Here is a 57338-nt window from a genome sequence, read left to right as displayed (position 1 = left end):
TGGACCTGTGCAAGCGATGGATCAGCCGAATGGGGAATGCTTAGCAATCTGCTCACGCAAAAGTCTGGAGGCCGGGGCGGAGGGGATTCCGGCCTCCAGGCGCTTGACAGTAATGGTGAGGCAACGTCAGTGCGTGTTTCTGTCTGGCGAGCTGTAGCGCGTACGGTGGAGAGTTTGGGCCTGTGCCTGGGTGTGGCTTCGGGCGTATACTGTACATATGCGACGCTCGGTCACGGTGCCAGCTTTCAGGCAACTCGGGGCGCAGGGGCCGAAAAAGGTGGACTCCTTTGCTCGGCTGATTGTGCGTCAGTGTGACCTGGGAGAACGGACCGAGGCACGCCGCTGTCCTCCAGGTATGGCCTGCATCGTCATGCCCATGGGAGGGGCATGTGGGCAAAGCAACACTCAGGGCCCGGAACCGTCACCCCCTGTGCTATTCCGGTCGAAGTCGTCGTCGAAGGGGGTCGCGGGCGCGTCGAAGCGACGTAACAGTTCTTCCGCCGTTTCGTTGCGACCTTGGGTGACGAGGATTTCGGCGATCTGCCGGGTGAGGATTCCGCGCCGGACATCGCCAGCATCCAGCCCCATTCCCTGGAGAAACGCGTCGAAGTGGTCTGCCGTGGAGCCTGTCTGCCCCAGCGGCTGGTCGGCTGTTCCAAGGCTGTCTGCTTCTTCAGGTTCCGCGTCTTCGGTATTCGGCGGTGAGAGGAGATGCAGGAGGCGCTCAGGAACGTCGGTGTCATTGGCCGCTGAGGTCAGCTGGGCGAGGAGGCCAAGGTCCTCCACTGCCTTGTGCACCTGATCGTCGTTCTTGGCCAGCCACCAGACGACGGCGCTGCCGGTGTCCTTGAGTACGTCGTCGCCCAGGTATTCGCGTTTGCTCTGCTCGTACTTCCTCTGGTGCTCCCAGACGGCCTTGTCCTTGCGTACCGAGGCAAGACTGTCCAGACGTTCCTGATCTTGTTCGGAGAGAGTGAGGGTGATGGCCTCGGCCATGGCTTGGAGGTGTCCCGTGGGCTCGGGTTGCATCCTGCTCAGCGCACCGCTGAGTTCGTGCTGGATGAACGAGGCCCAACCGGGTTCGCGATCCTTGGTTATCGCGCGGGCGCGCTTGAGAACTGCTTCGACCGCCAGCCCGGCAGGGTTGACGATCGGTTCTTCCGCTGGCTTTCCCGTCGGGCACCAGCGGACGGTTGCAGAGAACAGGAAGTCGTAGTCCTCCCAAGCGCTCGGTAGTGAGACATGCGAGATCTGTTCCTCCCTGCGTTCTACGGGTACGGGAGGGAGGTAGGGCGTCAGCTCGGGGGGTAAGGTCCGACGGCGGATGCCTGCGATCTTCGTGATCAGCAGAGGAACGCCGAGGAGCAGGGCAACCAGTGCGGCCCAGGCCCACCATGGCCAGTTCCCGCATATGGCGACGATGGTGAGCAGCAGGCCACAGAGGACGGTGAGGAAGACGGTCACTGTCTTGGCGCCGGATGTCATGATGTTGTTTCCTCGGAAGTGTGTCGTGGTGGCGGCTGCCGTATGCCCTGAGCTGTGGAGATCTTCCGGAGGAGAAGATCGGTGAGGGCAGAGCCGTGTTTTCTGCCACCGGGAGCCGTGGGCTCTGCCCTTCGTGCGGTGGCGTACAGGGCTCCGAACACTTCTCCTCGACCGGCTGCTCCGCTGACCAGGACGTCGAGGAGTGGGTCTGTGTGGTGCTCGTCGGAGCATGCCGTGTGCAGCCAGTTCCGCACATGCTTGTCCCATGCGGATAACGGGAGCCTGCCGAACACCATGCCCCATCCCGCGATCAGCTGATCACGGACGACGGTTTCATCGAGGAGGGAGCGGGCACGTCCGCCCACGTCCGTCAGGGCTGCGGGATCAGAAGTCTCCAGGAAGAGGTCAATATCTGCTGGCCAGGAGGTGGGCCTGCTGACGAGCCGGTGCAGCATGCGTCGGCGCAAGCGGTGGTCCTCCTGCATCAGTCGGCCCAGAGCATCACGTGCGCGAGTGATGCGGCGCTCCCGCCTGGTCAGGTGATGGAGGCGGACCAGCGCCTGGTCCGGGTGTTGCACCGCGATCACTTCGGCGCATACCTCCACGAGGACCTGCGCGAGTGGTTCGCCAAGCCGGTCGTTTCTGGACCAGTCATAGACCTTGTCCCGGAAGGAGCGGCCGTGCCGTTCGTCGAGAAGACCGCGCTCCAGTGCCTGTGCGGCTGCCCGCAACCGCCGCGCGGTGGTGGGCACCGCGGTCCACTGCTCCGCGAGTGATGCCAACTCCTCACACTGGCCGGTGCGCAAGTACTGGTCCGACAGGCGCTGTACCACGTGGCAGCGGTCGTCCGGGGACAGCACCGGGCCGGTGAGCTCTACGGCCCGCCCTACCCAGGTACCCAGGTGCTCGCGGAGGTCGGGCCTGTGGTCCCAGAAATGGGTTCGGACCGCGGCGTCGTACTCGAGTTCCTTGAAGCGCACCGCCCCATGCTGGGTGAGTCCGGCGGACACTTCTTCCAGCCGCATGGCCAGGTCCGCGTGTTCCAGCAGCGGGCGGTCGTCCTTGGGATGGTCGACGGCACGCAGCAGGAGGGTGGTGGCGCTGTGTACGGCATCGGCGTGGGCTCCGTGCAGCATGGCCGTGGTCAGCAGCAGTGCCCGCTGCGGTCCTCCGGTCATGGCGGCGACATGCTTCGCGACCTGCGGACCTCGGTCGGCCATGGCTGCACGGGCGCTTTGGCACCAGTCGATGAAGCTGTCCTCGGCTCGAGCGGCTGCCTGTGCCCGCACGATCAAGCTGGCGAATTCGGCGATTTCCCTCATCGGTCGTGGTGTGTCCAGGAAGTCGGACACGGCCGGAACCGAACGGACCCGGTCGGCCTGCGGAAGGCCGTCTTGGCGTAGGTGGCGCAGCAGCACCTCCATGCCTCGCGGGCGAAAAATCTCCACGCGATGCCGATCGAGCTCCACCGGCAAGCGGTCCGTCCGACGCAAGGGCAGGACGACCACGAGGTGAGCGCGGTGGTCGAGTACCGTCTTGCGGAAGGACGGAAGTTCCTCCAGCACTTCCGTCCATCGCGGTTCGTCCGCCGACGCCAGGTCCAGCAGTATTCGGTCCTCATCCCCGACCAGGTAGGGATCGAGGAGGGATTCGCCCTCCTCATCGGGCAGCAGCTTGTGGAATGACCCGACATCGCGGCGTAGCTCGTGGAGAAGGACGCTGGCCGCTGACGTTCTCCCGCTACCGGGGGCGCCATCCAGCAGCACGGTGCTGGTCTCGGCCAGCGTTCGGCGTGCCTTGCCGAATCCGCTCGGATGGACGAACCGCTGCCAGACCCACAGAAGTTGGTCTTCGGCGAGGAGCCGTGGGCTGCGGCCTTGGCGGCCCTTCGTGAACTCTTCGAAGATGAGGTTGATCTGGTCTCCCAGGCCACTGTGGACCGGGCCGCGTGGGTCGTGGATCCGTGATTCGGAGGAATCGCTCACCGGTCGTCGTCCTCGCGCCGGGGGCCATCACCGAAGCGCTGGTGAATGCCTCCCTGATTGTCCCCTTCGAAATACGTCATACCGTCGCCGGAGAAGTGCCGCTCGCCGGAGATGTGGCGGGAGTTGTTGTAGATGTCGCCTTTCCCCGTGTGAACCGGGCCCGAGCTGTCTTTGATCACGGTGCCCACATCCCCGGTGATGTCCCGGCTCTGTACCACTGGGCCGTTGACCTCCCCCGTCGCATTGCTCACCGCGCCGGCACCGGGGGAGGGCCGGTCGCGGCGCTCGTGTGCCTTGAGCGATGGCACCATGTCGGCGACCACGTCGCCGAGGCGCCTGAGATCCGCCACCGCGTTCTGCATGTCCAGCCGGACGGATTGCACCTCAGCGAGCCGCTCCAGCTCGGGTGGAAGATCGGCTCCATTCAGCCGTTCCGTCTTCCGTCCCTCGAGTACGGGGACGACCGGAACTCCGCAGTCGAACGCCTCGAGGATTTCCCTGCGGACCCAGTCGTCCGGCCGACGCAGCTCGGCGAAAAGTGTCCACGCCGGCCCGATCACAGCCAGCAACAGAGTGCTGCGCCGTACGCTTCGGAGTAACTCCTCGGGGTAGCGCGTGCCGGGTGCGATGGATTCCGAGGCGCGAAATGCGCTGTTCTCCCCGAAGCGGTATGACAGTTCCCTCTTGATCAGGGCAGCCGTCTTCTCCCCGTCGCCCGTACGGTAGTTGATGAATACCTCGGCCATGGTGGCCCCTTTCTCATGGGGTGATGAGACGTAAGGAAGTGCCGAGCTGCGGTGCCAGTGCGCGGACCGATGGATTGCGTGGGTGGCGGCCCAGAGTGTGTGCGAGACGGCGCAGGTCGGCTGAGATGGTCGCGGAACTCACCGCGACGGCACCGCCGAGCAATTGGGCTGTCAGGTCACAGGCTTGCTCGATGTCACCAGCTGCCGCATGCGCGAGAGCGCGGCGCACCCCGTAGCGGATGTGAGTGCGCAGAGCGTGTGGGGGAACTTGCGCCAGCTGTTGGTCGAGGGTCTCGGCTGCCTCGCGTGGACGCCCCAGGTCGTAAAGACACCAGCCTGTGATCATGCCTACCGGATCGGGTAGATGCATGGTTCCGATGACGGGTGTGCCGGAGTCCGGGGTATGGCGGTCGAGTAGCTCGCGGGCTATGTCCAGGGTGCGCAGACATGCGTCCCGGTCGCCGGCGATGGCATGTCCCTGGGCTTCACGCTGGGCGGCAAGCCCTCGAATGCGTGGGGGAAGGCTGCTGTCCTGGGCCTGCCGGGCCAGCGCGATGGTCTCCTTCGCGTCCTCGCGGTACAGCGTGATCAGGGCCCGGCGCACCAGGGCGTACCCGGCCAGATGCTGGTCACCACCAGCGGCGGCCAGGTCGACGGCACGCTGTGTCCACCACAACGCGGCCCGTTCGTTGCCGGACTCCTGTACCAGCCAACCGACGTACTCCGCATACCGGGAGCCGAGCGCGAGCAACTGACGGCGGGTCCGAGGATCGGCGTGGGCGGATGTCTCCCGCAATGTGTGCGTCTGCGCGATGAGACCGGGGAGGAGGAACCCCGGACCGACCGTCTGGCCGAGGCGCCGATAGTGGTCGAACAGCGAACGGGACACCTGCAGCACCTGTGCGCCACCCGGTGTGGCCACGGCCTCCGAACCGCCCGCGCCCAGACCCATCAGCGAGGCGGCGCCCACGCTCACCACCTGCCTGCGGGGCACGGGCTTGAACCAGCTCCCGCCGTCAGTGGACAGCTGCATCAGCCATACCTCCTCGTCGAAACCATCTGGCTCCTCAGTCCGGGCGTCGGTGGACGGGTCCGGCAGCAGTGCCACAAGCGCGCCCCCGGCCTCCAGGGCGGCATCGCACAGACGAGCAAGGTCACGACTGGGAGCCTTGACCCCACGCTCGACCTTGCTCAGCTGCCCTTTGCTGTAATGGACCCGCACGGCCAGTTCCGTGAGGGTCAGGCCGGCATCGAGGCGTCGCTGCCGGAGTTCTTGCGCGAACGGAATGGACGGCATATTCACACGCACCTCCGTACCGTCCGTCCGGCGAGCGTGGATGCCGCACCACAGACTGCGGCAGCGCTCATCGGACGGACAAGGCGAACACGGGTGTTTCCCGTTTCCTCTTCTGGAGGCAAGCGGAAGCGGTCCGGCCTGTCGAGATGGCACCGGTGACTGGGTGGGCTTGCCTGCGCGTCCTCCGCGGGTGAGGGCACTTGCCCATGGCTCGATGTAGCAGCCCGGCCGAGCCCCGTCTGCCGCTTGAAAAGTCATCGCTGCAAGGTCATGTCATATGTCTGTACCGGTTGATGAGGCCTTCGAGTAGCCGCCGGGTGCTGTGTTCGGACGGCTTCCTGAAGGGCAGCCCATGAACAGCGCCACGTTGGTGAGCAGGACAATGACGGACTGCGTCCGGCGGACGTGGCGGCGAGTCAGCCCGTGTCTGCTTGCCGAACATCCTGTGGGTGCAGGAGGCGTTCCCTCAGACGAGGCGTCATGCCCGCAGATTTATCGGCACACGTCGGCTGGCGACGGGACGGTCGGCCAGGCACCGCTCAAAGAGGAGATCAGCCACACATGCCGTTTCGTCCATACCAGGGTGTTCCCGCTCGCCCAGCCACGGCTCCCAAATCAGCGACAGACCCAGAAAAGCCTGCAATGCCTACTTTCCGGCACCCCCACAGTGCGTCGCTCACGCTGCCGAACCGGCCACGAATTCTGGATACGCCCCCGCCATGTTCGCCGCTCAGCTGCAACGTTGTTGGTGCATACAGGAACGGTCGCAATCGGGTCAGATCATGGCGGATCTGCGCCGCAACCCCGGATAAACGTCACAAGAGTCACGTCTGGCCTGTGACTTAAGGGTAGATCGCCCCAGTTCGCGGTCCTTGCCCGTCAGTGGCCATCGTAGAAATGTTCCCGATGTAATAGTTCGATGAATTCGACCTATCAGCCCGCCCCGCGACCTGAGGCGGGCGGAGGGGGACATGTAACGTTGTCTGGGTTATCCAGAACAAGACGCAGACTGTCCATAGTTTTAGGAACTGTGCTGCTGACCACTAGCGGCGCGGCCATAGCGATCGTCCCGACGGCGGACGCCACCCCGTCGGTAACCGGCAAGGCGTCTGACCGCGCCGCGGACCCGAGTGAGGCCGAGGTCCGCGCAGCCGATTTCGAGTGGGCGGTCAAGCACAGCAAGGGCGGCATCCCCTGGGCCCTGACTCAGGCGAAGAACACGGGGAAGAAGACGCTCGTCCCCGACGAGACCACGGCGACATCCATCACCTACGCGAACCCCGACGGCACGCTCACCTCCGAGCTCACCTCCGGCCCGGCCCGAATCCAGCAAGACGGTCGGTGGGTGGACGTGGATGCCAGGCTGACGACGGCCGCGGACGGCAGAGTGAAGGCGAAAGCGCACCCGAATGGGCTGGAGCTCAGTGGCGGGGGCGGCTCACCCGCGAAGTCGTTGAAGGCCGCAGATGAGGCCACGGCCCGCGACCTGGTCACTCTGGGCGAGGGCAAGGAGCGGGTCATCCTGCAGTGGAAGGGCGGCCTGCCCAAACCCGACCTGGATGGCACCCGCGCCACTTACAGAAATGCGCTGCCCGGCGCTGATGTGATCGTCGAGGCCACCCGCACCGGCTTCGAGCAGTACGTGAAGCTGGACCAGCGCCCCACCGACGCCTACAGCTACACGATGCCGCTGAAAGCCAAGGGCTTGAAAGCCGCTGCGCGGACGGACGGCTCCGTTCTCTTCACCGACGCGAAGACGGGCGCCGAGCGGGCCGTAATGCCCGCTCCGATGATGTGGGACGCGTCCGTGGACAAGGTATCGGGCAAGCATGAGAACCGGCACCCGGTGAACATGAAGGTGGTCGACAAGGGCAACGGCGACGTCGACCTCGTCGTCACCCCCGACAGGGCGTGGCTGGCCGACCCGGCCACCCAGTATCCGGTCACCGTCGACCCCTCGACGGCGAACCTGACAAACGTCTTCGATACCTACGTTCAGCAGGGCGAGACCGGGGACCTGTCCACCGACGTCGAGCTGGACTTCGGCAACCCGGGCACCACCAACAGCGATGGCACGCCGCGTACTGCCAGGTCGTTCATCACCTGGAACACCGCGGCGTTCAAGGATGCCCCGGTCACGAACGCGGGCGTCAGCCTGTGGAACTTCCACTCCGGCAACGACGACTGCAAGGCGTACGAGTGGACCATCTGGGACACCACCGCCTCCTCCACCGCCTCGCGGTGGACGAAACAGCCGACATGGCAACAGCAGTACCACTCCTCCACCCAGACCAAGGGCAACCCTGCCTGCACCGCCGCCCCGGATGGCTGGATCAGCGCGGACGTCACCACTCTGGTGCAGAGTTGGTCCTCTGCTCTGGATGGCAAGGGTCACATGGGGCTGCGCGCGGCCACGGACGACGTCAAGGCATGGAAGCGTGTCAACTCCGCTAGCGCCACGTCCACCCGCCGAAGCTGAACGTCACCTGGAACTACCGCCCGGGGGACGGCACCGCGCAGCAGGCCGGCCCGCCCTTCAAGTCCTACGCTGGGTTGTGGGCCGTGAACAGCACCACCCCCACCCTGCGGGACAAGTTCTCGGATGCGGACGGCGACACCGTCAACGGCACCTTCCAGGTCTACGACGCGGCGACGAACAAGCCCATCACCACCCCGGCCGGAGAGGGCCTGATCGTCTCCGAGTTCGTCAAGCCCGGCGAGTGGGCGAGCGTGAAGGTGCCGGCCGGGCAACTGGTCGACGGCAAGACGTACAAGTTCCGCACGAACGCCTACGACGGCACCCACTACAACCTGAACTTCTCACCGTGGCGGGAGTTCGTCGTGGACGCTACCGCCCCCGGTGTGCCGAAGAGCGTCGTGTCGGAAACGTACCCGGAGAACCTGCCGGGCGGTGCCGTGAGAAAGCAGGGTCGGTTCGATGTCGATACCGGCGTCGATGACGCCCGCGATGTGGAGTACCGGATCGGGCTGGCCGACACCGACGACGACGGTAACAGCGGTAACACCAGCACTGATGGGTGGCAGCGCACCCCGACGACCAACAACGGCTTCGCCGCCAAGGCCTCGTTCTACGCCGCCCCTGCCGAGGATGGCAACCATCAGGCGGAGGTGCGGTCAGTAGACCGGGCCGACAACACGGGCGCGACTCGCGTCTACGGCTTCGCGTCGCCGAGGCGCACCGACACGGGCCGCGCCAAGAAGATCGATATCAACCTTCCGAAGCCGAACATCGGCGCGACCGCTCCCGGGTATCACGATGAGCCACAGCCCGCGTGGGATTGGGTCACCGTGCAGCAAAACGGCATGGTCAGGGACGGCAAGCCGCAGGTGTACCGCAGCACCGGTCCGAAGAGCCGTGCAACGGTGACATTGACGCCGCTGGCGGAGTTGAAGCGTAGCCCGGAAGAGGTGGCGAGGGCACGGCGGCAGCTGCGGCTGCCCGAATACCCGGACCCGATCATCAAGGGTGGTTGGTGTGACCCGACGCTGGTGAACATCAAGGCGCAGATGACGCGGACCGAGGCGTCTCTGCCGACACAGATGACCTTTGAGGTTACGGATCCGGCGTCCCAGCCGCCGAAGGTGTACCAGCAGATGTTCGACGTGCTGTACATGCTGAAAACCGATCCGGAGAGTAACAAGATCAAGACGTGGATGCAGATCGACCCGAGGGATTGGTCGATCCCCGCACCCAAACTGCCGTTCCCCGGCGGAGCGAACGGGATGATTTTGCTTGATGTCCAGTCGTGGTGCCAGTCCGACGGCTGCGACAAGCAGGCCCAGGATTGGGACTTCTATGGAGGTCGGTCCAGGTGGAGCGGCAACCAGGACCAGCACATCATCACCGGAGTCGCCGACTTCGAGTGGAACGGTAGCGTCAACAACTCCGCTGGGAGCAAGGACAAGGACCTCCCCAGGGAACTTCCACTGCGGTGGTGGATGGACTGGGGTACGACTATTCCGGGTGTCCCTGATCTGACCGGCGAGGACGAGATAGTGTCGCTGCCAACGATGGCCCGCTGCGACAAGGTGATATCTGGCAAGGACCCGGGGTGTGTGCTCCCGTCGTACAGGCCGGGGTACACCATCAACTCCGAGGCGTTCCCGGGTGCGGCGGCGCACATCTGGCTGATCCAGAACAAGCACGCGAAGAAGCTGGGCAAATCCCCGCAGACGCCGTTGCACTATCTGCCGTCCAAGGCGCGCAACGCACCCGGCCAAGAGCCGGAGAACAGGCTGGACAACGGCAAGCCGGGGAACCGTAAGGCGGTGTGCGGGCGCGGGTTCCGTAAGCACAACGACACCGCCACGGTTATGACTCCCAACGGTAATCCCGACGCGATCTCGTGTGACGAGTTCCCGTTCGCGGCGACGTACGAGTCTCCCGGATTTCCCGCGGCCAGCGGCGGTCTGAACCCCGCCAAGAACACCGAGTACGCTTGCCTGGAGTGCGTGCAGACGGTGGTGGCGAAGGGTGACGGCACACGTGAGCACCTGTACAACGACACCACCTACGACGACCCCAAGTGGCCCGCGCTGTGCGGCCGGTCGTCGATGTCGACGTACATCAACACCCAGTCGATGCAGCCATTCGGCATAAGCTTCGCCAAGCAGTTCCGGCTGCTGGACAAAGATGAGTACTGGGTCGACCCGGCCAATGGCCGTTTCGCGGACTGCCACCCGTCCAAGGACGAGATCAAGTGCACGATGAAGTGACCGGTCACCGCACCGCGCAGGTTCGGATGGCCTGACCTGTGCGGTCCGGCAACGCGGGGGCACGCCCACCTGGTGGACATCGGGTAGGCGTGCCCCTCTTTCCCCTCGCCTACGTCAATGGAGGACACGATGAGCGACATTCTGCCCGCCTGGACGCCATCACCGACTGGCTGGCGGTGCACGCGCCCGCCTCGCACGCCACCTTACGGCCGGGCGCTGCCGTCGCGGATGTTTGATCCGCCGAGGACGCATTGGGAATGGGCCTGCCCGTCGACCTGGTGACGCTGCTGATGGTGTGCGACGGAACGGTCGATGCTTCAGCCCTTGACCGAGACCCCGACGAGTACGACCCGGGCTTGTTCCTCGCCCAGCATCATCTGCTACCGATTGACGAAATCGCGCAAGTCCGGGGCCGCGGAGGGAAAACCGACCCATTCTGGGGCTTATGGGTTCCGTTCGCCGTCACCGACTACCCCCTCTCCCCGTGGGGCGGCCTGGCAATCGACGTCGAAGGCCGCCTCGCCACCTTCAACCAGGACGGCGGTGAGCCGCCGTCGGCACCGCTCACCTCCCCTGGGTACGGATCCCTCAGTGAGTTCCTGGACATTGTTGCTGAAGCCCTCACGCAAGGCACTGGCCCGCTGATGGCCGAGGCCATACCCGGGTTTCACCGGGGCGCACTGGTATGGGGGCCGTTGCCGGGCGAGGGCACTCCATGGACGTCGGTGCACCCGGAGGACGGCTCCACAGCCTGAGGGCCGCGCAATACGATCACGGGGCAGACCGGGGAGCAAATAGCGAGCGATTGTCAGCCATCCGTGTCCAGCGATGACGCGCAGCGGGCCCCTGGTGCCGATCACCGCCGCAGGGCCGATGTGCCGTTGGTCCACACGCAGATTGATTGGAAGACGGCACCGAAGCTGACGGCGAAGTAGCCGCCGCGGTTGCGGATGATGACCTGATCGACTTGGCATGCTCGCCCAAGTCGATCAGGTAGTTGCTTGCCTGCGGACGTCCGGTCACGATGCTAGCTTCCAGGCAACTCGGGACGCAGAAGCCGAAAAAGGTAGACTCCTTTACTTGGCTGATTGCACGTCAACGTGACTTGGGAGAACGGACCGGAGCACGCCGCTCGGCTTCGACGCACTGGGGGTCAAGGGGTCGCAGGTTCAAATCCCGTCGTCCCGACCAGCGTTTCCGCAGGTCGGAGACCGTTTCCGCAGAGATGCGGGGGCGGCCTTTTCCGTGTTTTCCGGCGTGGTGGTCGCATGGTGGTCGCACACACACGCCTTGAGGCGTGGAAGCGCTGGGTGAACTGGCGGCCGGGGCGGCGAAGTAGGGCAACGTGAGGCGCGCCCGGGGCCTGTTCGAGTGGTCGCGGCGTGGTCGCAGCCAGGCGGGCCAGCGGGGGTGGCGGTCGGCAGTGAGGCCGACTTCGGTCAGCGCGGCGTCGATAGCGTACACGGCGGCGTGGGCGGCTTGCTGAGTGAGGTGGCTGTAGAGGTTCGCGGTGGTGGAGAGCGTGGTGTGCCGCAGGGTTTTGGAGACGATGGTGAGCGGGATGCCCGCGGTGATGGAGAGGGCGGCGGCGAGGTGCCGCAGGTCGTGCAGGGTGATGCGGGGGGCTCCGGCTTCTTTGGCGCGTCGGGGGAAGCGGTCCAGGACGGTCTGAGGCCGTAGCGGGCGTCCGTCGGGTCGGCAGAAGACCTGTCCGGTGAAGGGATCCGAGGAGCGGTCAGACAGTACTGAATCCGGGGCTTCGGCTGCGCGGCGTGTGAGCGCGGTTGCCACGCGCGGGGAGATGGCGACCCAGTTCTTGCTGCTGCGGGTCTTGGGTGAGGTGATGACCAGGCGGGCGTTGTTGATGGCGGAGAGGGTGTAACGGACGTAGAGTATCCCTTCGTTGAGGTGCACGTCGTGCCAGTGGAGGGCGAGTGCTTCTCCTTTGCGCATGCCAGTGCCGATCATGAGTTCGCACAGGTCGGCGATGAGTGGGTCGGTGTGGTGGCCGTAGTGCAGGAAGCGGGTTGCTTCCTCGGCTGTCCAGATGCGGCGCTCGGCGGTGGGTGGTCGGGGCAGGATGGCGGGGCGTGCGGGGTTGTGGGTGAGGCGGTGCTGGCGGACAGCGTCGCCCAGGGCGCTGGAGAGGGTGGCCAGGCACCGGTAGACGGTCACTTGGCCGCGGCCTGCGGCCAACTGGGTGTGAACGAATCCGGCGATGTGGCGGTGGCCGAGCTCGTCCAGCTTGAGCGCGCCCAGGGCGGGGGGATCAGGTCGCCGGTGACGTAGTCGCGATAGGGGCCAGCGTGGTCGGCTTGAGTACGTGCGCCTTCGTCGCCAGCCAGGTCGTGAGGTAGTCGGCGACGGTCTGGTTCGGGTCGCCGTTGAACCCGCCGGCCTCGCCCTCGAGGATCCGTTGCGGCGCGGCCTGGGCGGCGTTTTGGGTGGGGAAGCCGCCGCGGCGGATGGTCGTACGGCGGTGGTCGGGGGAGGGAGGTCGACGGCGAAGGTCCAGCTGCCGTGGTCACCGTCGGTTGCCAGTTGCGGGCAGCCGGTTCCGATCTGCTGGCGGTGTGCGTCGCGGCATCCGCAGCGCCGGTAGACCCGGCCACGGTGGGTGACGGAGCGCATGGTGATCGCCTCCTGGGGTAGTGCGATGTGCCGACGATCCCAGTCTCCGTCGACGGGCACACCACGCGATCACCTCAGGCTCCATAGGCCTCTGAGCTGAGTGTTCCCCTTGTCGTGGCCACAAGTGCGGGGCGATGGCAGTCGGTGTTTCGGTGATCGATTTTGCTGCTCACAAATAGTGTGCCAAGCAGGGCACGCAGTCTGGCGACGTCGAGCGAGTCCTCCTAGGGTCACGTTGTGGAGTGGGCGACTTTGACCAGTGCTGCTGCGGGTGCTGTCATAGCGACGGCATCGGGCGCGTTCTTCGATCGCCATCGGTGGCGGCGGGAGCGCAGAGCCCATCTCTTGGAGGTTCGCCGAACGCTGTACGGCGAGTATCTGACCAGCTTATCGAAGGCGCGCAACGCGTTTCGCCTCCTCGCTCGAGACCATGAGCTTGGGTCGCTGGAGCGGGAGCGAGCGGCGCGGGAAAGGTTCGCATCGTGCTACGAACTGCGCTACCAGATGACGATCACCGCGTCAGCGCCCGTGGTCGAGGCATCTGAGGAGACCTTCCGGCGGCTTCGGGACGTGCGGGACCTCGCCGCGGCTGGTGTGCTCGCGGGCGATGAGGCTTACTCGGGAGGCCGGGGCGCATACGAGGGGGCGCTCACTCGGCTACGCCTGGCCATGCGAGCCGAACTTGGGTCAGATCAGTAGTCGACTGGCAGTGGTCTGGCCGCCGGGCGCATGACGCACGAGTATTGAGGCGGGGTGATGTTGTGTCTCGTCGTCCGTGGGTGCGCCGGAACATCGCTGAACAGCGGCTATGGGTGTGGATGCCGTATCAGGAAGGTTCCAAGCGGCGCTGGATTCTGGAAGAGCTGGGGGAACGGATACGCCCGGAGTGGAACAACGCGATGACGCCGGGGCGGTGGGAGATCGCCCGTCCTCACCTGCGCACAATCGTCTCCGCGCTCGCGGAACGCTTCGGTGAGGTGGACGTATACCTGCAGTTCTCCGCCACCGAACGGTGCGACACGCGCTGCCGGGATGCCGCCGGGGACGACTGCACATGCTCCTGTATGGGGGAGAACCACGGCGGAGCCGCGTACTGGCGAAACTGGATGCTCGTAGGAGAAACGACGCTGGTCGACGTTGCCCGGAAAGAGCGGCACTTGCTTGTGCGGAGTCGTTCATGACGTCGAACATCTCGCACATTCCGGGCCAGACTTCGACCATGGCGGGAAGTCGACATCGTGCACCGCATGCTCGGACTCATCAGCCACGCTGCCAACCCACGGCGCCTGGGCCTGTCTGACCGCTCTGAACCGCCCCGGTTCGAGCGACCGCGGCCGACGAGTGGGTTCGGTGCAGACCTCCGACCAGGGCGGACGACATTCTCGGCAAGCGCAAGGTTGCGATCCCAGCGCAGGACCGTGTCGGGGCGGACCAGGAGCAGAAGGTGCCGCAGTCTGTCTTTGGGGAGGTGGTGGAGCAGGCTGACGAGGATGGCGCGGTCTATGTCGGTGAAGGTCGGCTTGCCGACCTGGCGTTGCAGGACCAGCAGTTGGTGCCGGAGTATGAGGATCTCGACGTCCTTTTCTCTGTCACTCATCGGCAGGAGGCGTAGGGACACCAGGGCGTTCGTCGTGGCGAGGTAGGTCAGGCGCAGCAGCACGACAGCTCATGATGCCGCTGGGACCCTGAACAGGTGAAGGCACCTGGGGTGAACGTCGAGGAGAACCGAAGGTCCGTGATCAGTCTGCCGACCTGCGTGGATGATTTACCGGCACCCGCAGAGTGGTTCGTTGTGATGGTCGATCTGTTTCGATGGGTGACGTCCGTTCTGACGGTGTGAGGCTGGTCAAGCCGTGTGGAAGAGCGTGGTGGTGGGCGGTGCCTGTTAGCCGTCCTGGGCGATCAGGAAGTCGCGCAGGTCGGAGAGCGTCTGGGTCGTGCCGTCCACCGTCAACGACCAGAAGGTCCACCCATCCACTTGGTCGTCGCCGGTCGCCATCCGTGCCGCGGACGTGGGCGTGGCCAAGGGCCGCTGGAAGCACATGATGGTGCCATCCGCCAGCAGGATTGCTCTGGCCGGCCCCCGTTTCCCCCGGCCTGTCAGCGCGATCCCGCCTGCGGAGAATGCCTCGGGAGGCAAGGCGGCCACCAGGGACCGCAGGTCAATGCGATGGTCTGTCGCCGTGGCCTTAGGGGGCTCGGTTCCGTCGCTCACGTGTTCGGCGACGTTGCCCCCTGTCCCTCCCTCAAGGGGTGCGTCGTCTCCCGAGCGGTCGTGGGCGAGGAGGGCCAGGCGTTCGGCCGCAGCGGCCGCCGCGCTCCATTCGGCGGTCGTCCGGGTCAGGTCGTCGAGCTCGGTGCGGGCGTACAGCGCCGCGCCGGCGTGCCCTCCGCTGGCGAGGTGTAGCTGGACGAGTCCGTTCACCCTGCCGATCAGGGTAGATCTGCTCTCGATAAGTAGGTCGGAGTTGAGCGCGAGCATGCGTATGGTCTCGTCCACCCGGCAAAGGTCTCGTGTCAGTTCGTCTTTGGAGTACGGCCGCTCGGGACGCCGCCGAGCATGGCCCTGCCTGTCGAATCCCATGAGTTCGGCATCCTCGGCCACCACGGGATCGAGCAAAACCGGTAGCTCGCCATCTAGGCTCCCGCCCTCTGATGCGCGTTGCCCAAGCAGGGGGAAGCGCGCTCCCTTGCCAGGTCCGGCGCTTTGATTGCCGTAACGGGCACCACCGCTGTTGCAGTGGTGGCAGGAGAGACGGTAGTTGGCAGGGTCGTAAGCGAGCCACCAGTACCCGCGGCGCTCCGTCTCACCCACGACGACGGACTTCGGCCGGTAGTGGTCTACGTGGTAGGGCGAGCGGACGAACCTGGTCTCGCAGTACCAGCATTTCTCCCCGATAAGGGCGATCAGCCGGTCGCGGATCGCGTCCTCCCGCCACATCTCGCGGAAGGAGAGCTCCTTGTCCGCGTCCTTCGCGTCCTTGTGGAGCTTCGCGAGTTCCTTAGTGGCCCGGTCCGCCCACTTCTGCGGCGCGGTGAGTCCGCTGTTGTCCACGTGGCGCACCGGGATCAGACCCCCCGGGAGAAGCGCTCGTCGAAGAGGATGCGTGCGGTCGCTTCGAGCTCCTCGCCCGTCATAGTCCCGTTCCGGGCTCGTTCGACGAGTTCCGTGCGCCGACGGTGCAGTTCCGCTAGGAAGGAAGAGAGCACCTTATCGCGGCGCCATGTGGCGAAGCCCAGTCCGTCGAGCTGGTCGGTGACCTCCTGGAGTTCCTGGCGCGCCTCGGGATCGTCCTCGGCCACCGGTATGAGGCGGTACTGGGTGTCGATCAGGTCCTGGGTGTGTTCATCTAGTTGGCTTCGGAGGCGGAATAGGTCCGAGGTGAGCAGCCCGCCGGCCCCCTGGCCGCGCGGGGCGGTGTCCGGGACGAGCGCTGTTGTCCGTCCGTCGGCGTCCGTGTCGATTAACCGGATCTGCTCTCGCAGCATGTTCGAGACGAGGAGGGGCTCGTGGGTGGCGGCGACGAATTGCGAGCGCTGTCCATCGCCGAGCATGCTCTGGACAGACGAATACCAGCGCCGACTCCACTCGGGGTGGAAGTGCGCGTCGGGTTCGTCGAGGAGGAAGAGCGACTCCTGGCCTCGCTGCAGCCGCAGCAGACCGAGGACGGTGAGGATCTGCTGTTCTCCGGAGCTCAGTTGGTCCGCCTGGACGACGGCGCCATCCGCCTTGCGGACGCGCACGTCGACCGTCAGGTAGCCGGCCATCTGAAGGGTGGACAGGAGCCCAAACATCGACAGGTCGCTGTCGAAGAGGTTGCGGAAGGCGAGCACGTCCTCGAGGCTGCTCATGGTGAGGGCGAACCCGTCGTCGGGGGTGCCCGCGCTGTACAGCGGGTCCGATTCCGGCACCGGTCCGAAACGGCCTGATGCTGCCGCCTCGGTGAACAGTGCGCGCGGCGGCCCGCCCAGCCCCCAGTACGGCAGGGCTGACAGCTCTTCCCCCACTGACGCGGGGGCACGCAGGTGCAGCGTGGCGGACACCACCCCGTCCACCCTGGCCTGCTCCTTAAGGTAGTCGCCGAAAACGTCCGCCCACTGGGCGGCCAGGGAGAGCAGGACCAAGGGGAGCCAGTCGGGCGTGCACAGGAATCCCGGGGCGTACAGCGGGCACGTGATCGGCAGCTCCAGCTGCTCCGACCACACCCCCTCCTCGTTCTCGGGCCGGTCCTGCCAGGCAAACCAGGACTCGGTCCACTGCTCGCGCCACGTCGCTAGTTCCGCCTCGGCGAAGTGCACGTGGCGCTCGAACTCGGAGCCCCGCGGGACCCGGCCGTGCACCTGATACCCGAAGACGTGGTCGGGAAGGCGGCGGAGCCAGTCGTGACGCGGTGTCTCGTCGCGCGACCCGGTGGCGTCTGTCACCCACATGACCGGATCTGCCTCGGCGGACGGCTGCACGATCTCGACGGTCGTGTTGCGGAGCCGGTAGCGCACCTCGTATCCGAAGTCCGTACGGCCCGAATGGCCTAAGGCGCAGCGGTAGAGAGCCCCGAAGAGCTCCGCGAGCGCGTGCAGGATCCGGGACTTCCCGCCTCCGTTGGGACCGATCAGTACGGCAATGGCCTGCCCCTTGTCGATGGCGCTCTCCAGGTCGAGGGCGAAGTCCCGCAGGCCGCGGTAGTCGGGCAGCCTCAGCTGCAGTAGCTGCATCGGATCCCCCTCAGCCGGACCGGAACGTACGAGCATCGCGAGGCGGCGTGAGTTCCTGCGCAAGCCTGGCGAACCTTCGCCAGGTGTCCTCCAGCCGCTCGGAGATCTGCTGGGCGATCAGGTGCGGCTCTGAAACCTCTCCCGGCTCCTCCTCGCGCAGATCGGCGTATAGGTCGAAGTTGGCTCCGGGCGTACCGAGGAGCGCATCGACGGAGTAGGGCTTGAACGCCGGTGACGCGGTGCGGGTCTCGGGCGGGTGCCCGGGCCGGTAGGCGGCGACGAACGCGTCGAGACTGGAGCCCGGGGAATCGGCGACGGCCGTGTGTCCGGTCCGCGCGTCGTAGACCCAGAGGTGGTGGGTGGCCGGCGATCCGTCGGGGCGGGCCGCGGCCTTTTCGAAGAACAGGACGTTGAGCTTTACCCCTGAGAAGCCTGCAGAGAACCCGATGGGGAGGCGGAGCAGGGTGTGCACGTCGCACTGTTTCAGCAACTGTCTCCGTACCCGTTCCCCGGCGCCCTTCATGAAGAGGACGCCGTCCGGTACGACGACAGCGGCCCGTCCGCCGATCTCCAGCAGGGTGTAGACGTGCTGGATGAAGTTGAGCTGCTGGTGGCTGGTGGCCTCCCAGAAGTCCGGCCGGACGAGGGCGAGGTCCTCGGCGCCATCGAGGTTGGACGCGCCAGTGGACGAGGTCACTGAGCGTCGCTGCCCCACGGGCGGATCAGTGAGGACGAGTGTGGCTCGGCGGCGGGGGCTTACCGCGAGGGAGTCCCGCACCTCGATGGCCGCCCGGTTGCCGTCGAGGCGTTCGACGCCGTGCAAGAACAGGTTCATGGTAGCGAGGCGCGTCGTCGCATCCACCAGCTCCGTCCCCCGGATCGCGCCGTGGGCCAGCTGCTCCCGCTGGGCGGGCGGGACACCCGGCGGGAGGTACCGGGCAATGTGCTCGAAGGACCGCACCAGAAATCCTCCGGTGCCTGCGGCCGGGTCCACGATCGTGTCCTCGACGGTCGGACGGCAGCACGCGACGATGGCGTCGATCAGCTCCCGGTGGGTGAAGTACTGGCCTGCGGCGGTCCGGTGGTCTTGAGCGCACCGGGTGAGGAACGCGTCGAAGACCGGGGCGCGCCACTCCGGCCGCTCGTCCCACCACGGGAGTCCCTCCTTGACCTGTTGAATCAGGTTTTGGAGGTGCAGCGGGCGGCGCAGGCGGTTCTGGGCCTTGTGGAAGATGCGGCCGACTACGCCGCCGCGCTCGCCAAGCTCCGCCAGCAGGGCGCCATAGTGCTGGATCAGTTCCGTGCCCTCGTGCAGCGCGAGCTCGTCCCAAGCGTCGCGCCCCAGGACGTCGACGCGGTTGAGGGGCCGACGCCGCAACTCCTGCGCCGTCTTGAGGAAGAGCAGGTATGTCACCTGCTCTCCGTACTCCAAGGCTGTTAGGCCGTCGTCGGTCAGTGGCGGGAAGGAGGACCAAAGGTGCTCGGCCTTGCGCTCCACCTCAGGTCGGTTGACAGGCCGTCGGGCGGACGTCGTCGGCGGCACGGTCACTGCTCCCTTGAGTCGTACGTCGTTCTCGCTAGTCGGCGCTGCGCCGCGGGGCAGCCTGCCCGCGAGGGCCTGGTCCCGGCAGCCGTCGCGCAGCCGGTCCGCCATTGCCAAGGCTTCCTCGGCCGAGGCCGTAACGGAGGTGAGTCCGCTGTTCCACGCCTCCACGGAGGTGAGGAGCGTGCCTTGTTCGGCGAGTGGAGGCACGGGTACGGGGGTCTGCCGCAGCTGGTCGAGGCCGAGGGAGGTTAGGCCGGCTGTGCTCCGTGCGGCGCCCCGAAGCCAGCTTTGGCCGGGCCCGTTCGCGTACAGGGCGAGCAGCCGGGGGTGCAGGGCGTCCCCGGTCATACGGACCCGTGCCACGTGGTGGTTCGGTACGTACGTGCGATGTGAGGAGCCCTGTTCCCACACCCGGGCGAAGCCGAGGCTGTCGGGCTGTCCGCTCAGCACAAAAAGGACGTCACCGGGGCTCAACCGGGTCGCCTCCGCTCTACGGGCGTCCAGCCGCACCGTCGGTATCCGCTCGTGTGCCCAGCGCTCGCCCCGGAGCTCGGCCGGGCGCAGGGAGCCCACCTCGACCTCGTGCGGGTCGTCGGCACGCCGGCTGTTCGCCACGGGACCGCGTACAACTTCGGCCAGCTCGCCGAGGGTGACCCATCGCCATCCCTCGGGGACGGCGGGCAGGGGAGCGCGGTGGGCGCCTGCGGAAGGCTCCGGGTCCGCGTGCGGCCCGTTCGTGGTGCGGCCGAGGACGCCCCGGTCGATCACGAGAGCGCGGAGGTCTTCCACCCGCCGCAGGATGTCGCGGACGGCGGCTTCCTCCTCGTCGACCCGGGCGAACCAGAAGGCGAGAGAGGTCTTGATCCGCTCCTGCTCTGACCGTGGGGGCAGCGGCAGCCGAACCCGTTCCAGATCCCGTGCCGCGATGTGCCCTATGCCGGCGCCCTGACGTACGGACGACTCGATCTGGCGCCGTACGGCACGGGACGCCCACGCCAACACCAGGTACTCGGGATCGATCAGCCGCTCGTCGATCCTCACCCGCACCATGGTGCCGGGGTACGTCGTGGGCCCGGTGGTCTCGCGGACCAGGGCGGCCCGCCCGATCCGCGCCCCCGGTCCGCCATTGCGGCTCATCAGGATGTCGCCCGGCCGGATCAGATGGTCGGCCGCTTCCGCTGCCGACGCCCACGGACCTTCTCGGGACTCGGCGAGGTCGGCCGTCGCCGACCGCAGCGCGGGCAGGCGCAGGACGGGCACCCCTCCCGGGACGGCCTGACCGGACCGGCCCGCCGCCAGCGGCTCGCGCAACAGCTCGCCCAGCGGAACCTCGGTCCAGCCGGACGGCAGTCCCGCCCTCACGCCAGCACACTCCGCAGCTCGTCCAGCAGGCGGGCCGCACCCTGCTCGCCGAAGGCGCGCAGGAAGCCCGACGTGCCGCCCCTGAGGGTGAAGGGAACGGCGTCGAGAGATGCGGTGGCGAAGTGTCCACCGGCCGCCGTGCCGTCCGCGATGTGCTCCATCCACCAGACCTGGTCGGAGTCGAAGGACCGTCCCCCGCGCTCCTGGTGGTCGATCCACGCGTCGAGCCGTCCGAAGACCTGGTCGCGGTAGGGGCGCGGGCGCGGCTCCAGGCCCGCTTCGTGCCGGACGAGGGCAAGGAGGTCCACGGGCCCCTTCGGTGTCCGCGGCCGACGGGGATCCGACACAGTGACACCGGCGCGTTCGTAGGCGCTCCAGATCCGCTCCGCTGTCAGGCTATGCGGCGGTCGCGCCAGAGACTCGGCCCATGAGCGAAGCATCCGGACGTCCCCCTCAGTCAGGGCCCTTGTTCCGGTGATCAGCTCCCGCGCCGGGCCGTTGCCCGCCCGGAGGAAGGACCGCCAATGCTCCATGACCTCGGCGTCGTCGACCGTTGCGGCAGCGGCCGGTGCCTCGTACGCGTCCTTCTCTCGCCCCCGCTTCCTCATTGTGGAAAATTGACCAGCATGGTGCCGTGTGACGTCGACCGGATCCACGACCACGCAGTGGGTTTTGGCCGACGCGCCGGGGGTGACCGCCTGCAGTTCCGCCGGCGCGATAGGGCGCGTCCCGACAGCAAGCATCTGGAAGTACCGATTTGAGGACTTGACGTCCTGCAGGAACAAGAGGCATTCGACGGGGGCGATGTCCGCACCGGTGAGCGGGCCCACCACGACGATAACCCGCAGTTCGACTGTGTTACGGAACCGCGAGAGCCACAGGTGCGGTGACCCGCCGTTGAGTCTCACCTTCTGGCAAAAGCCAGGCCCCTGCCCGAACACCGTGCACAGCGCTTCGACCACCTCGTCTGCATGCCGGTCGTCGGCCGCGTAGACCACGGTCTTGGGCAGCGCCACATCCTCGGAACCGAGCCACTCCCGCTCGGGGAACATCGACGGCAACCCCTCTTTGAACGCCGTGAGCACGCCGTGGAGCGCTTGGCCGCTCACCACGGAGCGACGGTGACCGAGGGTCTCCTTCGCGTCGAGGTCCAACTCCTCCAGGGTGTCGGCCGCCCACTCCGGTCGCGTGGCGAGGCCGCCAATGCGGTAGATGGTGATGTCCACGGCTCGGCCGTCGGCGACGGCGTCCGCGAAGGTGTAGGAGCTGACCAGATTGCCCTGGAAGACCTTCAGCACCTGGTCCGTCGGGGTAGCCGTCAGGCCGAGCACCGGCGCGTCGAAGTAATCGAACAGCGCGCGCCATCGGGAGGAGACGGACCGGTGACAGTCGTCGGCGATAATGAGGTCGAAGAACTCGGGGGGTAGTTCGGGGCGGTAGCGGACTCCGGACGCCGGTTTACCCCCGGACAGGACGTTGTGAAGCCGCTGCACGGTGCTCACAACGACCTCCTGGGATGGCACGACGTCCGAGCTCAGCCGTTCTACCCGATACGACTCGGTGAACTTCCGGCCGTCTTCGCCAGGACCCGAGTACGCCGCGAAGGTCGCCAGTGCCTGCTTTTCGAGGTCCACCCGGTCAACTAGGAAGAGAATTCGGCGTGCCCGGGCGTGCCGCAGCAGGCGGTAGGCCACGGTGACGGCCGTGACCGCTCGGCCGCCCCCCACAGCGATCTGGACAATGGCCCGGCGCTCGCCACGGCGCAGCGAGCTCTCGAACGCCCGCACCGCGTCGTACTGCCACGACCGTAGAACACTCTGGGCATAGCCATCATCATCGAGGTCCGGAAGACGGCGGCGCACGCGGCCCCGAAACGTCGGCGCCTGGGGATCGGCCACGGCCTCCCGCAGCCAGCGGGCCACGGTATCCGGCTGGTGGAAGCTGAAGATCTCCCGGAAGCGCGGCTCGGGGTCATCCCCGTTCCGAAACAGCACCCGGACGCCGTCGGTAGCGTAGGTGTAGGGCATCCGCTGCTCCGCGGACGCCGTCGACGGGGTGCCAGCCTCACCGGGTCGGGCCAGCGCAGCCCGCAGATCCTTGCCGCGGGGCCGCACCTCAACGGTGCCCACCGGCTGGCCGTCGACGCGGAGCACGTAGTCTCGTCCCGCTGCCTGGTCCGGTTGCGCCGCGCCCCGCACCGCAACCCCTCGCACCAGTAGCTCGTGCGACGCGTCAGAATCATCCCGTACGGCCCATCCTGCCTCGGTCAGCAGATCCGCGACGCGCCACTCCGCCTCCAGGAGGGCTGAACGTGCCTTCAGGGGCGCGTGGGTGGCCGTCTCAGTGGGCGCACGCCGGTCGAAGGACCGCCGCAGCACGGGGGCGTACTCGTCGAGCAGGGCAACCCGGGTGGCCAAGCCAGTCACTTGCTCCCGCACGGGGATCTGCCGGTGCGGTGAGCCTACCGGGGCGTCCTCCCATTCGGCCGGCGGGACGAAGGAGAGCGCGTCACGCACTCCGGTCCGCAGCCGGAAGTACCAGACGCCCAGGTCGAAGCAGCGGCGTACGAGACGTCGGGCACGGGACCGGTCGTCCGGTCCGGCCTCGCCGTCTGGTGTGAGGTCGCCGGAGCGGCGCAGTTCGGCCAGCACGCGGTGCACCGGGCCGTCGCTGGAATCCGGACCGAGCAGCCGGACGGACTCCGCGGTCAGGACCTCCGCGAACTGCCGGGCCTGGGCGAGGGACCGTTTCGGGCGGTCGTGCGCGTCGGCCTCAGCACCCGCGCCGTACACCAGTAGGAGGGGTTCCAGCGGCAGCAGAAAGCCGAAGTTCGCGGAAGCGGCGGCCAGCTCCGCCAGGGCTTCCTCAACAGCCACCTGGTGCACTCGCCCACGTTCCCTTCACTCTTCGTTAGCATCACCGGCGACCGTGGCACGGCGTCGAACAGGCACCCCAAATCTATCGCTTCAGGTCGGGCCTCGGGGCCCGACCTGAAGGGACTGAGGTTCCCCCGAGACGCGGAGGATGGTGATAGAGGGTCAGAGGGTCCTCATGATGGGAACATCGGCAAACGGCATTTCCTGCCAGCTCTCAGGCGCCAACAGGACCAAAGCCCACGCCTGGACCAGGTGCCAGAAGCCACCCCAAATACAGTGGAGCACAGGCGCGACTGTTGGCCGCGGCTTCCGCTCAAGCCACCGCAGGGGCTCAGCTGGTGTACTGTCCACCGACACATCACTGGTGGCGTGGGAGTTGGGGGCTTCGGTGATCGGGTTGAAGATCCCGGAGATCTACTGGGACGACAAGAAGGCTGTGAGCCTGCTGGGTGAGTACTTCACCCGACGACGCTCATGCGGTGATCTGTTTTATTCCGGCGCGTGCTTCGAGCGCCTGGGCGGGGGCGGGGACGCCGAGTACGTCGCGTACTGCTTCGACAGCAACGACCTGGTGGCCATCACCACGCTCAGTGTTTCCCTGGAGCCGCATGGCGCGATCAACTTGCTGACCGACCCAGACGGGCACTGGGCGCGCCTGCTGTCGGTCATCCCTTGTGACGCACGTTTGGAGGATCCCCGAAGCGATGCGCTCATAGTGGAAGGCGGACCGGCCTGGGAATTATGGGAACGCCTGGCCGGCACCAAGCAGTACCCCGGCAAGCCCGACGGCAGCGGCCCGGTTGTCGCAGGCAAATTGCTGGCCCGCAAGCGTCCCCACCTCATCCCCATCTACGACATCCGCATCAAGCAGCTCTTTGAACGACCGAAGACAGACCATTCCTTCTGGGCAGCGCTGGCTGCGGCCCTGCGGGCGGACAACGGCGCCCTCTACGATCAGTTGGTCCATCTCCGCGACAAGGCGGGGATCGGTGAGGACATCGGCATCCTGCGTGTGTTCGACGTCATCGCCTGGATGCATCAAGGACGGCAGGGGCAGGTCCCGACGAGCTGAGCTCTCGAGAGGAGTGCAGCGGGGAGGCGTAGGCGGAGGTCACGAGCTGACAGTCTGATCGACTGCCCCCCAAATTCGATGTGGCTCCGATGACGCATCATGTGGAGTGCGTCGAAACCGCGAGCCCACGACCAAGGGTGTTCGAACGCCACTTCCACTGTGCCCTTGCCGGAAACTTCATCCGTGCAGGTCAAGCCGCATTCCGGTATTCGTGGAGGATGCCGCCGAGGCGATCGTGTCGACGTATGTTGAGGCGGGCTAATGTGTCCGGGTCGTCGATCGGCGGGGGCAAAGGGCTGTAGCGGTCTGGCGTTGGCGATGCCCTGGTGTGGTCGGTGTCCGTTGTAGAAGCGCTCGAACTCGCGCAGGGCGTGGAGGAGGTGTCGCTGGTTCCAGATCAACGTCCGGTCCAGGAGCTCGCGGCGACAGGTTATCCAGCGCTCCGTGATCAAGTTCATTCGTGGCATCTGGATGCCGCTGAGCACGACGTCGATCCCCGCGTCCTTGAGGACGGCGTCGAAGAGGGCGGGGAACTTCCCGTCCCGGTCCCGGATCATGAACCGTGCGCGGCAGCCGAGGCCTTCGAGGTCCATGACGAGGTTCTTCGCCGCTTGTGCTACCCAGGATGCGCGGTGGCGCCCAGGATGCGGATCCCGCGACTGCCGTGTTGGACCACCACGAGCACGTACATCCGTACCCCCGACAGGGTGACTGTTTCCATGACGGCGCAGGCCAGCCCAGCAGGGCATCAGCCTGGCTGCGAAGGAAGGTGGCCCAGGTACTGGAGTTCCGCTCGGGCGCCGGGTCGATGTCCGCCTCCTTCAAGATCTCCCAGACGGTGGACGCGCTCACCCTCACCCCGAGCACGAGCAATTCGCCGTGCAGGCGTCGGTGCCCCCAGCTCGGGTTCTCCTTCGCCAGCCGTAACACCAGGATGCGGTGGAGCGCACGGTGCGTGGTTGTCCCAGGTGTTTGGGCCGGCAGGAGGCGGCATGGCGGCGTGCGACGGGGTCGCGGTGCCAACGCAGCACCGTGTCGGGACGTGAGAGCAGCCGCAGTCTTCGCAGGACGTGCAGTGGCAGCCGGTGCAGCAGCGCCGCCAGGAACGCCCGATCGCTGGGCGTGAACCGGATCTTTTCCTCGCCGAGTTGGCGTTCCAGCACGGTGATCTGGTGGCGCAGGGCAAGGATAGGATCTCCGCGTCCTTGTCCCGGTCGGTCATCGGCAGCAGGCGCAGCATCGCGAACGCGTTCGTTACACCCAGGTAAACCAGTCGCAGCAGCACGATCGATCATCATGACGCTCTGATGGCAACTGTGCGAGAGCGCCAGCTCTAGCTACCGCGGCCAAGATTTCGGGACACCCGAAGAACTGCCCCCACCAGGGCGGATGAGATTCCGGCAGGCGCAGTGCCTCACTGGAACTCAGGAGGGCAGGGGGTGTGAGCTGCTTCCGGCAGGGTGCGGGTGATCCGGTCGCGCATCGGGCGTAGCTCCTGGCCTTGGGAGGTGTCGGGAATCTGTTTTTTGCGTCTGGGGACGAGCAGTAGGAGGTGGTCCCCGGTGGTGTATGCCTCGGCGGGGTCCGCGACGGCGGGGTCGGCGAGGTCGAATCGTGCAGTGGCGGGCCCTGTGCTGGGCTTGAACCACTGGTCCACGGACACGGTCACGTGTACCCGGCCCTGGCCGGCCGGGCGTACCGCGGTCAGGTTGCCTTCTACTACGGCGGTCGCGCAGGCGAGCGCTTCTGGGAAGGTCTGTCCTCGGCCTGTGGTGTCGGCATCCTTTCCAGAGCCGTCGTCGGCGGTGACCGTCACTGTCACGACGATGGCGGCGACGCAGGCGGCTGCCGCTGCGGCGAGTGCCGCGCGGGTACGTCGCTGTTTGCGCGGGGTGTGGATCGCAGTCGGCGGGTCCGTGGGCGCCGCGGTGGGGCCCGGGCGCCCTGCCTCTTCCCCGATCACTGCGAACGCCCGTCGCAGTCGAATCTCCTCAGTCTCGGTCGGTTCGGTCACCGTGGATCACCTCCGTCTCGCGCAGCCGGGTGCGCAGTGCGGCCACGGCCGTGTGCAGGCGGCTTTTGACCGTGCCTTCGGGGACGCCGAGCAGCGTTGCGATGTCACGTACCGGGAGATCGGCGTAGTAGCGCAATGTCAGTATCTGACGCTGGTGAGGGGGCAGGGAGCCGAGTCCGTCCGCCACCGCGAGGGCCGTTGTGCGGTCTTCTTCGGTGTGTTGCGCGACGGGTTGCTGCGTCCAGCGGGCGGCGAGCCGGGCACGCAGCCCGTCGTCGCGCGCGCCGGCCCGGTGCCAGTCCGCGGCGACGCGGGAGGCGACGACGCTGCTCCACGCGGAGGTGTCGCGGACCGCCGCGCGGGCCGGATCGGCGCGTTGTTCCAGCAGCTTCAGCCGTACCTCGTGCACCCCGTCATCGAGGTCGCCCCACGGCACGCCCCCCAAGGCCAGGATCGCGCGCACACGTGAGACGTCCACGTCGGTCCTGTCGGGCGTGCGGGCGTCGGGTGTGTTTCTGTCGGGTCTGCGGGGGTCAGCGGCGTCGGCGCGGCGCCCGATACGGCGTAACGTGCGGCGGCGTCCGGTCATGGGTTCCCTCCCTGTCCCTCCTAGGACGGAGGAGCACCGGGAAACGTTCGGCTCTGCTGGGCGATGAGCGGCTTTCCGGGAGAGCAGGTCCCTTTTCGGGGTTTCGGGGATGCTCTGCCCCGCGTCTGCTACCGCCACGCGGCTGGTCGGCTGTGCACCGGACGACGAAGACGGCTGGGTCGGTGATCGGGCGTGGTCGGCCGAAACCCGTTCCGTCGTGGTCGGAGCGGTCGTAGCGTCGTGCCATGGCCACTGTTGACGACACGGCTTACCGATACGGCGCCGCTGCCCCCGAGGACGCCGAGGCCATCGAGGCCCTGGACGGCTCCTTCACCACCGACACCGTCTTCCAGGTGACCGTCACCGAGGACGGGTTCGCGCTGCGGGAGGTCCCGGTGGACCCGCCCATGACCAAGGTGTTCCCCGAGGACGAGCCGGACGGCGACGACGCGGACGACGTGGATTCCCGCACCTTCGTCGCCCATGGGGCAGTCGGCGACCTGGCGGGCTTCGTCGCCGTCTCGTACTCCGCCTGGAACCGCCGGCTGACCATCGACGACATCGAGATCGCCCCGCAGCACCGGGGCAGGGGGGTCGGCCGCGCGCTGATGGGGCTCGCGGTGGAGTTCGCCCGTGAGCGGGGAGCCGGTCACATCTGGCTGGAGGTCACCAACATCAACGCGCCGGCGATCCACGCGTACCGGCGGATGGGCTTTGCCTTCTGCGGGCTCGACACCGCCCTCTACGAGGGCACCCCCTCCGAGGGTGAGCAGGCGCTCTACATGAGCATGCCCTGTCCCTGAGCCGACAGCAGGCGGCACACGGAGGGGGAGGCCCCGTCGCCCGCGACCGTGGCGGTCAGCAGCCAGGCCGGGGCGCCGTCCGGGGCGGTGGCCCGCTCGTACCACTCCACGCGCGCGTCCAGCAGACGGCAGCCCGCCGCCTGTCGGACGGCGTACCACCTCTGGAAGGGCCGGGACCGCCACACCGTGAGCGGAACGGCCCGCTCGCCGCCGGTGCGGCGGGAGCCGCGACCCACCGCGTGCAGGGCCGCTCCCGCCGCCCCTGGAAGGGTGCGTTCCACCGGTACCCCGAACGCCTCGGCGAAGTGCAGGAGGTACGCCATGCGCTCGGCCTCCGGCGGCGCACCGAGCACTGCCCGGCCCGAGTCGTACCACACCCCCCACTTGATGTTGGAGACCAGCCCGGGGAGCCGGTTCATGTCGCGGGGGATCCAGAACAGCACCACGTCCGAGCGGCGCATCGACTCCTCCTCCCAGGCGATCTGGTCCGCGTACGCCGGGTAGGACCCGTGGGCGGCGGGCTCGGGAAGGAAGACCGCCAGCCGTCCCGGGCCGTCCCAGGCGGCGCGCAGGGCGGCCAGGGCGGCCGGGCGCCAGGACGGCTCCGCGGGATCGGTGGGCGTGGGCCCGCACAGGTACACGGACGCGTCCCAGGACTCGGGCGGCTCCTGGCCGACGTACACCACCTCGACCGAGGCGGGGGTTTCGTTACGGAACTCAGTGGACACGGGACGCTCCGGGGTCGGTCGTGGGGAGGGTAGCGAGGAAGTCCAGCAGGACGGTGTTGAAGGCGTCGGGCCGTTCCAGAAAGCCGAGGTGGCCGGTGTCCGCCAGCTGGGTGTAGCGGGCGCCGGGGACCGTCGCGGCCACCTCGCGGCCCAGGTGGGCGGGGGCCAGCACGTCGTCGGCGAAGCCCACCACCAGCAGGGGCGTGGTGATCCGCGCGTAGGCGGCCAGCCGGTTCGGGGCAGGCGGGCGCGGGCGGTGCGCGGCGGAGGTGCCGCTGAACGCGGCGATCTCGAACAAGTCCAGCCATTCTGCGACCGCGCTCTCGTCCGCCAGGGTCCTGGGGGAGAGGTTCTGCACCAGCCGTACGAACGCCTCGTACTCCGGCGGCAGTCGGCCGCCCGCCTCGGCGTACGCGGCCTCGGCGCGGGCCAGCGCGTCGCCGACCGCGTCGGGCCGTCCCCGCGTGGCGGCCAGCACCGCGCCGCTCGCCAGTTGTGGATCGGCGAGGAGCAGCTCCTGTATCGCCTGGGCACCCAGGGAATGGCCGATCAGCGGGCAGGGTGGCAGCCCCAGCGTGGTGAGGAGCTCCCGTACCGCGGCGGCCAGTTCGCCGGCGGAGGAGTCGCCGGTGTCGTGGTCGAAGGTGATCACCTGGTGGCCCGCCGCGGTCAGGGCGGGCACCTGGTGACGCTCCCAGATCCGGCCACTGCCCCCCCGCGCCGGCGACCAGGACCACCGGCCGCCCCGAACCGTGGACCGTGTACGCCGTCCCGCCACTCACCGGGCCATCCTCCGCAGCGCGGTCTCCACCCACACCGGGCGGCCGGTGTCCAGGCCACGCAGCGCCACATGGACCCAGATGAAGGACGCCCGGGCCAGGATATGCGACCGCATGCCGTCGGGGACCTCGCCGCCCGCCGCCCGGTAGGCGTTTAGGAGCCGGTCGAGGACGTCCGTGCCACCGGCGTACAGCATGTCCACGAAGTCGGCCGCCGGATCACCGATGCCCGCGTTCGCCCAGTCCAGCAGGGCCGACAGCGCCGGGGGGCCGGACGGGTGGGGCTCCACCAGGGTGTGGCCCGGGTGCACGTCCCCGTGGACGAGTACCAGGCGGTCGGGCCACAGGCGGTCGTCGTCCAGCCAGTCCTGCCAGCGGCGCAGTCGGGCGGCGGGCAGCTCCAGTTCGGTCCGGGCACGGGTCAGCTTGTCCGCGATCCGGGAGCGCACGGCCGTGGGGTCGGCCGGGTGCGCACCGGGCAATCCCCCTGTGCCGTCCAGGGGCGTGGAGTGCACCGCGGCCAGGCAGCGGGCAAGCGGCTCAAGGTAGCGGTCCGGGTGGGCCAGCGGGTCCATCGACCAGCCGTAGACCAGGGTGGTCGGGTCCTCACTGCCCGCCGCCTCGCCGGGAAGGCGAGGGTAGGCGACCAGGTCCGGGGTGTGCATCTGCCAGTCGGGCACCGGCACCGGGACCCGATCGCGTACGGCGCTCAGCACGGCGCCCTCCACGGCCAGCTGGTCGGCGGCCTCCGGCCGCCGCGGCCGCCGCAGGATCCAGTGCGTGCCGTCGGTGGCGCGGATGTGGGTGACGCGGAAGTCCCAGCCGCTGTCGTCGGTCCGTGCGGACTCCGGTACGAGTGCCACGCCCAGCCTCCGCGAAGCGAACGCGGCCAGCTCTGCGACCTCCGCTCCCGGAGCCGTGGCGGCGCTCATCGGACGGCCACCACGGCGCCCAGGTGGCGGTCCCGGGTCGCGTTCCGGTCCACCTTGCCTGTGTGCGTCCGCTCCAGCGCGTCGACCGGCACGATCAGGCTGGGCACCAGATGCGGCGGCGCCGTTCTGGTCAGGCGGTCGCGGATGCCCGCGGCGACCTGACCCGGCTCGAGGTCCGGCAGGGGAACGAAGAACGCGGCCAGCGAGGAGTGCCCGGCGCGGTCCACCCTGGCGGCCGCGACCGCCGATACCTGTGCCGTTCGGAAACTCGTCGCTGCTGGTCAGGCGGTGTATCTGTACTCGTTGATCACGCCGCCGAGTATTCGGGTGTGCAGGAGCCGGTGAGTAGGGGAGTGCTTATGGGCTTTGGGTGTTCGTGGGCGAGGGGAGGGAGTTGTGTCCGGGCTTGGTGTGGGCGATGACAGTTGTAGTGCTGGGCGTAGGCGTCGAGGATCTGTCGGGCATGGGTTTCGTTCCATATGAGCAGGTGGTCGAGGACCTCGCGCCGCAGGGTTCCGATGACCCGTTCGCATTGCGCGTTCATCCGGGGCGTTCGAGGCGCTGTCGGCACGACCTCGATGTCATCGGCCGCGAAGACTGCGTCGAAGGGCTCGCTGTACTTCGCGTCCCGGTCGCGAATCAGGAAGCGCAGCGAGTCCCCGGTGAAGGACACCTGCGTACGGTCCTCGACCAGTACGCCGAGCACTACAACGCCGGGCGAGCCCACCGCGGCCTGGACCTACGTCCCCAGATGATGCCCCGCACGTCAACCCTGCCGGCAGCCACGGTCAGGCGCTGCCAGGTACTCGGTGGACTGCTCAACGAGTACTACCCGAGGCTAACCTGTCTGCCTCACCGTCCGCAGGAAACACCCTGCTCAGCAGCCTGATCGGAATATTGACACCCTGCAGGGGGCGGAAACCCCTGACTGCGGTGGCTTGAGGGTTCGCATCAGCCACGTTCTTTCGAAGTGGCGGTCATCGGGGGCAGAGCGCCTTGCCGTTGGCTGTGATGTCAGGGGCGGCGTTCCTCGGCGACGAGAGCGAGTACTCGCTCGCGCTCGTCGCGGCCCCAGGTTTCTTTGGTGGCGAGAACACCGACGAGGCCGATAACGGCGGCGCCGAGGTAGAGCAGAGCGGCGCCGGGCCAGCCGAAGGCGCCCACCAGGGCTGCGGCGAGCAGCGGTGCGAAGCCGCCGATGGCTGCGGCGACTTGGTAGCCGAGAGAGGCTCCTGAGGTGCGTGTGGCGGTGCGGAACTGCTCGGTGAGCAGGGACCCCTGTGTCCCGGTGAGCGAGGCGTGGATGAGCCCGATCCCGATGATGAATACGGCCACGACCAGTGCTGGATGGGCGGTGTTGGTGAGCAGGTACATCGGGAAGGCGAACAGGATCGCTGCCGTGCAGCCCGTGATGTAGAGGGGGCGGCGTCCGATGCGGTCGGTGAGCGCGCCGGCGAGGAAGGTGACCGCGATGGCCAGGATGCTGGCGGCTGTGATGGCGCCGAGAGCAACGGATCGCAGATCGGGGTTGCGGTCGGTGATGTAGTTGAGCAAGTAGGTTGCGGTGGAGTAGTAGGCGAAGGATTCGACCACGCGCAGGGCGATCACGCGCAGGATGCTCCGCCAGTCGTCGCGGAGGGTCGCGAGGAGGGGGTTTTTCTCGGTCTTGCCGTTGGCCTGGGCTTCCTGGAACTCGGGGGATTCGGAGAGCCGGGAGCGCACGATCAGCGCGACGATGACGAGGACGGCGCTGAGCAGGAAAGGTGTTCGCCACTGCCAGTCGCCGTCGAGTGTGGCGCTCCAGGCGAATACGCCGCTGGCGAGTGCGATGCCCAGGGGGTTGCCGGACTGGGGGATGGCGGCGAACATGCCGCGGCGGTGCCACGGGGCGTGTTCGTAGGTCATGGTGATCGCCCCGCCCCATTCGGCGCCGAACGCCAGGCCCTGGATCATGCGGATGGCTACGAGCAGGATCGGTGCGAGCACACCGGCCTGCTCGTAGGTCGGCAGCACGCCGATGAGGAATGTGGCGGTACCCATGACGACCATGGCGGCGACCAGGACGGGCTTGCGGCCGAGTTTGTCGGCGAAGTAGCCGCCGATCGCGCCACCGAGCGGGCGCATGACGAAGCCGACCGCGAGGGTGGCGAACGACAGGAGTGTGCCGACGAACCGGTCGTTTCCGGGGAAGAAGACGGCTCCGAAGTAGAGCGCGGACGCGGTTCCGTAGGCGATGAAGTCGTAGTTCTCGACGCTGGTGCCGACGGCCGCGGCGACTGCGGTCTTGACGCGGTCTTTCGTGCCGAGCACGCTTCGCCGTCCGACAACGGTGCTGGTGGGCATGAGGATTCTCCTTGCGGTTGGTCTCCCGGATCGCGGGTGCGTGATACGGGAGTCCCGGGCCGGCATGGCAGGGCGGGGCTGCTTTCCGGCGGTTCCAGGTATGCCGAGGCGACGCACGGCGGCGTTCGACGGCTTCGTGCGAAGGGGGCGCGGCGGGACCTCGCCCGCCGGCGGTGTCAGGCCGGTGGGGTCAGGGCGTCGAGCGCGTTGAGCTTGGTGACTCTGCGGCGGGTGTCTTCGTCGTCGTCGAAGGTGGCGGCGAGGAACTCGTGGACGATGTTGGGCACGAGTGCGTGGGGGACGAGCCAGGCGCCCATGGCGATGGCGTTGGCATCGTCGTGCTCGACCGCCTGGTGGGCGGAGTAGGGCTCGTGAGCCAGACCGCAGCGGATGCCGGGTAGTTTGTTCGCGGCCATGACGGCTCCTTGACCGGTGCCGCAGACGAGCACGGCCCGATCCGCGGCTCCGGAGAGCACCGGGTCGCAGGTAGCCCGGGTGATGTCGGGAAAGTCGACCGGGTCGGAGTCGTGGGTGCCGCAGTCGACGACCTCGTGGCCCAGGTCCTCGATAGCCCGGTGCACGGCGTCCTTGAGCGGGTACCCGGCATGGTCTGCTCCGAGGGCGACCTTCATCGGCTGGTCCTTTCGAAGAGGGCGGGCTCGAGCGCGGCCCGGTGAGGGATGGATGGTGCGGCAGCCGGCCGGGTGACAGCGAGCGAGGCGGCGGCGAGTGCCGCGCGCAGTCGCCGTTCGAAGGGCAGTGTGTGCGGACTGCGAGGTAGCCGGTGAGGTGTCGCCTACAGCCGTGGTGTCGAGTACTGACATGGGGCGCGGGTATGTGCCCACACGTGCCGCACAACGTGGTAGGCCGGACCGCCGGAACCGAGTGTGCGGACGACCTCGCGCCGGGTACGTCTGGGAGTTCAGCGAGACGGGATCTGGGGATCCTGATGGGGGATGTCCGGTAACGCGGTGAGGGCCGCGTGGTCGTGCTCATCGACGACGAGAAGGTCAAGGTCGGCGACGATGCCGCCTGGTCGCCGCGCTGCGCAGGTGCGTTCGACATCAGTACCGGGAATCGCGTGGTTGGCGTCGGGCGCCACCATGATGCGGTTCCCTGTCGCCTCATCGATGAAGACGACAGCCCGCCCCGAGGAGGTGTCCTCCTCCAGCCGCGCGCTGGTGGCAATGCCCATGCCGTCGCGAGCGAGGAAATCACGCAGGACAGCGCCGTTCGCGGCCTCCACGGCACCCGCCATACGCACTGAGACACCGGTGCGGACGGCGGCGATGGCCGGATGAGCGCCTTTACGCGGAGCCGTCATCGAGGAGTGTGCGCCGATGGTCTCGCCGGGGCTGGGCAGCTGGTCGGGGCGGATGGCTTCGTTCATGTCGATGCTGCCCACAACGGTTGTGCGAGTGCTCATCGGATGCCTCCGCGTGCCCGGTCGACGAAGGAAGTGGCGATGCGTTGTCCGGGTGCGGCGCGGCCGGCGAGGAGGTCGACCAGTCCGCGCACGCCGAGGCGGCCGATCGACGACGCGTCGTTGCGGACCGCGCTGATGGGCGGTGACGCGAACTCGAACCAGTCGAGGTCGTCGAAGGAGACGACCTCGATACGGGAGGCCTGCTCCGCACCGAGCCGCTCGCGCAGCGCGCGGACGGCCCCGAAGGTGGTCAGGCCGTTCGCCCCGAAAACGGCCGTGAAGCGGACACCCCGGTCGATGACGCGGCACATCGCCTCGGCTGCGCCGCTGGCCAGGAAGTCACCGGCGTCGAGCAGCCTGTCGTCGGTGCTGATCCCGTGCTTCTCACGCCCCGCAAGGTAGGCCGCGCGGCGTTCTGCCCCGGTGGAGATCGTGTCGGGGCCGCCGATGAACGCCACGTCGCGGTGTCCGCGCTGCCGCAGCCAGGCCAGGGCATGCCCGACGCCCTCCGCGTTGTCGGTGCCGTACAGCGGGGCGTCAACGCCCTCGATCGTACGGTTGAGGAAGACGAGTGGCAGCCCGGAGGTCAGCGTGGCCGCCAGATGCGACGAGACCGTGCCCTGCGGGGAGAACAGCAAGCCGTCGATGCGTTGCGCGGCGAAGGTCCGCAGGTATGCGTCGGCTTGTTCGGCGTCCTCGTTCGCGTTGGCCAGCAACACGGTGTAGCCGTGGTGGCGCGCTTCTTGCTCCGCGGCGTGGGCGAGTTCGGAGAAGAACGGGTTGCGGATGTCCGAGACGAGCAGCCCCAGCACGTCGGTGCGGGAGCGCCGCAGAGAGCGGGCGGGGCCGTTGGCGATGTAGCCCAGCTCGGCCGCGGCGGCCAGGACGCGGGACCGGGACTCGGGCGAGGTCTGGCTGCTGCCGCTGAGTACCCGGGACGCGGTACCCAGCGAGACCCCGGCTCGTGCCGCGACATCCTTGATCGTGGCCACCGGCTCCACCTCCTTGTGGAAACGTTTCCATGGCGGGAATGCCTCAAAGGTTGCACACAGAACACGAAAGGAGCAAGACCCGTCCGCCTCCTGAAGCGGAAGCGGTGGCAAGTTTTCCGAACCACACAAGAAGCCTGCGGAGTTGAGGTGACCAGGTATGGCCTTGTGTGGGGGCGTATGGCTCCGAGTGGACCGCTACAGCGTGGTACGGCTCGTCGCGGAGAGTTGCCGCACCGCTGGGGGTCAAGGGGTCGCAGGTTCAAATCCTGTCGTCCCGGCCAGCGTTTTCGCAGGTCGGAGGCCATTTCCGCGGGTAGTGGGAGCGTGAAGGGTGTCAATATTCCGATCAGGCTGCTGAGCTGGGCGTTTCCTGTGGACGGGGAGGCAGCCGGGGCGACGTGGTGTGGTACTCGTTGAGCAGTCCGCCGAGCGCCTGGCGGCGCCTGACCGCGACAGCGGGCAGGGGGATGATACTCGGGTCGTCGTCGGGTGCTCGTAGGCCGAGGCTGCGGTGGGCCCGTCTCGCGTTGTAGTGCTCGGCATACTGGTTGAGGACCGCGCGCAGGTGCCGCTCGCCGGTGATGAGGAGTCGGTCGGTGCACTCGGTACGGGCTGTGCGTATCCATCGTTCGGCGAATGCGTTGGACCGGGGGCTTTGCGGCGGAGTCGGGATGACGGCTGTGCCATTGCTGGCGAAGACGGCGTCGAATGCGGCGGTGAACTTGCTGTCTCGGTCACGGATGAGGAACCGGAAGCACCCAGCGCTCTCCTTGAGGTCCATGAGCAGGTTACGTGCGAGTCGGGTGACCCATGCGCCGGTCGGGTGGGCGGTGACGCCCAGGACATGAACGCGCCGGGTGGCGATCTCCATGACGAAAAAGATGTAGAGACGCTTGAGGAAGACGGTCTCCGCGGTGCGGGCGGTAGACCGAGGCGGCGCAGGACGCGTCTGATCGTGGTGGCCGCGGCCCGATGACCGAGCCGCCGCAGTTCGCCTTGGATCCTGACGTACCCCCAGGTCGGGTTCTCTCTCGCCAAACGCTGAATGAGCGCGATCGTCTCCTCCGGCAACGGTGGCCGACCGGGTCCGACCGCCGTCTGGCGCCACTTCCAACGCACCAGACGACGGTGCCAGGCCAGCAGCGTGCCTGGAGTGACCAGCCGATGGCAGCGTAATGCGGGTGGCAGGTGCCGTGCGAGAGCGGAGAGCACGGCACGATCAGCCCATGAGGGCCGCGGGCGCTCGATCTGCCGGCGCAGCACAGCGACCTCATGGCGGAGAGCGAGGATCTCGGCGTTGTTCGCGGGGGCAGACCGGCCCAGTAAGAGGAGGCAACCAAGCAGTCGGCAGAAGATCAGGTAGAGCAGTCGCATACCCACGATCACCGATCATGCCCATACTTGGACGATCGCAAAGCCCCAGGTCAACCACCGTACGCCAATAAAGACACCCTTCACGGGTTGCCGTCGCTACCGTCCGGCGCGTCCTGCGCCGCTCCGGTCTACCGCCCGCGCCGCAGCGCGCTTCCCAGCAGGCCTGGCGTTCCTTCTTGCGCTCCCAGGCTCACACGCTGCTCGCCTGCGATTTCATGGACGTGGAGACCGTCCTCCTGAAGCGTCTCTATGTCTTCTTCGTCATGGAGATTGCCACCCGGCGCGTTCATGTCCTTGGCGTCACCGCCCGCCCTACCGGCGCATGGGTCACCCAACTCGCCCGCAATCTGCTCATGGACCTGGGCGACAGGGGTGGGTGCTTCCGGTTGCTCATCCATGACCGGCACAGCAAGTTCACGGCCGCATTCGACGCCGTCTTTGCCGGCAACGGCACAGTCGTCATCCTGACGCCACCGCAAAGCTTACGGTCCAACGCGTTCGCCGAACGATGGATACGCACAGCCCGCGCAGAGTGCACCGACCGACTCCTCATCACCGGCGAACGCCACCTGCGTACGGTCCTCACCACCTTGCTCTTCCCCGCAATCACCCAGTTCAGCGGCATTACGGTCTTATTCGGTTGGGCTCGGGCTGGTTCGCTGCTTGGCCAGGCAATCGCCATCAGGTGATCCCGACACCTTGCTACTCGATGAACGTCGGGATGGAGCAACCGCTCGCGGCGCAGGAGCGCGTTGACCAACCACGGGCCGGCGCTCACGGGTCAGCCTTCGGAGGGACGCGGGGCGCGCAGTTGCGCCCGTTCCTTCAGCTCCTCCTCGTCGACCAGCGTGAGCATCGGCTGACCCGGCGCGCACAGCATGGTCACCACGAACTTGGTTGGTGCGCCCGACAGGGCGTTGCCGTCCTGGTAGTGGATCACGTCACCGCCTGGCTCCCAGAACGTCCCACCAGCCTCGACCACACGCTCCGGTTCACCCTCGAGCTCGAACCGGAGCGCGCCCTCCATCACGTAGCCGAACGACGGGCCCGAGTGGCGATGTGGAGGGAGCCCGGGGTGACCGGGAGGCCACTCGACGAGGATGGTCATTCCCGAACCACCTTCGGGAAAGAAGGGTGGAGTGACTTCCTGCAGCAACTTGACCTCGGGCGGCAAGGAGACTTCGTGGGCGCTCCCGTGCTCTGGGTTCTTCGCGGACATGTACCAGACCTCCGTAAGCCTGCCCGGGATGAACGATCTTGCGTCGGTTACCCCGGACCGGTGTGTCGACCCACTCGTTCGGCGGTGACCAAGTTCGCCGGTTCCTGGCTCACACTCGCTTCGCGATGAGGACAAGCCACAGCCCGCATCCGTGACACGCCGTGTGCCTTCTGCCTCGTCCGCACGGTCTCGACACCACCGTGCCTCCCATCGGCGGCCGCCGCAATCCGGGAGCCAGCGGCTTCGAGACCGCATCGCGCCGTGTCATCGGCGGGCATCCAGTGCCGCATCAGGCACTGGCTTGTTGTGGTGTGACGCGCCGCTCGGGTGCTGGCGCAGGCGGTGCGTCACCACGTGAAGTCGGCCTGTGTGCGTGTCAGCTTTTTGTGGCGTGTGGTTGGGGCCATGTGGTGTGGGTGGTGTGGTCGTGGAAGTCGGCTCGCAGGGTCAGTTTGCCGCCGAGGGCGGTGATGTAAGCGGCCATGGTGTCGATCTGCGGGGTGCTGGCTCCGTTTTCGATCTGTGCGATCCGGGCCTGGCTGACTCCCAGTTCCCGGGCCAGCGCCCGCTGGCTCATCCCCCGGCTGCGCCGGGCCTTTTTCAGGAATGCCCCCCAGATGTGGGTGGTGGTCTTGTCAGGCGGTGCCCCGTCGGTGTGCTTGGCCGGGTGTGTGGCGTGGTCAGTCCGCATAGTTCTGCGGTGGCGGCGGTCATCAGGTCGACTGCTCCTGGTCCCTGGTGGCAGCTTGTGGCGACGAGGTGGCGACGAGGAGATCTCGCACCTGCCGGGCCCGGGTGAGTGCACGGTCGGGTACGGGGATCCAGCCGAAGGCGTCGTGGAGGTAGCGCTCCAGTACGGCCCGCTCGTCGCGGCCGCCGGTGGCGCGGACCAGTTCGAGTTCGGTGATCTCGCACACGGACACTCGGCCCTCGTCCAGGATGCCCGCCCAGTGTCGTTCCACGGCGGGGGTTGCGGAACAGGCGGTTGCAGGCGCTGGTGTCGATCAGATAGGACTCGCTCACGCCGGGCGGGCCTCGCCGAAGGCGCCGCCCTCACCCGCGAGCTCGCTCAGCCGCTGCCGGGCCGCGCGACGCTGGTAGATCGCACCGACCGCAATATCCACCGCCTTGGCCACGACCTCGGTGTCATCCTCGGTGTGCAGGAGTTGCTTGGCCTCGGCGAGGCGCTCCTCGTCGATTTCAATGGTGATCTTGGCCATCATGTCCTCCCTGAACGCCTGGGCATCTTCGCAACGATAAAAAATCCCTTATTGGAGGGGCTGGCGCAGGTGTCGCGCGGTCGACGTCAAGGCGCCTCGGCTGGGATGCCCCCGCGTCGGCTCCCATGGGCGGGGAGGGAAGCTCGGGTCCACGCGGTCGAAGTCGCCGGACCGTGGTCCGCGTCATTCGAAGGAGGGATACGTCACCCGACTGCGCCCGGGCGACGCCGACTGGCGCGTGCTGCCACCGCCCGCGCCACCGCCGCTCGTGTCCGCGCCGCCGTCGTCGTCGTCCGAGCCGCCGCCCCCGCTGCCGCCGGCACCCCCAGCACAAGCAGCTCGCCGTGCAGGCGCCGGTAGCCCCAGTTCGGGTTCTCCTTCGCCAGTCGCAGCACCAGGGTGCGGATGGAGCGCACGGTGCACGGTCGTCCCGGGCGTTTGGGGCGGCAGGAGGAGGCATGGCGGTGTGCGACGAGGCTGCGGTGCCAACGCAGTACCGTGTCGGGGCGGACGAGCAGCCGTAACTGTCGCAGGACGTGCAGTGGCAGCCGGTGAAGCAGCGCCGCCACGAACGCCCGATCGCTTGGCGAGAAATGGATCTTGTCCTTGCCGAGTTGGCGTTCCAGCACGGTGATCCGGTGGCGCAGAGCGAGGATCTCTGTGTCCTTATCCCGGTCGGTCATCGGCAACAGGCGAAGCATGGCGAACGCGTTCGACACACCAAAGTAAGCCAGCGTCGATTACCGGCTGCGCAAGAGGGCCGACTCGGGCGACGAGGCCGACGGTCGTCAGTCCAGGTGCAGGCTTCCGGCCAGGGCGGATGACATTCTCGACAGGTGCAGGTGCAGGTGCAGGTGCAGGTGCAGGTGCAGGTGAGGCAGCCGTCATCGGTGTGCTCAGGTTCCTCTTCGAGTGGCACGGTCGCCAATTGGCAGTAGGGGGTGTCCTGGGCAGTGAAGTCAGTGGTCCGCTGTGCCTGCTTCCGTGACCCACTTCATGGGCTGGCCTGTTATGGCGGCGATCATGTCGTAGTCCTGGTCGTAGTGCAGCACGGTCACCGCATGTCGTTCGGCTGCTGCGGCGATCAGCAGGTCGGGCATGGACAGTGCGCGGTGGTTGCCTTTGGTGATGGCCTGTCGCTGGATGTCTTTGGCCCGGTCCCACACTTCGTCGGGCATCGGCAGGTAGTCGAAGCCGGACAGGAACCAGTGCAGGCGCTTCGCGTCGTTGTCGTTGCGTGCGGAGTACATCACCTCCATCTCGACCGGTCCGCACACAGCCAGTACGCCATCCTCGTGGAGTGGGTCGAGGACTTCGGCCACGTTCGGCTTGCGCCATCGCTGGAGGGCGGAGTTGTCGATCAGGAAGCGCTCACTCACGCCACGTTCCTGCTGTCGGGCTCCGTCCGGCTGTCGTAGGTCAGGTCCAGGTCACCGGACTTGATCGCGTCGATGCCCTCCTGTCGCAGCCGACGCTTGACAGCTTCCTCCATGGCCATGCGCACAGCCTTGGCCTTCGTCTTCACGCCGTACAGGCGCATGGCGTGTTCCACCATCTCATCGTCGAGATCGATCATGGTGCGAGACATCGAAAACTCCTCTCGTGGGGGATGGCGGCCTTCAAAATGATAGCAGTATGAGGCGTTGAAGTGGTGTCGTTTGAGGGGCGATGGTCGTGTGGGTGTCGTTGCGGCCTTGCGTGGGCGCAAAGCCGCATAGCGGGCTCCGTTCGATGACCAAGTCTGTGGCCTGGGCGTAGATGGTGGGCGGGTGTGATTTCAAGCTGGTGATGTCGGAAGAGGGGCGATCGGATTCGGGGCGGCTGCACCTTCCCCCGCGGGCGTTGTGTGGGGTGTGCGGTTCATGGCGGCGTCCGGGGCGGCGGATGGTCATGGTGTTGACGTGAAGTGTTGTGGTGGCAGGAGGGGTGTGTTCGGGAGTCGGGCTTTGGGACGGTGTTCTCTCACTGATACCGATCGTTGCTGAGAGTTGCCACGCCTGAGGGTCAAGGGGTCGCAGGTTCAAATCCTGTCGTCCCGACCAGCATTTTCGCAGGTCAGAGGCCGTTTCCGCGAGTAGCGGAGGCGGCCTTTGCCGTATCTGGGCAGGGAGCGATGGGGAGCCCTCGTGCTCCCAACTCGCGGACGTGTCAACGGTGTCCGGTTCGTCCGTCACCCGATCCGGTAGACCTGCGGCGCCGTACCGAGCCCCTGTGCGTCGTCGTCAACCGCAGGCCCCTGAGGTCACCCCGTCGATCTGGATGCTCTCTGCACCGAGAGGCATTAGTCGGCGCGCGGTGTAGTCCCGCTTCGCGGTGATGAACCTGCGGTGCCGGGCCAGCAAGGTGCCGGGGGCGACAGGGAACACCTCGCGCCAGTGGCGTCGGGGTATCGGCCCGGACAGGGCGGCAAACCAGAACCGGTCGGCGAGCTCGTAGCGGACTGGTCCGGCCAGCTGGCGACGCAGGACCGCGTTCTCGTGCCGCGGCGCCAGAAGTTCCGTGTCCTTCGCCGTCCCGCGACGGAGGAGAACTGATGGAACGGTCAGCAGTTTCCGGGTCACGTTGTACAGCAAGGACGCGATCACGGAGGACATGGTCCCAGCGGACTGGCCGTACCACTCCCACCTGCGACGACGACTTTTCGAGCGGACAGGGTGGCGGAGCCGTAAGGCATCACCAGAATCTGCATGGCGATGATAAAAATCGACGTCGTGTAGAGTTTGAGGTGAGGGAGCAACCAGGCTCCTTCCGAGTCCCAGATGGAGGAACAATGCAGCAGCAGAAGTGGCTCATCACCGGCGTCAGCACGGGCCTCGGACGTGCCTTCGCCCAGGCGGCCCTGGCCACCGGGCACACCGTCGTCGGCACGGTCCGCTCCGAGGAGGACCTGCGGGCCTTCGAGGGGCTTAAGCCCGGGCACACTCACGGCCGCATCCTGGACGTGACGGACGACCACGCCGTCTCGAATGTGATCACGGAGGTAGAGCAGAGCATCGGTCCCTTGGATGTCGTCATCGCCAACGCCGGCTACGGCCTGGAGGGCACCTTCGAGGAGACGCCGCTGGCCGAGGTGCGGCGGCAATTCGAGGTCAACGTATTCGGGGCAGCGGCCACCCTGCGCGCAGCACTGCCCCACATGCGCCGACGCCGCCGCGGACACCTGATGGCCGTCACCTCCATGGGCGGGCTCATGGCCGTGCCCGGCATGTCCGCCTACTGCGGCAGCAAGTTCGCCCTGGAAGGCATCCTCGAAGCACTGGGCAAGGAGGTCGCACAGTTCGGGATCCACGTGACGGCGATCGAGCCCGGCTCCTTCCGCACCGACTGGGCCGGACGGTCCATGACACGCACCGCGCAGTCCATCGACGACTACGACGAGCTGTTCACCCCCATCCGCGAAGCGCGGCAGAAGGCCAGCGGGAACCAACTGGGCAACCCGGCCAAGGCCGGGGAAGCCGTCGTGCACATCACGACGGTGGACCAGCCGCCGGCCCACCTCGTCCTGGGCTCGGACGCGCTACGACTGGTCGCCGCTGCGCGCACGGCCGTAGACGAGGACATCCGCGCATGGGAGACGCTCTCCCGTACGACCGACTTCGACGAGGGCGCTCAGCTCTGATGCCCGGCCACCACCCCGTGCGGAACCGGCGCGCCACCGAGCGCAAGGGCGATGTCCGAGAGCGGGCCATTCTCGACACCTGCGAAGCTCTGCTCGCGCAAAAGGGCTACGACGCCATGACCGTCGGCGACATCGCCCAGGGCGCCGGCATCACACGCGGCGCCCTGTACTTCTACTTCGGCTCCAAACAAGAAGTGGTCACGGCACTCGTGGCCCGGACCGTTGAACACCTGTGGGAGCGATCCCGGGCCACTGCGCAGGCCGACGAGCCGCGCCAGGCCATCGCAGAAGCCATGCAGCGCACGGTAGAGCTGTGGAACGAGCACGGCCTGGTCATGCGCACGGCGATCGACCTGTCCCTGACCGTGCCGGAGATCGGCGAGCTGTGGAGCCGTACAGCCGACTTGTTCATCACAGCCATCACCGCTGTCCTGGAACGAGCCGGCGTTCAGCCCGGCACCGAACCGGAACAAGCGTCGGCGATGGCACGCGCCCTGTGCTGGATGATCGAGCGGACCTTCTACCACGCCTCGCAGGAGTCCCGCGAGAATTTGCAAAAGGCATCCTCGACCTGCGAACACATCTGGCTGGTCAGCGCCGGGCTGACCGTCTGATACATCTGGCATGGACGGTGGAGCATAAGACGTTGTCCTATGTGGGTGTGTGAGTAGGGGAGTTGGGTAGGCCGACCGTTCTGTCCCCGCGCACAAGCAGGAGCAGTGGGGTCGGTAGCCACTACCGCCCTGGAACGACGAGTACGAGTGGTGAGCGATTAGCATGACTGAACCCCCTGCCCCTGCGGGCAAGTACATCTTCGGGCCCGGAGTTGCGGAAAAGCACACAGAACGGCAAGCAAATGGCTGCGTCTCCGTCGTGTGGGGCGTTTGCGCTCTGAGCGTCAGCGCGTACACCGCATGGAAGCTGTCGGCGCACTACCAGCTGTCGACCGTACTCCGCGCCGTGTTGGTAGCGGCAACAGCGCTCGTCGTCGGTGGGGGCGCCGCGCTGATCTCCGGCCTGGTGGCGCGGCGCGGAACGGAGGACAAGCGGGTCGCACAGCTCCGCGCGGGGTACGGAATCGAGGAGAGCGGCAGCGATCCGCAAGAGGACGCCGAGCGATGAGCAACCGTGGAGGACTGCGCTGCTCGGGCCCAGCTTCGTAACTGCCGCGCGGGACAGAGCGCAGATGGCCTCCCGGGGGCATCATCTCGCCTTCCTGCGGCAACTGGAAGCCGCCTGCCTCGCCGCCGACGAGCTCGCCGAGGCGGTGGAAGCCTCTTTTCTCCAGCACCCGGACGCTGAAGTGATCCTGAGCTTCCGCGGCCTCGGGGTCCAGCTCGGCGCCCGGGTGCTTGCCGAGATCGGAGACGATCGACAGGGGTTCGCCGACGCCCGGAGCCTCAAGGCTTACGCCGGATCGGTACCCATCACCCGTGCGTCAGGCAAGAGACATCACGTCGGACGCCGCGTGGTGAAGAACGACCGACTCAACCAGGGGCGGCTACCTGTGGGCCTTCTCGGCCTTGCGATCCTCGCCCGGAGCCACTGCCTCCAGACCGGCGAACCGTTCGACGAACACGTCGCGTTCCTCTCCGAACCGGCCACAGCCGCTTGACACGTTGGCATCGTGAGATGTCTGGGCTGAACCGTGCCGAAGGTCCGCGATCCGCACACTGCCGACCTGTGGACGTGGCTGATCATCGCCGCCCACACCCAACTGGGGGTTCCGCCACCTCCGCGTGAAGACCGCCCGTCCCGCCGACGTGCCCAGACCCTTCAAGTCCGGCCCCGGACGCCCACCAGGCTCGAAGAACCGCGGGCCAGCCCCACGTCACAAGCCTGGTAGGACCATGAAACGAATGGAAACCCTCACCGGACACGTTCGCCTGAAACAGCGGCAAGCTTAATGATCAAGCTTAGATGACACCGACTGCCTCGGCGCGGTGAACGACCGCCGCCGCGACCACGGCGCGAGGCAGGCTCGCTGACCAGCACGTTTCTTTCAGCTACCACATGGGGGGCCGGGGTCCTGCTTGCCTTTTTCCTCGTGCCGCCCGTAATCGTTGAGCAGTAGTTGCGTGGTGATGTTGATGTGCTGGCTGAGTGCCTCGACGACGCCTGGTACATCCCGGGCGATGGCGTGATCGCAGATCATCTGGTGTTCTGCGGCGACATCGCGGTGGCTGTGCTCGGCCGGTGTGCGGGCCCAGCAGCGGTAGACCTCGGCGGCATCGCGCAGCTGGGTGGCGATGTCCCGCAGCTGTCGGTTGGGGCATCCCTCCAGCAGGACGCGGTGGAAGCGGGCGTGGGCGTTCAGCCAGTGTTCGCTGAGGGCTCCGTCGTCGCTGAAGTACGGAGTGCGGGCGAGATGGTGGTGTGCCGCGAGCAGATCGGACTCCCACTCGATGGTGCCGGCCGCGACGGACTCCCGGACCACGTGGATTTCGATGAATACGCGGGCCTCGGTCAGCTCCTGAAGGCGCTCGGGGGAGACGGTGACGACCCGGAACCCTCGCTGTGGCGCGAAGGTCGCCAGCCCCTGGCCGACCAGCCGGGGCAGCGCCTCCCGTATTACCCCGCTGCTGGCGCCGTAGCTGTCCTTCAGGGCTTCCACGCGCAGACGTGAACCGGGTTCGTGTCGTCCGTTGAGGATGTCCGCGCGCAGCCGCTGGTAGATCTCCTCGGCGCGGGTCATGGAGCTGGTAGTCGCCATGTCGCAGATTCTAGCGCGCTTAGATATTCCAAAAAAATCTCGAGATTTTCTTGACGTGTCGACTGGGAGGGGCGTTGACTCTGGTCATCCAGAAGCAGGAAGACCGGAGGCGGCGCGCGATGCGGACGACGACCAGAGCAGGACGGATGTGCCTGGTGACCGGGGAGGCGGTGATCGATGTCGAGCAGGCCAGTGCAGGCCGGTTCCCGGCTGATCCGCTGGCAGTGTTCGAGGAGTGGGACGCCTTCCGGTCCTGGGCCGCCGCGCTGGAGGCTGCCGGTGTCCAGACGTCGGCGGGGCCGGACGGCGGTGTCTCGCCGACACCGCGGCAGGTGTTCGCGATCGGGCTGAACTACCGCGACCACGCCGAGGAGGCCGGCCTGGCGGCGCCTGAGTCCCCGTCGGTCTTCACCAAGTTCGCCACGTCCCTCACCGGCCCCGACACGCGGCTGCGGCTGCCCGGCGGCCGCGTCGACTGGGAGGCCGAGCTGGTGGTGGTGATGGGGCGCCGGGCAGAGCACGTTACGCCCAAGGACGCCTGGTCCTACGTGGCCGGGCTGACCGTGGGGCAGGACTACTCCGAGCGCGATGTGCAGTCCGTGGGCCCCGTGCCGCAGTTCTCTCTCGGCAAGTCCTTCCCCGGATTCGCGCCGACCGGCCCGGTGCTGGTCACGGCCGACGAGTTCGCCGATCCGGACGACCTGGCGATCGAGTGCCTCGTCAACGGGGAGAGCGTCCAGAAGTCACGCACCTCTTCGATGATCTTCCCGGTCCCGGAACTGATCGCACGGCTGTCCGCGGTGTGCCCGCTGCTGCCGGGCGACCTGATCTTCACCGGCACCCCCTCAGGAGTGGGACACGCCCGCACCCCCCAGCGCTACCTGCGGCCGGGAGACGAGGTCGTCACCCGTATCGAGGGCATCGGACAGCTCCGGCAGACCTGCGTCGCCGCCTGAGAGAGGGGCACCCCATGGCTTTGCACAGGCTTCAGTCACTCACCGTCGGAGTGCCGGATGTGGCAGGGGCGGCCGACTACTACGCCGACTTCGGACTCGAGCAGATGGCACCCGGACGGTTCGCCACCGTCGAGGGCGGTGAGCAGTTCTTCCTCGAGTACTCTCCCGTCCGGCGGCTGCTGGGGATGGCGGTCGCCGCCGACGACGGCGACGACCTGGACCGGATCGCCGCGAACCTGGAACGGCTCCAGCTGCCGTGCGAACGCGACACCGGCTCCCTGCGCACCAGGGAACCCATCGCCGATGTATCGGTCGAGGTCCGTGTCGCACCCCGGCTGACCCGGATCACCGTCCCGGCCACCCCGTACAACGGCCCCGGACGCCCGGACCGCGCCGGCACCCGGGCACCCGTGCTCTCCCGCACCGGCCCAGTCCGGCCCCTGGCCCTCGGCCACGTCGTCATCGGTTCGGTGGAGCAGGAGTCGACCCAGCGGTTCTTCACCGAAGGGCTCGGTTTCAAGGTCAGCGATGTCGTCCCCGGCACGGCCGCGTTCCTGCGCTGCTCCACCGACCACCACAACGTCCTGGTGCAGCAGGCGCCACTGAACTTCCTGCACCACACCTCGTGGCAGGTGACGGATGTCGACGAGGTGGGCCGGGGCGCCACGCGCATGCTCACCGAGCACCCGGAACGCCATGTGTGGGGGCTCGGCCGCCATCACATCGGGTCGAACTTCTTCTGGTACCTCAAGGATCCGGCCGGCAACTTCAGTGAGTACTACGCCGACATGGACTGCATCGTCGACGACCAGCTGTGGACGCCACGCTCCTTCGAGGGCATGCAGGCGCTCTACACCTGGGGGCCTCCGCCGCCGCCGTCGTTCCTCGCTCCCGAAGACCTGGCCGCGCTGATGGCCGGCGCCCATAAGGCCAATAACTGAGAGCGCTCGACACCGTAAACCGCGGCGAGGCGCGTTGCCCCGCCCGCATCACACGGATGAGGTCCCGAGCCGCATTCCTGCGCCGACCCGCCGTCGACGAGCCGCACGTAAGACACCTCCGCCCCTTTCCCGCAGCGCCGCGGTCAGCAGTCGCGACGGGTGAGACTGTTGAAATCGGAGCCGGAACATTGAGCACACCAGCCTTCGTCCGTCGGCGCGGCCAACCGTCCCCGGGCCCTTCATCGCCGTCAGGCACCGCACTCGCCGTGGGCCTGGCTGTGATGACGCTGGAGGGCTTCGACCTCGTCGCCTACGGTGCGACCACTCCGCTGCTGCTGGGCTACCGTCCCTGGCACCTCTCCGTCGCCTTCGTCGGCCTGCTCGGCAGCCTCACCCCCATCGGCATGCTCATCGGCTCCCTGCTGGTCGGCCAGTTCACCGACCGGTTCGGCCGCCGCCGAACGACCCTGATCAGTATCGCGGTGGTCAGTGCCGGGATGTTCGCCTGCGCCGTGGCACCCCTTCCCTCACTGTTCGGCGCCGGCCGATTCGTCGTCGGGCTCGGTGTCGGTGCGATCTACCCGGCGATGGCCCCACTGATCTTCGAACTGGCCCCGGACAGGCGAAAGAACCTTTACTCGGGCATCGTCCAGTGTGGGACCGCCATCGGCGGTTCGTTCGCGGCCCTCGTCGCCAACACACTGCTGAGTGGGCAGAGTTTCCACCAGGAGTACCTGGTCGGCGGCATCGCCGGTCTGCTTCTGCTGCCCATGGCCTTCGTCTGGCTGCCCGAGTCCACGGAGTACCACCAGGCGGTCAGCGCGTCGGCCCCCGACCTCGGCAACCGTGGTGTCCGGCTGGTGTTCAGACCGCCCTACCGCGGCACCACCCTGATGTTCTGCGCCATGGCGGCCCTGTCGTTCTTGCTCATCTTCGGCATGAACACCTGGCTGCCGCGGCTGATGCAGACGGCGGACTATCCGTTGCAGGACTCCCAGACCTTCCTCGTGCTGCTGAACCTCGGTGCCACCGTCGGTGGGCTCGCGATGGCGCTGCTGGCTGACCGTGCCGGATCGAGGGGCCCGATCACGGCCAGTTTCGTCCTCGGAGCCGCCGCGATCGTCGCCATGAGCGCCCAACTGCCGCTGCCGGTGCTCTACGGCATCGTGATAGTCGGCGGCTGCGGCGCGGTCGGCGTCCAGGGGCTGATCAACGTGTACATCTCACGTTCCTACCCGGTGACCGCGAGGGCCAGCGCGGTGGGTGTCGCGCTCGGGGTGGGCCGCATCGGCGCCATCGCCGGCCCCACGTTCGGCGGCTGGATCCTCGCGGCCGGCCTGGAACCCCGCTGGAACTTCGTCCTCTTCGCCGTCCCCGCCGTCCTCGGTGCGGCCCTCGCCCTGGCTGTCGGCGGACGGACATCCCGGAGTCAGGGCCGTCTCGCCCCCGCGCCGCGCGCCAAAGAGCCGACGGCCGGACACACAAAATGAAAGAGCGCATCATGGACACCTACGACATCGCCGTCGTCGGCTGCGGCCCGGTCGGACTGGCTCTCGCACGACTGTTGGCCATGAAGGGGCTCCGGGTCGCCGCCATCGACCCCAACCGGCTCGTCTGCCAGCATCCGCGCGCCACGCATCTCGACGACGAGACCATGCGCCTTCTACAGACCCTCGGCGCGCAGGACATGGAACACCGGTTCCTGCGCCAAGCCGCCTGGACACTCCACCGGGAGGACGGGCGGGCCTTCCTCCAGCAGACGCTGCCCGAGGAGGAGTCCGACCAGGGGTGGCGCACCGACTACCAGTTCCACCAACCCGACTTCGAGTCGCGGCTGCGGGGTCTGCTGGCGGCCGACGCGAACGCGGACCTATGGTTCGGCTGGACGGCCACCGCGATCGAGCAGGACGACAAAGCGGTGCGGCTCACGCTGCTCGACCGGTCGACCGGAGCCGAAACCACTCTCACGGCCGGGTACGCCGTCGGCTCCGACGGCGCCAACTCCTTCGTCCGGCAGGCGATGAACGCCGAAGTCGAGGACCTCCACGGCACTCAGCGTTCCCTCATCGTCGACATCCACCCCTTCGAACACCCTGCACAGCTCCCGGCGGACAGCGGATTCATCTGGTGCGAGGGGAAGCGGCCCGTGACCTACGTCCCGATCTTCCCGCCCATGCTCCGCTTCGAGTTCATGCTGCTCGACGAGGACGACGCGGCAGAGCTCGAACGACCGCAGTCGGTGTACGACCTGCTGAGCCGCTGGCTGGAACCGGGCAGCTACCGCATCATGCGTACTGACACCTACGAATGGCACGCCCGGCTCGTGCACGGCTGGCGGTCCGACCGTCTGCTGCTCGCCGGCGATGCCGCGCACGAAATGCCTCCCATGCTCGGCCAGGGCATGTGCTCCGGGCTGCGCGATGCCGCGAACGTGGCGTGGAAGCTCGCCGCCGTGGTCAAGGGCGAAAGTCCCCAAGCACTGCTCGACACCTACGAAAGCGAGCGGGCTGCGCACGTACGCCCTTACATTGAGGAATCCGCTCGGCAGTCCAACCTGATCGAAGCCCTCGGAATGGGCGCGTTCCCGGAGCTGAACGGAACGCAGACGATCGAGAGGTACCGGCCGCTGCTAGGGCCAGGCGTGGTTGTCCAGCCCGGCGGAGCCATCGGGCAACTGAGCCCGCAGCCACGCGGCGCGAACGGGGAGAAGCTGGACGATGTGAGCGGATACGGCTTCACCGTCGTGGGGAAGCCGGAGGTCACCTCCGCCGTGTCCGCGGATGTGCGGCAGCTATGGCGCCAGCTCGGCGTAGTGGCCGTCCCGGAGACGGGGCCGGCCATCGACCGCTGGCTGGCCGAACACGCGGCGGCAGCGGCAATCATCCGTCCGGATCGCTACACCTTCGCGCTCGTCGCCGACACGGCGGAACTGGAGCGGGCCACCCGCGACCTGGCGCGGACGGCATCGGTACAGGAGGTGGGCGCGTGAAGGAGTACGCGGCCGGAATGACGTGGGGGGAGGGCCCCCGCTGGCAGCGCGGTGCACTGTGGCTGTCCGACACCCAGGGCGGGAAGCTGTGGACCGACCACGACGGCCCCTGGCGCGGCATCCCGCTGGATGCCATCCCCAACGGCCTTTGGTTCCTGCCGGACGGGCGGCTGGTCGGGGCCATGATGCATCAACGGCGTATCGGCGTGTGGACCGGTGAGCGATTCGACACCTACGCGGACCTGAGCGCGGTGGCCACCGGTCCGCTCGGCGACATGGTCGGCGACCCGCACGGCAACCTCTACGTGGATGACGTCGGCTTCGCCGCGCACGCCGGTGAGCCATTGCGACCGGGCCGGCTGCTGCGCGTTGCCGCGGACGGAGCGGTACACGTGGCCGCCGAAGACGTTGAGTTCCCCAACGGGCTGGCCTTCGCCGGCGACGGCCGCACCCTGGTTGTCGCCGAGACCACCCGGCAACGACTGACCGCCTTCACCGTCGCGGACGACGGTGCCCTCACGGACCGTCGCACCTACGCCGACCTCGCCCACCTGATCGGCGACGACGTCCGGCCGGACGGAATCTGGTCGACCCAAGACGGAGTCTGGGTGGCCACCACGACCGGACACGCCGTCGCCCTGGTGCGGGAGAACGAGCTGGTCACCTCGATCGGCACCGGGACGCTGCTGCCGATCGCATGCTGCGGCGACGGCGGGAACCGGCTCTTCGTCACCCTCGCCGACACCCACGGCCTCTCCCTGGGCGAGGCCATGGCCACAAAGTCAGTGCACACGACGGTCGCACTGCTCGAAGTACCGAAGGCGGGGGACACCTCATGAGCACCAAACCACCGGACTGGACCCCGACGACACAGGCTGTCGAAGACGCCCGGATCACCGACTTCGCACGGTTCGCCTCACAGCACGCAGGACGTGACCTGAGCGGTGACTACCACAAGCTGTGGGCGTGGTCGGTTGACGACGTGAGCGGCTTCTGGGCCGCGGTGTGGGACTACTTCCGTCTGCCCGAGCGCCCAGCGGGACCCGCGCTGGCGACCGAGGCCATGCCGGGAAGCGTGTGGTTCCCCGGCAGCACGCTGAACTACACGGCCGAGGTGTTCCGCGACCGGACCGGCACCGACACCGCCGTCATCACGGTGACCGAGGACACCGGCCCGGTGGCCATCACCTGGCACCAACTGCGCCGCCAGGTCGCCTCACTCGCGCAGGCACTCACCGGACTTGGCGTGCGCATGGGTGACCGGGTGGTGGGGTACCTCCCCAACGGGGTGCAGGCCATCACAGCCTTCCTCGCCACCGCCAGCCTGGGCGCGACCTGGGCGGTGTGCGGTCAGGACTACACCGCGGCCGCGGCCGAAGCACGGTTCACACAGCTCCGGCCGACCGTGCTGATCGCCGGGACCGGCTGTCTCCACGGCGGGAAGCACATCGACCGCTGCCCCGACGTACAAGCCCTGCGCGACGCACTGCCGACCCTGGCGGCGACCATCGTTGTAGGGGACGCGACACGGGTGCCCGACGCCCTTGAGTGGTCCGCGCTCACCGAGCACGACGCCGACTTCGCACCCCGCACCGTCCCGTTCGACCATCCGCTGTGGGTCGTGTTCTCCTCGGGCACGACCGGACGGCCGAAGGGCATCGTGCACGGGCACGGCGGGGTCGTGCTCGAGCAGCTCAAAAACCTGGGCCTCCAGCTTGGCCTGCGCGCCGGGGACCGCCTGCTGTGGCACACCACGCCGAGCTGGATGATGTGGAACGTCTTGGTCGCTGGTCTGCTGCTGGGTGCCACAGCCGTGTGTTACGAGGGCAGCCCGACGTATCCCGATACCGATGCGCTCTGGCAGCTCGCGGCCGGCCTGGAGGTGAAGGTCCTGGGTACCAGCCCCGGCTACCTGGCGGCGTGTCGCAAGGCTGGCGTGCGGATCACCGACCACTGTCCGGCCTCGCTCGAGCGCCTGGGCGTCACCGGCTCGACGTTCCCCGGCGACCTGGAGCACTGGGTCGCCGGCGAGCTCGGGCCCCGGGCACAGGTGGTGTGTACCAGCGGCGGCACCGATGTGGTCACCGCGTTCATCGGTGCCACCCCCACCACTCCGGTCTGGGCCGGGGAGCTGTCCGCCCCCTGCCTGGGCGTGTCCGTGGAAGCCTTCGGCCCGGACGGGAAGCCGGTGCGGGGCGAGGTGGGGGAACTGGTAGTACTCCGGCCAATGCCGTCGATGCCGCTCTTCTTCTGGGACGATCCGGACGGCTGTCGCTACCGCAACGCCTACTTCGACGTATACCCGGGAGTGTGGCGGCACGGCGACTGGATCACCATCACCGATCAGGGCTCGGTGATCATGCATGGCCGGTCCGACGCGACCCTGAACCGCCACGGCATACGCATGGGCAGCAGCGACATATACGGTCCGGTGGAGGAGCTCAAGGAGATCGCAGAAGCTCTCGTCGTCGGGATCGAGCAGGACGGCGGCGACTACTGGATGCCGTTGTTCGTCACCACCACCGACGGCATCGACGTCGACGACGTGCTGCGCGAGAAGATCCGCAACGCCATACGCCACGGAGCCTCCCCCCGCCACGTACCCGACGAGATCATCCAAGCCCCCGGTATCCCGCACACCCGCACCGGCAAGAAACTCGAAGTCCCCGTGAAACGTCTGCTGCGCGGAGACGCTCAGGACACCGCGGTCGACCCCGGCAGCGTCGACAGACCAGAACTCATCGACTGGTACGCACGGATCGGCGCCGCTCACCGTACGCGACGTGGCACCGCTCCCGGTTCCGCTCCGTCCCGATCAGCGAACGGCAGACCCTAGAGCATTGAACGCTGCCCCGGGCTGCCTGACGCCGAGGCCAGCAGCATCGTTCCTGATGGCGGGGCCAGTCTGTCCGAGACCTGCCTACCGCCTCCGATCACCGCCACAAGGCACGACGAAGGAGCCCTGCCATGACCTACATCGCCTTGGAAGAAGCTTTCATCATCCCGGAGTTGTTCTCGCGCCAACCCTCGTCGCCCCAGAAGATCCAGGTCAGCGACCAGTACGTCAAGGACTGGGGACGACGCCTGGGTGACTTTGAGGAGCACCGTCTTCCCGACATGGACGCACACGGCATCGACATTCAGATCCTGTCGCTGAGCGTCCCCGGCATCCAAGCCGACACCGACGCCGGCGCCGCCGTCGACAACGCCCAGTTCGCCAACGACTTCCTCGCCCGGACCATCGCCCGCCACCCCACCCGCTTCAGGGGGTTCGCCGCCCTGCCCCTTCAGGACCCTGCCGCCGCCGTGGCCGAACTCCAGCGCTGCGTCGAGCAGCTCGGATTCAAAGGTGCCTTGGTCAACGACCACACGCAGGGCCGATACTTGGACGATCCCGCATATGAGGAACTGTGGAGCGCGTTGGAAGAGCTCCGTGTGCCGTTGTATCTGCACCCCGGTTCGCTGCCCTGCGACGACTGGCACGTGATGCGCGGACGGCCCGAGATGTACGGGGCCAGCTGGAGCTGGCAGGCCGAAACCGGCGGCCACGCCATGCGGCTGATCTATGCCGGAGTGTTCGACCGGCACCCCGCCGCAACCCTGATCCTCGGGCACCTCGGCGAGTTCCTGCCGTTCCAACTCTCCCGCATCGACTCGCGCTACCGCTCGCTCCGGGTCGACGAACCGCTCCAGCGGATGCCGTCGCAGTACTTCGGGAGCAACATCCTGATCACCACGAGCGGGGTACTGGCCCCGGAGGCCGTACAAGCCGCCGTGCTGACCATCGGGGCCGACGCGGTCATGTTCGCGGTCGACTACCCGTACGAGGTTACGGCCGACGCGGTGGCCTCGATCGAGAAGGCTGACCTTCCATCCCAGGTGAAGGAGAAGGTTGCCCATCTGAACGCCAGGCGTGTGCTGCGCATCTGACCGCATCGCCTCGTCGGCAAGGTCGCCCAGCTCGGGCAGGGGGTCTGGTCCGGAGAAGACGGCGTGGCGGGCGAGCCGCTCGGCAGCCGCGGGATGCTCGCCGAACAGGAGCGCCAGACCCCGCCGGTGCGACTCCCTGTTCTGCTGCTTCGGCTGGGCATCGCACCTTCCCCGGCGCGTGATCGGATGTCAGTTGGAGTCCGGGGCCGAGCCCGGGTCATCCCCGTACTGGGGCAGGAGGGCCGCGATCTCGGCTGCCGGGCGGGCTGTGTGCAGGCTGAGCAGGTCGGCGATCAGGTCGTCCAGGGGTGGCCAGGGAATGTTCCCGTGGTCGTTGTAGAGGCTGACCAGGCCGTGCAGCGCGGTCCAGAGCATGAGGCCGGCCTGCCACTGCTGCTCCGCCGAGGGCTGCCTGCGCTCTCCCTCGGCGGCGGCCGCCAGGGAGGTCACGACGGCCTCGAGCAGTTCGGCCCCGGCGCCGTGCGCTGATCCGGGGACAAGGTCGTCCGGCATCCGCCCGCCGAAGAGAGTGCGGTAATGGCCGGGCTGGCCGACTCCCCAGCGCACGTAGGCCGCGCACCGGGCGACGAGGTCGACCAGTGGATCCGGGGCTGACTCCGCGGCCTGGTCCATCAAACGGGCCAGTTCCTCATAGCGCAGCCGCAGCACGTGCTGGATCAGTGCGCTCAGGTCGGGGAAGTGGCTGTAAATGCTGGCAGGTGCCACCCCGACCTCACGCGCTACCTGCCGCAGCGTCAGCGTCTCCGGCTGATCAAGGGTGGACAGCAGCTTCGCCGCGGCGTCTACGAGCTGGGCCTTGAGAACCTGCCCCTGCCCGCGCGGATTGCGGCGACGGGGAGCGGAGCGCTCCTGAGACGACATCTTCGCCCCCTTCTGACCAGTGCGAACAGTTGGGCAACAGATGTTCACCGTACAGGCGGGGCAGCTCACGCCCTTGACATCACTAACCAACGGTTGTTTACTCAAGTAACCAACAGTTGTTCAGTTAGAGGATGAATGATCATGCGCATAGCCGTACTCGGAGCGTCAGGGCGGACCGGCGGCGCGCTCGTCGATAAAGCGCTGGAACGGGGACACGAGGTCGTGGCCCTGGTTCGCACGCCGGCCAAGGTCACCGTGTCCGCGTCGCGGCAGGTCGAGGTCCGGAAGGCGGATGTCACCGACCCGCAGGGCTTCCCCGACCTGACCGACGTCGACGTGACCGTCTCTGCCATCGGTATCGGTAAGGGTGACGGCCCGGGCGCACTGGTCGCCGGGGCCAGGGTGCTCGCGGAGGCCGGCGTCCGAACGGTGTGGCTCGGCGCACTGGGCTCGGGCGTGTCGAGTCGATCGGGTGGGCTGATCTATGCGGGGGTGATGCGGATGTTCGTCGGCTCGGAGCTGGCCGAGAAGGTCGAGGCCGACCGGATCGCCCTGGATGCCGGCGCTACGGTGTTCCACGCCCCGGACGTCACCGATGGCCCTCTCAGCCCTACCCGTCACATCGTGCCACTGGCGGACCTGCGGCGTCCGCTGCTACCGCCCCGAATCTCCCGGGCCACGCTGGCCTCCTTGTTGCTGGACGAGGCGGAGACGGGCCGGCACGGTACCGGAATCGTCGTACCCCTGAGTTAGTCATCGGTTGACGCGACAGCCCCCGTTGTCCACGGGGGCGGGAGCGAACCGCCATCGGCAACCGCGATCGTGGTTGTGCGGACGGCCACGCCCGGCACCGACGCGTGACAGGGGGCTGCCCCTCGTCCGGCACGCCGAGGCCAACGAGCACCGGCCGTCGCGGTACCCCGAACAAAATCGCCTGGGCGCATCAGGCATCGCCTGGTGCGAGTAACTACATCGGAAGGTCATCATGAACAACTTCTCAGGGAAAATCGGACTCGTGACGGGTGCTGGAAGCGGAATCGGCCGCGCGACGGCGATCGAGCTGGCCCGGCAGGGTGCCACCGTCACCGTCACCGACATCAACGAGGCCACAGCCGTCGAGACCACCGAAATGATCAGGAAGGACGGCGGAGAGGCACTGGCGCTCAGTGTCGACATCGCCGACGAGGACGCGGTGCGGACGGCCGTCGAACGCACGGTCGAGGCGTACGGCGGCCTCGACTTCGCCGTGAACAACGCCGGCCTGGACTCACACCACCGGCAGCTCGACCAGATGCCCCTGGAGGAGTTCGAGCGCGTGACCCACGTCAACCTGGGTGGGACCTTCCTCTGCATGAAGTACGAGCTACCCGCTCTGCGGAGCCGCGGCGGCGGCGCGATCGTCAACGTCGCCTCCAACGGCGGCCTGTACGCGATCCCGACCGCCCCCGCCTACGTGGCAGCCAAGCACGGCATCGTCGGGCTCACCAAGGTCGCCGCCGTGGACTATGCGCCGCACAACATCCGCGTCAACGCCGTCTGCCCCGGCCCGACCCGTACACCCGGCTTCGAAAGGGTGGCGGCCGGAACCGACTTGATCGCGATGCAGGAGGCGATCACCCCACTCGGCCGGATGGCCACATCGGAAGAGGCCGCCGCAGCCGCGGTCTGGCTCTGCTCGGACGCCGCGTCCTACATCACCGGGATCGCCCTGTCGGTCGACGGCGGACGGCGGGCATGAGGTCATCGCGGTCGAGGAGTACACGGCCACGGCCGCCGAAGCCCTCAGCCTGCCCCGGCCTCGGAACATCCGCGCCACACAAGGACGGAGCCGCCGTCAGCGACCCGACGACGGCTCATGAACGATCGAGGCTAACGCTTGTCACAGCATTCCCTGATCATTAGGGGGTGTGTCGATGGCGAGGCGGGGGCGTCATCGCAGGCTGGAGTTCGAGGTGGAGTAACTGGCGCCTGCCGGCAGCCGGGGTGGGCACCGTGGACGCCTGCAAGCAGCTCGGGTTCGGGCAGAAGACCGGGCACCGGTGGCGGACACGGAACGGAGGTCTCCAACGGGCGTCCAGCTCGCGGCAGAAGAAGTCGATGCGTGCGCCATGGCCGCGATCAGCGCCGTGGGAGCTGCCAACAGGGCTGTGAACCTGGCGGAGACGCTGGGAATCGACAAGCTCTTCCGGATCGGCAAGGACGAGGAGTGATCTCCGAGTGCCCTCCTCGCCGGGCCGCACGAGTCACCGGGCGCCGCCGGAAGACGCACTGAACGTCGAAACGCAGAACCGATGAGACGGTCGTGCTTCGTCATGGAGATCGCCACCCGGCGTGTCCATGTCCTAGCTTGATCTTTAACGTCTGGCGTCGAATGGTGCGTCGAACTTGATCACTCGGTTCGGTATCCGGCATACATCGAAGCGGCCTTCGTCTGAACAT

At 67.6% G+C, this 57338-nt stretch carries 51 protein-coding genes and 5 pseudogenes (1 of these 56 running past the window's edge); 24 read left to right on the top strand and 32 right to left on the bottom strand.

Going from position 1 to position 57338, the window contains the following annotated elements; all coding sequences use genetic code 11:
• Positions 1 to 44, top strand: partial view of a hypothetical protein gene (locus ABD329_RS25815; protein WP_198275343.1) — the end only. The gene continues 346 nt to the left of window position 1, outside the view; only the last 44 of its 390 coding nucleotides appear in the window; its start codon lies beyond the left edge, outside the window; it ends in the stop codon at positions 42 to 44.
• A gap of 361 nt (positions 45 to 405) precedes the next feature.
• On the opposite strand, the gene ABD329_RS25810 is transcribed toward ABD329_RS25815, so the two are convergent.
• From ABD329_RS25810 to ABD329_RS25795, 4 genes are read right to left on the bottom strand one after another with little or no spacing between them, the layout of a single operon-like run.
• Positions 406 to 1485: a hypothetical protein gene (locus ABD329_RS25810; RefSeq protein ID WP_246618178.1), complete on the bottom strand. Its 1080-nt coding sequence runs from the start codon at positions 1483 to 1485 to the stop codon at positions 406 to 408.
• The gene (locus ABD329_RS25805; protein WP_198275318.1) at positions 1482 to 3470 is read right to left on the bottom strand and encodes a hypothetical protein; all 1989 of its coding nucleotides are present in this window, start codon (positions 3468 to 3470) and stop codon (positions 1482 to 1484) included. Before ABD329_RS25805 ends, ABD329_RS25810 begins: the two co-directional genes overlap by 4 nt.
• On the bottom strand, positions 3467 to 4216 hold the full coding sequence (locus ABD329_RS25800) for a toll/interleukin-1 receptor domain-containing protein (RefSeq protein WP_198275317.1): 750 nt from the start codon (positions 4214 to 4216) through the stop codon (positions 3467 to 3469). Before ABD329_RS25800 ends, ABD329_RS25805 begins: the two co-directional genes overlap by 4 nt.
• A 13-nt stretch (positions 4217 to 4229) precedes the next feature.
• On the bottom strand, positions 4230 to 5513 hold the full coding sequence (locus ABD329_RS25795) for a helix-turn-helix domain-containing protein (RefSeq protein ID WP_198275341.1): 1284 nt from the start codon (positions 5511 to 5513) through the stop codon (positions 4230 to 4232).
• Between the two features lie 1030 nt (positions 5514 to 6543).
• Here ABD329_RS25795 and ABD329_RS25790 point away from each other — a divergent pair.
• From ABD329_RS25790 to ABD329_RS25780, 3 genes are all read left to right on the top strand, one after another.
• On the top strand, positions 6544 to 7992 hold the full coding sequence (locus tag ABD329_RS25790) for a hypothetical protein (protein ID WP_344316967.1): 1449 nt from the start codon (positions 6544 to 6546) through the stop codon (positions 7990 to 7992).
• A gap of 83 nt (positions 7993 to 8075) precedes the next feature.
• Positions 8076 to 10250, top strand: coding sequence for a hypothetical protein (locus tag ABD329_RS25785; RefSeq protein ID WP_246618176.1), 2175 nt, complete (start codon positions 8076 to 8078; stop codon positions 10248 to 10250).
• Between the two features lie 257 nt (positions 10251 to 10507).
• Positions 10508 to 11005, top strand: a complete 498-nt coding sequence (locus ABD329_RS25780; protein ID WP_198275316.1) for a hypothetical protein — start codon at positions 10508 to 10510, stop codon at positions 11003 to 11005.
• Positions 11006 to 11345: 340 nt separating this feature from the next.
• Here the strand turns inward: ABD329_RS25780 and ABD329_RS25775 are convergent, their stop codons facing one another.
• A complete protein-coding gene (locus ABD329_RS25775; protein ID WP_344316966.1) occupies positions 11346 to 12425 on the bottom strand; it encodes a site-specific integrase in 1080 nt (359 codons plus the stop codon).
• A gap of 1235 nt (positions 12426 to 13660) precedes the next feature.
• Between ABD329_RS25775 and ABD329_RS25770 the strand changes: the two genes are divergently transcribed.
• Positions 13661 to 14062 carry a hypothetical protein gene (locus tag ABD329_RS25770; RefSeq protein ID WP_309142603.1) on the top strand — a complete coding sequence of 134 codons (402 nt, stop codon included), beginning with the start codon at positions 13661 to 13663 and terminating at the stop codon, positions 14060 to 14062.
• 263 nt (positions 14063 to 14325) lie between these two features.
• Positions 14326 to 14493 (top strand): hypothetical protein, encoded by a 168-nt coding sequence (locus ABD329_RS25765; protein WP_198275262.1) that lies wholly within the window; start codon positions 14326 to 14328, stop codon positions 14491 to 14493.
• Between the two features lie 273 nt (positions 14494 to 14766).
• Here ABD329_RS25765 and ABD329_RS25760 read toward each other — a convergent pair whose 3' ends face one another.
• Genes ABD329_RS25760 through ABD329_RS25745 form a run of 4 tightly spaced genes read right to left on the bottom strand, consistent with a single transcriptional unit; the run spans position 14767 to position 23294 of the window.
• On the bottom strand, positions 14767 to 15936 hold the full coding sequence (locus ABD329_RS25760) for an HNH endonuclease (RefSeq protein ID WP_198275261.1): 1170 nt from the start codon (positions 15934 to 15936) through the stop codon (positions 14767 to 14769).
• A 14-nt stretch (positions 15937 to 15950) separates the two neighbouring features.
• A complete protein-coding gene (locus ABD329_RS25755) occupies positions 15951 to 17594 on the bottom strand; it encodes an AAA family ATPase (RefSeq protein WP_198275260.1) in 1644 nt (547 codons plus the stop codon).
• 10 nt (positions 17595 to 17604) lie between these two features.
• Positions 17605 to 20502 carry an N-6 DNA methylase gene (locus tag ABD329_RS25750; protein WP_198275259.1) on the bottom strand — a complete coding sequence of 966 codons (2898 nt, stop codon included), beginning with the start codon at positions 20500 to 20502 and terminating at the stop codon, positions 17605 to 17607.
• Positions 20499 to 23294, bottom strand: coding sequence for a DEAD/DEAH box helicase family protein (locus ABD329_RS25745; protein WP_344316964.1), 2796 nt, complete (start codon positions 23292 to 23294; stop codon positions 20499 to 20501). Before ABD329_RS25745 ends, ABD329_RS25750 begins: the two co-directional genes overlap by 4 nt.
• Before the next feature lie 448 nt (positions 23295 to 23742).
• Between ABD329_RS25745 and ABD329_RS25740 the strand changes: the two genes are divergently transcribed.
• Complete coding sequence (locus tag ABD329_RS25740) at positions 23743 to 24450, top strand: DUF6308 family protein (RefSeq protein WP_309142602.1); 708 nt, start codon at positions 23743 to 23745, stop codon at positions 24448 to 24450.
• A gap of 190 nt (positions 24451 to 24640) precedes the next feature.
• Here the strand turns inward: ABD329_RS25740 and ABD329_RS25735 are convergent.
• From ABD329_RS25735 to ABD329_RS25725, 3 genes and pseudogenes are all read right to left on the bottom strand, one after another.
• Positions 24641 to 25735, bottom strand: a pseudogene (locus ABD329_RS25735) (transposase family protein).
• A gap of 129 nt (positions 25736 to 25864) precedes the next feature.
• On the bottom strand, positions 25865 to 26464 hold the full coding sequence (locus ABD329_RS25730; RefSeq protein ID WP_198275257.1) for a hypothetical protein: 600 nt from the start codon (positions 26462 to 26464) through the stop codon (positions 25865 to 25867).
• The gene (locus ABD329_RS25725) at positions 26442 to 27053 is read right to left on the bottom strand and encodes an RNA polymerase sigma factor (RefSeq protein ID WP_198275256.1); all 612 of its coding nucleotides are present in this window, start codon (positions 27051 to 27053) and stop codon (positions 26442 to 26444) included. The genes ABD329_RS25730 and ABD329_RS25725 overlap by 23 nt, the downstream gene beginning before the upstream one ends.
• Before the next feature lie 245 nt (positions 27054 to 27298).
• Between ABD329_RS25725 and ABD329_RS25720 the strand changes: the two genes are divergently transcribed.
• Entirely contained in the window at positions 27299 to 27856 is a 558-nt protein-coding gene (locus tag ABD329_RS25720; protein ID WP_198275255.1) for a GNAT family N-acetyltransferase, read from the top strand.
• On the opposite strand, the gene ABD329_RS25715 is transcribed toward ABD329_RS25720, so the two are convergent.
• The 10 genes and pseudogenes from ABD329_RS25715 to ABD329_RS25670 all read right to left on the bottom strand — a co-directional run bounded on the left by ABD329_RS25715 (position 27832) and on the right by ABD329_RS25670 (position 36436).
• Positions 27832 to 28584, bottom strand: coding sequence for a nucleoside 2-deoxyribosyltransferase domain-containing protein (locus ABD329_RS25715; RefSeq protein ID WP_198275254.1), 753 nt, complete (start codon positions 28582 to 28584; stop codon positions 27832 to 27834). The genes ABD329_RS25720 and ABD329_RS25715 overlap by 25 nt on opposite strands.
• Positions 28574 to 29266: an alpha/beta fold hydrolase gene (locus ABD329_RS25710; protein ID WP_309142601.1), complete on the bottom strand. Its 693-nt coding sequence runs from the start codon at positions 29264 to 29266 to the stop codon at positions 28574 to 28576. Before ABD329_RS25710 ends, ABD329_RS25715 begins: the two co-directional genes overlap by 11 nt.
• A gap of 96 nt (positions 29267 to 29362) precedes the next feature.
• Positions 29363 to 30295 (bottom strand): macrolide 2'-phosphotransferase, encoded by a 933-nt coding sequence (locus tag ABD329_RS25705; protein WP_246618149.1) that lies wholly within the window; start codon positions 30293 to 30295, stop codon positions 29363 to 29365.
• Entirely contained in the window at positions 30292 to 30522 is a 231-nt protein-coding gene (locus tag ABD329_RS25700; protein ID WP_344316963.1) for a hypothetical protein, read from the bottom strand. The genes ABD329_RS25705 and ABD329_RS25700 overlap by 4 nt, the downstream gene beginning before the upstream one ends.
• 80 nt (positions 30523 to 30602) lie before the next feature.
• Entirely contained in the window at positions 30603 to 30968 is a 366-nt protein-coding gene (locus ABD329_RS25695; protein ID WP_425574380.1) for an integrase core domain-containing protein, read from the bottom strand.
• Between the two features lie 341 nt (positions 30969 to 31309).
• On the bottom strand, positions 31310 to 32638 hold the full coding sequence (locus ABD329_RS25690) for an MFS transporter (RefSeq protein WP_198275253.1): 1329 nt from the start codon (positions 32636 to 32638) through the stop codon (positions 31310 to 31312).
• A gap of 176 nt (positions 32639 to 32814) precedes the next feature.
• On the bottom strand, positions 32815 to 33270 hold the full coding sequence (locus ABD329_RS25685; RefSeq protein ID WP_198275252.1) for an RpiB/LacA/LacB family sugar-phosphate isomerase: 456 nt from the start codon (positions 33268 to 33270) through the stop codon (positions 32815 to 32817).
• A gap of 290 nt (positions 33271 to 33560) precedes the next feature.
• The gene (locus ABD329_RS25680; protein WP_198275251.1) at positions 33561 to 34064 is read right to left on the bottom strand and encodes a carbohydrate kinase family protein; all 504 of its coding nucleotides are present in this window, start codon (positions 34062 to 34064) and stop codon (positions 33561 to 33563) included.
• Positions 34061 to 35056, bottom strand: coding sequence for a LacI family DNA-binding transcriptional regulator (locus ABD329_RS25675; RefSeq protein ID WP_198275250.1), 996 nt, complete (start codon positions 35054 to 35056; stop codon positions 34061 to 34063). The genes ABD329_RS25680 and ABD329_RS25675 overlap by 4 nt, the downstream gene beginning before the upstream one ends.
• Before the next feature lie 346 nt (positions 35057 to 35402).
• Positions 35403 to 36436, bottom strand: a pseudogene (locus ABD329_RS25670) (integrase core domain-containing protein).
• A 209-nt stretch (positions 36437 to 36645) separates the two neighbouring features.
• Between ABD329_RS25670 and ABD329_RS25665 the strand changes: the two are divergent.
• Positions 36646 to 37119 carry a hypothetical protein gene (locus ABD329_RS25665; RefSeq protein ID WP_198275248.1) on the top strand — a complete coding sequence of 158 codons (474 nt, stop codon included), beginning with the start codon at positions 36646 to 36648 and terminating at the stop codon, positions 37117 to 37119.
• 92 nt (positions 37120 to 37211) lie between these two features.
• Here ABD329_RS25665 and ABD329_RS25660 read toward each other — a convergent pair whose 3' ends face one another.
• The 8 genes and pseudogenes from ABD329_RS25660 to ABD329_RS25625 all read right to left on the bottom strand — a co-directional run bounded on the left by ABD329_RS25660 (position 37212) and on the right by ABD329_RS25625 (position 41463).
• A complete protein-coding gene (locus tag ABD329_RS25660; RefSeq protein WP_198275247.1) occupies positions 37212 to 37649 on the bottom strand; it encodes a cupin domain-containing protein in 438 nt (145 codons plus the stop codon).
• 376 nt (positions 37650 to 38025) lie between these two features.
• Positions 38026 to 38340: a helix-turn-helix domain-containing protein gene (locus ABD329_RS25655; RefSeq protein ID WP_198275246.1), complete on the bottom strand. Its 315-nt coding sequence runs from the start codon at positions 38338 to 38340 to the stop codon at positions 38026 to 38028.
• Positions 38341 to 38362: 22 nt separating this feature from the next.
• Positions 38363 to 38611, bottom strand: coding sequence for a PIN domain-containing protein (locus tag ABD329_RS25650; RefSeq protein WP_246618147.1), 249 nt, complete (start codon positions 38609 to 38611; stop codon positions 38363 to 38365).
• A 57-nt stretch (positions 38612 to 38668) separates the two neighbouring features.
• Positions 38669 to 38869, bottom strand: coding sequence for a hypothetical protein (locus ABD329_RS25645; protein WP_230993481.1), 201 nt, complete (start codon positions 38867 to 38869; stop codon positions 38669 to 38671).
• A gap of 308 nt (positions 38870 to 39177) precedes the next feature.
• Positions 39178 to 39570: pseudogene (locus ABD329_RS25640) on the bottom strand (integrase); the annotation flags it as partial.
• A gap of 258 nt (positions 39571 to 39828) precedes the next feature.
• Positions 39829 to 40248 (bottom strand): PIN domain nuclease, encoded by a 420-nt coding sequence (locus ABD329_RS25635; protein WP_198275245.1) that lies wholly within the window; start codon positions 40246 to 40248, stop codon positions 39829 to 39831.
• Complete coding sequence (locus tag ABD329_RS25630) at positions 40245 to 40457, bottom strand: type II toxin-antitoxin system VapB family antitoxin (protein WP_014059306.1); 213 nt, start codon at positions 40455 to 40457, stop codon at positions 40245 to 40247. The genes ABD329_RS25635 and ABD329_RS25630 overlap by 4 nt, the downstream gene beginning before the upstream one ends.
• 634 nt (positions 40458 to 41091) lie before the next feature.
• On the bottom strand, positions 41092 to 41463 hold the full coding sequence (locus ABD329_RS25625; RefSeq protein ID WP_246618145.1) for an integrase: 372 nt from the start codon (positions 41461 to 41463) through the stop codon (positions 41092 to 41094).
• Between the two features lie 176 nt (positions 41464 to 41639).
• Here ABD329_RS25625 and ABD329_RS25620 point away from each other — a divergent pair, with 176 nt between their 5' ends.
• From ABD329_RS25620 to ABD329_RS25600, 5 genes and pseudogenes are all read left to right on the top strand, one after another.
• Positions 41640 to 42488 (top strand): oxidoreductase, encoded by an 849-nt coding sequence (locus ABD329_RS25620; RefSeq protein ID WP_198275244.1) that lies wholly within the window; start codon positions 41640 to 41642, stop codon positions 42486 to 42488.
• Positions 42488 to 43102 (top strand): TetR/AcrR family transcriptional regulator, encoded by a 615-nt coding sequence (locus ABD329_RS25615; RefSeq protein ID WP_198275243.1) that lies wholly within the window; start codon positions 42488 to 42490, stop codon positions 43100 to 43102. Before ABD329_RS25620 ends, ABD329_RS25615 begins: the two co-directional genes overlap by 1 nt.
• A 163-nt stretch (positions 43103 to 43265) precedes the next feature.
• Entirely contained in the window at positions 43266 to 43610 is a 345-nt protein-coding gene (locus tag ABD329_RS25610; RefSeq protein ID WP_198275242.1) for a hypothetical protein, read from the top strand.
• Between the two features lie 76 nt (positions 43611 to 43686).
• Positions 43687 to 44038 (top strand): annotated as a pseudogene (locus ABD329_RS25605) (transposase); the annotation flags it as partial.
• A 95-nt stretch (positions 44039 to 44133) separates the two neighbouring features.
• Positions 44134 to 44395 (top strand): annotated as a pseudogene (locus tag ABD329_RS25600) (NF041680 family putative transposase); the annotation flags it as partial.
• 95 nt (positions 44396 to 44490) lie between these two features.
• Here ABD329_RS25600 and ABD329_RS25595 read toward each other — a convergent pair.
• On the bottom strand, positions 44491 to 45201 hold the full coding sequence (locus tag ABD329_RS25595; RefSeq protein WP_198275241.1) for a GntR family transcriptional regulator: 711 nt from the start codon (positions 45199 to 45201) through the stop codon (positions 44491 to 44493).
• Positions 45202 to 45320: 119 nt separating this feature from the next.
• On the opposite strand from ABD329_RS25595, the gene ABD329_RS25590 reads away from it, so the two are divergent.
• The 7 genes from ABD329_RS25590 to ABD329_RS25560 all read left to right on the top strand — a co-directional run bounded on the left by ABD329_RS25590 (position 45321) and on the right by ABD329_RS25560 (position 54017).
• On the top strand, positions 45321 to 46157 hold the full coding sequence (locus tag ABD329_RS25590) for a fumarylacetoacetate hydrolase family protein (protein WP_198275240.1): 837 nt from the start codon (positions 45321 to 45323) through the stop codon (positions 46155 to 46157).
• A 14-nt stretch (positions 46158 to 46171) separates the two neighbouring features.
• The gene (locus tag ABD329_RS25585; RefSeq protein ID WP_198275239.1) at positions 46172 to 47098 is read left to right on the top strand and encodes a VOC family protein; all 927 of its coding nucleotides are present in this window, start codon (positions 46172 to 46174) and stop codon (positions 47096 to 47098) included.
• A 266-nt stretch (positions 47099 to 47364) separates the two neighbouring features.
• Positions 47365 to 48588 carry an MFS transporter gene (locus ABD329_RS25580; protein WP_309142600.1) on the top strand — a complete coding sequence of 408 codons (1224 nt, stop codon included), beginning with the start codon at positions 47365 to 47367 and terminating at the stop codon, positions 48586 to 48588.
• Between the two features lie 11 nt (positions 48589 to 48599).
• On the top strand, positions 48600 to 50087 hold the full coding sequence (locus ABD329_RS25575) for a bifunctional 3-(3-hydroxy-phenyl)propionate/3-hydroxycinnamic acid hydroxylase (protein ID WP_198275237.1): 1488 nt from the start codon (positions 48600 to 48602) through the stop codon (positions 50085 to 50087).
• Positions 50084 to 50926: an SMP-30/gluconolactonase/LRE family protein gene (locus ABD329_RS25570; protein WP_198275236.1), complete on the top strand. Its 843-nt coding sequence runs from the start codon at positions 50084 to 50086 to the stop codon at positions 50924 to 50926. Before ABD329_RS25575 ends, ABD329_RS25570 begins: the two co-directional genes overlap by 4 nt.
• Positions 50923 to 52923 (top strand): acetoacetate--CoA ligase, encoded by a 2001-nt coding sequence (locus ABD329_RS25565; protein ID WP_198275235.1) that lies wholly within the window; start codon positions 50923 to 50925, stop codon positions 52921 to 52923. The genes ABD329_RS25570 and ABD329_RS25565 overlap by 4 nt, the downstream gene beginning before the upstream one ends.
• Positions 52924 to 53054: 131 nt before the next feature.
• Positions 53055 to 54017, top strand: coding sequence for an amidohydrolase family protein (locus tag ABD329_RS25560; RefSeq protein WP_198275234.1), 963 nt, complete (start codon positions 53055 to 53057; stop codon positions 54015 to 54017).
• A gap of 189 nt (positions 54018 to 54206) precedes the next feature.
• On the opposite strand, the gene ABD329_RS25555 is transcribed toward ABD329_RS25560, so the two are convergent.
• Positions 54207 to 54899 (bottom strand): TetR/AcrR family transcriptional regulator, encoded by a 693-nt coding sequence (locus ABD329_RS25555; RefSeq protein ID WP_198275233.1) that lies wholly within the window; start codon positions 54897 to 54899, stop codon positions 54207 to 54209.
• Between the two features lie 135 nt (positions 54900 to 55034).
• Between ABD329_RS25555 and ABD329_RS25550 the strand changes: the two genes are divergently transcribed.
• The 3 genes from ABD329_RS25550 to ABD329_RS25540 all read left to right on the top strand — a co-directional run bounded on the left by ABD329_RS25550 (position 55035) and on the right by ABD329_RS25540 (position 57109).
• Positions 55035 to 55652 (top strand): NAD(P)H-binding protein, encoded by a 618-nt coding sequence (locus ABD329_RS25550; protein ID WP_198275232.1) that lies wholly within the window; start codon positions 55035 to 55037, stop codon positions 55650 to 55652.
• Positions 55653 to 55884: 232 nt separating this feature from the next.
• The gene (locus tag ABD329_RS25545; protein WP_198275231.1) at positions 55885 to 56637 is read left to right on the top strand and encodes an SDR family NAD(P)-dependent oxidoreductase; all 753 of its coding nucleotides are present in this window, start codon (positions 55885 to 55887) and stop codon (positions 56635 to 56637) included.
• Between the two features lie 301 nt (positions 56638 to 56938).
• Entirely contained in the window at positions 56939 to 57109 is a 171-nt protein-coding gene (locus ABD329_RS25540; RefSeq protein ID WP_198275230.1) for a hypothetical protein, read from the top strand.
• Positions 57110 to 57338 lie beyond the last annotated feature (229 nt).

This window comes from Streptomyces javensis (assembly GCF_039525925.1).
GTDB lineage: Bacteria > Actinomycetota > Actinomycetes > Streptomycetales > Streptomycetaceae > Streptomyces > Streptomyces asiaticus.
The sequence above is the reverse complement of the archived record's forward strand: the minus strand, read 5'-3'. Positions and strand labels throughout refer to the sequence as shown.

Coding starts and splice junctions, on each gene's coding strand:
- ABD329_RS25810 (WP_246618178.1), bottom strand. CDS start 1,485: ATGACATCCGGCGCCAAGACAGTGACCGTCTTCCTCACCGTCCTCTGT.
- ABD329_RS25800 (WP_198275317.1), bottom strand. CDS start 4,216: ATGGCCGAGGTATTCATCAACTACCGTACGGGCGACGGGGAGAAGACG.
- ABD329_RS25795 (WP_198275341.1), bottom strand. CDS start 5,513: ATGCCGTCCATTCCGTTCGCGCAAGAACTCCGGCAGCGACGCCTCGAT.
- ABD329_RS25780 (WP_198275316.1), top strand. CDS start 10,508: ATGGGCCTGCCCGTCGACCTGGTGACGCTGCTGATGGTGTGCGACGGA.
- ABD329_RS25755 (WP_198275260.1), bottom strand. CDS start 17,594: ATGCAGCTACTGCAGCTGAGGCTGCCCGACTACCGCGGCCTGCGGGAC.
- ABD329_RS25725 (WP_198275256.1), bottom strand. CDS start 27,053: ATGACCGGACGCCGCCGCACGTTACGCCGTATCGGGCGCCGCGCCGAC.
- ABD329_RS25720 (WP_198275255.1), top strand. CDS start 27,299: ATGGCCACTGTTGACGACACGGCTTACCGATACGGCGCCGCTGCCCCC.
- ABD329_RS25705 (WP_246618149.1), bottom strand. CDS start 30,295: ATGAGCGCCGCCACGGCTCCGGGAGCGGAGGTCGCAGAGCTGGCCGCG.
- ABD329_RS25690 (WP_198275253.1), bottom strand. CDS start 32,638: ATGCCCACCAGCACCGTTGTCGGACGGCGAAGCGTGCTCGGCACGAAA.
- ABD329_RS25685 (WP_198275252.1), bottom strand. CDS start 33,270: ATGAAGGTCGCCCTCGGAGCAGACCATGCCGGGTACCCGCTCAAGGAC.
- ABD329_RS25680 (WP_198275251.1), bottom strand. CDS start 34,064: ATGAGCACTCGCACAACCGTTGTGGGCAGCATCGACATGAACGAAGCC.
- ABD329_RS25665 (WP_198275248.1), top strand. CDS start 36,646: ATGGACGTGGAGACCGTCCTCCTGAAGCGTCTCTATGTCTTCTTCGTC.
- ABD329_RS25660 (WP_198275247.1), bottom strand. CDS start 37,649: ATGTCCGCGAAGAACCCAGAGCACGGGAGCGCCCACGAAGTCTCCTTG.
- ABD329_RS25655 (WP_198275246.1), bottom strand. CDS start 38,340: ATGCGGACTGACCACGCCACACACCCGGCCAAGCACACCGACGGGGCA.
- ABD329_RS25645 (WP_230993481.1), bottom strand. CDS start 38,869: ATGGCCAAGATCACCATTGAAATCGACGAGGAGCGCCTCGCCGAGGCC.
- ABD329_RS25630 (WP_014059306.1), bottom strand. CDS start 40,457: ATGTCTCGCACCATGATCGATCTCGACGATGAGATGGTGGAACACGCC.
- ABD329_RS25625 (WP_246618145.1), bottom strand. CDS start 41,463: ATGTCCTCCGTGATCGCGTCCTTGCTGTACAACGTGACCCGGAAACTG.
- ABD329_RS25620 (WP_198275244.1), top strand. CDS start 41,640: ATGCAGCAGCAGAAGTGGCTCATCACCGGCGTCAGCACGGGCCTCGGA.
- ABD329_RS25615 (WP_198275243.1), top strand. CDS start 42,488: ATGCCCGGCCACCACCCCGTGCGGAACCGGCGCGCCACCGAGCGCAAG.
- ABD329_RS25610 (WP_198275242.1), top strand. CDS start 43,266: ATGACTGAACCCCCTGCCCCTGCGGGCAAGTACATCTTCGGGCCCGGA.
- ABD329_RS25595 (WP_198275241.1), bottom strand. CDS start 45,201: ATGGCGACTACCAGCTCCATGACCCGCGCCGAGGAGATCTACCAGCGG.
- ABD329_RS25590 (WP_198275240.1), top strand. CDS start 45,321: ATGCGGACGACGACCAGAGCAGGACGGATGTGCCTGGTGACCGGGGAG.
- ABD329_RS25585 (WP_198275239.1), top strand. CDS start 46,172: ATGGCTTTGCACAGGCTTCAGTCACTCACCGTCGGAGTGCCGGATGTG.
- ABD329_RS25575 (WP_198275237.1), top strand. CDS start 48,600: ATGGACACCTACGACATCGCCGTCGTCGGCTGCGGCCCGGTCGGACTG.
- ABD329_RS25565 (WP_198275235.1), top strand. CDS start 50,923: ATGAGCACCAAACCACCGGACTGGACCCCGACGACACAGGCTGTCGAA.
- ABD329_RS25560 (WP_198275234.1), top strand. CDS start 53,055: ATGACCTACATCGCCTTGGAAGAAGCTTTCATCATCCCGGAGTTGTTC.
- ABD329_RS25555 (WP_198275233.1), bottom strand. CDS start 54,899: ATGTCGTCTCAGGAGCGCTCCGCTCCCCGTCGCCGCAATCCGCGCGGG.
- ABD329_RS25550 (WP_198275232.1), top strand. CDS start 55,035: ATGATCATGCGCATAGCCGTACTCGGAGCGTCAGGGCGGACCGGCGGC.
- ABD329_RS25545 (WP_198275231.1), top strand. CDS start 55,885: ATGAACAACTTCTCAGGGAAAATCGGACTCGTGACGGGTGCTGGAAGC.